47 protein-coding genes, 7 tRNA genes and 2 pseudogenes are annotated in these 51885 nt (G+C 71.3%); 16 read left to right on the top strand and 40 right to left on the bottom strand.

Translation table 11 applies throughout. The annotated features are described in order from the left end of the window. Nucleotides 1–143: 143 nt before the first annotated feature. From ACGFYN_RS09545 to pgsA, 7 genes and pseudogenes are all read right to left on the bottom strand, one after another. Nucleotides 144–896 carry a YebC/PmpR family DNA-binding transcriptional regulator gene (locus tag ACGFYN_RS09545; RefSeq protein WP_275774168.1) on the bottom strand — a complete coding sequence of 251 codons (753 nt, stop codon included), beginning with the start codon at nt 894–896 and terminating at the stop codon, nt 144–146. Between the two features lie 49 nt (nt 897–945). Beyond that, nucleotides 946–1551, bottom strand: a complete 606-nt coding sequence (gene pdxT / locus ACGFYN_RS09540) for a pyridoxal 5'-phosphate synthase glutaminase subunit PdxT (RefSeq protein WP_393865199.1) — start codon at nt 1549–1551, stop codon at nt 946–948. Nucleotides 1552–1571: 20 nt separating this feature from the next. Beyond that, nucleotides 1572–2483 carry a pyridoxal 5'-phosphate synthase lyase subunit PdxS gene (pdxS, locus tag ACGFYN_RS09535; protein WP_393865198.1) on the bottom strand — a complete coding sequence of 304 codons (912 nt, stop codon included), beginning with the start codon at nt 2481–2483 and terminating at the stop codon, nt 1572–1574. Between the two features lie 117 nt (nt 2484–2600). After that, complete coding sequence (locus tag ACGFYN_RS09530) at nt 2601–3152, bottom strand: hypothetical protein (protein WP_393865197.1); 552 nt, start codon at nt 3150–3152, stop codon at nt 2601–2603. Between the two features lie 73 nt (nt 3153–3225). Further along, complete coding sequence (locus tag ACGFYN_RS09525; RefSeq protein WP_393865196.1) at nt 3226–4395, bottom strand: glycosyltransferase family 4 protein; 1170 nt, start codon at nt 4393–4395, stop codon at nt 3226–3228. Continuing rightward, nucleotides 4392–5318, bottom strand: a complete 927-nt coding sequence (locus ACGFYN_RS09520; protein ID WP_393865195.1) for a phosphatidylinositol mannoside acyltransferase — start codon at nt 5316–5318, stop codon at nt 4392–4394. Before ACGFYN_RS09520 ends, ACGFYN_RS09525 begins: the two co-directional genes overlap by 4 nt. Continuing rightward, nucleotides 5315–6053: pseudogene (gene pgsA, locus ACGFYN_RS09515) on the bottom strand (phosphatidylinositol phosphate synthase). Before pgsA ends, ACGFYN_RS09520 begins: the two are co-directional and overlap by 4 nt. Before the next feature lie 217 nt (nt 6054–6270). Between pgsA and ACGFYN_RS09510 the strand changes: the two are divergent. Both ACGFYN_RS09510 and ACGFYN_RS09505 read left to right on the top strand, forming a co-directional pair. Continuing rightward, complete coding sequence (locus tag ACGFYN_RS09510) at nt 6271–8469, top strand: elongation factor G-like protein EF-G2 (RefSeq protein WP_393865194.1); 2199 nt, start codon at nt 6271–6273, stop codon at nt 8467–8469. A 218-nt stretch (nt 8470–8687) separates the two neighbouring features. Then, nucleotides 8688–10349 (top strand): hypothetical protein, encoded by a 1662-nt coding sequence (locus tag ACGFYN_RS09505; RefSeq protein WP_393865193.1) that lies wholly within the window; start codon nt 8688–8690, stop codon nt 10347–10349. 141 nt (nt 10350–10490) lie between these two features. On the opposite strand, the gene ACGFYN_RS09500 is transcribed toward ACGFYN_RS09505, so the two are convergent. Continuing rightward, nucleotides 10491–11051, bottom strand: a complete 561-nt coding sequence (locus ACGFYN_RS09500) for an HIT family protein (protein ID WP_393865192.1) — start codon at nt 11049–11051, stop codon at nt 10491–10493. Between the two features lie 67 nt (nt 11052–11118). On the opposite strand from ACGFYN_RS09500, the gene ACGFYN_RS09495 reads away from it, so the two are divergent. After that, nucleotides 11119–11775, top strand: a complete 657-nt coding sequence (locus ACGFYN_RS09495; RefSeq protein WP_393865191.1) for a potassium channel family protein — start codon at nt 11119–11121, stop codon at nt 11773–11775. Between the two features lie 45 nt (nt 11776–11820). Here ACGFYN_RS09495 and thrS read toward each other — a convergent pair whose 3' ends face one another. The 3 genes from thrS to ACGFYN_RS09480 form a co-directional block, all read right to left on the bottom strand. Continuing rightward, nucleotides 11821–13797 carry a threonine--tRNA ligase gene (thrS, locus tag ACGFYN_RS09490; protein ID WP_393865190.1) on the bottom strand — a complete coding sequence of 659 codons (1977 nt, stop codon included), beginning with the start codon at nt 13795–13797 and terminating at the stop codon, nt 11821–11823. A gap of 111 nt (nt 13798–13908) precedes the next feature. Then, nucleotides 13909–15153, bottom strand: a complete 1245-nt coding sequence (locus tag ACGFYN_RS09485; RefSeq protein ID WP_393865189.1) for a hypothetical protein — start codon at nt 15151–15153, stop codon at nt 13909–13911. Beyond that, complete coding sequence (locus ACGFYN_RS09480; RefSeq protein WP_384265008.1) at nt 15150–15716, bottom strand: DUF4365 domain-containing protein; 567 nt, start codon at nt 15714–15716, stop codon at nt 15150–15152. Before ACGFYN_RS09480 ends, ACGFYN_RS09485 begins: the two co-directional genes overlap by 4 nt. 169 nt (nt 15717–15885) lie before the next feature. Here ACGFYN_RS09480 and ACGFYN_RS09475 point away from each other — a divergent pair, with 169 nt between their 5' ends. Continuing rightward, a complete protein-coding gene (locus tag ACGFYN_RS09475) occupies nt 15886–16611 on the top strand; it encodes a 3'-5' exonuclease (RefSeq protein WP_393865188.1) in 726 nt (241 codons plus the stop codon). 38 nt (nt 16612–16649) lie between these two features. Here ACGFYN_RS09475 and ACGFYN_RS09470 read toward each other — a convergent pair. After that, nucleotides 16650–16721: transfer RNA gene (locus ACGFYN_RS09470), tRNA-Val, on the bottom strand. Between the two features lie 39 nt (nt 16722–16760). Then, a complete protein-coding gene (locus tag ACGFYN_RS09465; protein ID WP_393865187.1) occupies nt 16761–17207 on the bottom strand; it encodes an SRPBCC family protein in 447 nt (148 codons plus the stop codon). A gap of 66 nt (nt 17208–17273) precedes the next feature. Between ACGFYN_RS09465 and ACGFYN_RS09460 the strand changes: the two are divergent. Beyond that, nucleotides 17274–19681, top strand: a pseudogene (locus tag ACGFYN_RS09460) (SCO7613 C-terminal domain-containing membrane protein). Nucleotides 19682–19700: 19 nt separating this feature from the next. Here the strand turns inward: ACGFYN_RS09460 and ACGFYN_RS09455 are convergent. The 7 genes from ACGFYN_RS09455 to ACGFYN_RS09425 form a co-directional block, all read right to left on the bottom strand. Beyond that, nucleotides 19701–22439, bottom strand: a complete 2739-nt coding sequence (locus tag ACGFYN_RS09455; RefSeq protein WP_393865186.1) for a Tat pathway signal sequence domain protein — start codon at nt 22437–22439, stop codon at nt 19701–19703. Nucleotides 22440–22552: 113 nt separating this feature from the next. Continuing rightward, nucleotides 22553–23143, bottom strand: a complete 591-nt coding sequence (locus tag ACGFYN_RS09450; protein ID WP_393865185.1) for a hypothetical protein — start codon at nt 23141–23143, stop codon at nt 22553–22555. Nucleotides 23144–23153: 10 nt separating this feature from the next. Next, complete coding sequence (locus tag ACGFYN_RS09445) at nt 23154–24026, bottom strand: carbohydrate ABC transporter permease (RefSeq protein WP_393865184.1); 873 nt, start codon at nt 24024–24026, stop codon at nt 23154–23156. Further along, nucleotides 24023–24988: a carbohydrate ABC transporter permease gene (locus tag ACGFYN_RS09440; protein ID WP_393865183.1), complete on the bottom strand. Its 966-nt coding sequence runs from the start codon at nt 24986–24988 to the stop codon at nt 24023–24025. Before ACGFYN_RS09440 ends, ACGFYN_RS09445 begins: the two co-directional genes overlap by 4 nt. Nucleotides 24989–25019: 31 nt before the next feature. Beyond that, nucleotides 25020–26309, bottom strand: a complete 1290-nt coding sequence (locus ACGFYN_RS09435; protein WP_393865182.1) for an ABC transporter substrate-binding protein — start codon at nt 26307–26309, stop codon at nt 25020–25022. Nucleotides 26310–26654: 345 nt separating this feature from the next. Beyond that, nucleotides 26655–26726 (bottom strand) — tRNA-Val (locus ACGFYN_RS09430). 88 nt (nt 26727–26814) lie between these two features. Beyond that, nucleotides 26815–27306 (bottom strand): TIGR02611 family protein, encoded by a 492-nt coding sequence (locus ACGFYN_RS09425; protein ID WP_393865181.1) that lies wholly within the window; start codon nt 27304–27306, stop codon nt 26815–26817. A gap of 201 nt (nt 27307–27507) precedes the next feature. On the opposite strand from ACGFYN_RS09425, the gene ACGFYN_RS09420 reads away from it, so the two are divergent. Both ACGFYN_RS09420 and ACGFYN_RS09415 read left to right on the top strand, forming a co-directional pair. After that, on the top strand, nt 27508–27921 hold the full coding sequence (locus ACGFYN_RS09420) for an SsgA family sporulation/cell division regulator (protein ID WP_004002642.1): 414 nt from the start codon (nt 27508–27510) through the stop codon (nt 27919–27921). A 243-nt stretch (nt 27922–28164) separates the two neighbouring features. Further along, entirely contained in the window at nt 28165–28725 is a 561-nt protein-coding gene (locus ACGFYN_RS09415) for a CGNR zinc finger domain-containing protein (protein WP_393865180.1), read from the top strand. A 65-nt stretch (nt 28726–28790) separates the two neighbouring features. Here ACGFYN_RS09415 and ACGFYN_RS09410 read toward each other — a convergent pair whose 3' ends face one another. Next, nucleotides 28791–28943 (bottom strand): hypothetical protein, encoded by a 153-nt coding sequence (locus ACGFYN_RS09410; protein WP_164932292.1) that lies wholly within the window; start codon nt 28941–28943, stop codon nt 28791–28793. Nucleotides 28944–29097: 154 nt separating this feature from the next. Further along, nucleotides 29098–29541 (bottom strand): hypothetical protein, encoded by a 444-nt coding sequence (locus ACGFYN_RS09405; RefSeq protein ID WP_393865179.1) that lies wholly within the window; start codon nt 29539–29541, stop codon nt 29098–29100. 225 nt (nt 29542–29766) lie between these two features. On the opposite strand from ACGFYN_RS09405, the gene ACGFYN_RS09400 reads away from it, so the two are divergent. Beyond that, nucleotides 29767–30288, top strand: a complete 522-nt coding sequence (locus tag ACGFYN_RS09400) for a DsbA family protein (RefSeq protein ID WP_393865178.1) — start codon at nt 29767–29769, stop codon at nt 30286–30288. Between the two features lie 21 nt (nt 30289–30309). Here ACGFYN_RS09400 and ACGFYN_RS09395 read toward each other — a convergent pair whose 3' ends face one another. From ACGFYN_RS09395 to ACGFYN_RS09385, 3 genes are read right to left on the bottom strand one after another with little or no spacing between them, the layout of a single operon-like run. Further along, a complete protein-coding gene (locus ACGFYN_RS09395) occupies nt 30310–31134 on the bottom strand; it encodes a GNAT family N-acetyltransferase (protein WP_393865177.1) in 825 nt (274 codons plus the stop codon). Between the two features lie 53 nt (nt 31135–31187). Beyond that, nucleotides 31188–32009: an aminotransferase class IV gene (locus ACGFYN_RS09390; protein ID WP_393865176.1), complete on the bottom strand. Its 822-nt coding sequence runs from the start codon at nt 32007–32009 to the stop codon at nt 31188–31190. After that, nucleotides 32006–33142 (bottom strand): chorismate-binding protein, encoded by a 1137-nt coding sequence (locus tag ACGFYN_RS09385; RefSeq protein ID WP_393865175.1) that lies wholly within the window; start codon nt 33140–33142, stop codon nt 32006–32008. Before ACGFYN_RS09385 ends, ACGFYN_RS09390 begins: the two co-directional genes overlap by 4 nt. A 178-nt stretch (nt 33143–33320) precedes the next feature. On the opposite strand from ACGFYN_RS09385, the gene ACGFYN_RS09380 reads away from it, so the two are divergent. From ACGFYN_RS09380 to ACGFYN_RS09360, 5 genes are all read left to right on the top strand, one after another. After that, nucleotides 33321–33393, top strand: a tRNA-Gly gene (locus ACGFYN_RS09380). 39 nt (nt 33394–33432) lie between these two features. Further along, nucleotides 33433–33506, top strand: a tRNA-Cys gene (locus ACGFYN_RS09375). A gap of 1 nt (nt 33507) precedes the next feature. Beyond that, nucleotides 33508–33579, top strand: a tRNA-Val gene (locus ACGFYN_RS09370). 19 nt (nt 33580–33598) lie between these two features. Next, a tRNA-Val gene (locus ACGFYN_RS09365) sits at nt 33599–33670 on the top strand. Between the two features lie 34 nt (nt 33671–33704). Further along, a tRNA-Val gene (locus ACGFYN_RS09360) sits at nt 33705–33776 on the top strand. Nucleotides 33777–33835: 59 nt separating this feature from the next. On the opposite strand, the gene ACGFYN_RS09355 is transcribed toward ACGFYN_RS09360, so the two are convergent. The 4 genes from ACGFYN_RS09355 to ACGFYN_RS09340 all read right to left on the bottom strand — a co-directional run bounded on the left by ACGFYN_RS09355 (nt 33836) and on the right by ACGFYN_RS09340 (nt 36066). Then, a complete protein-coding gene (locus tag ACGFYN_RS09355) occupies nt 33836–34135 on the bottom strand; it encodes a zf-TFIIB domain-containing protein (protein WP_393865174.1) in 300 nt (99 codons plus the stop codon). Nucleotides 34136–34215: 80 nt separating this feature from the next. Then, nucleotides 34216–35160 (bottom strand): phosphotransferase family protein, encoded by a 945-nt coding sequence (locus ACGFYN_RS09350; RefSeq protein WP_393865173.1) that lies wholly within the window; start codon nt 35158–35160, stop codon nt 34216–34218. Between the two features lie 237 nt (nt 35161–35397). Further along, a complete protein-coding gene (locus tag ACGFYN_RS09345) occupies nt 35398–35592 on the bottom strand; it encodes a hypothetical protein (protein ID WP_393865172.1) in 195 nt (64 codons plus the stop codon). Between the two features lie 198 nt (nt 35593–35790). After that, on the bottom strand, nt 35791–36066 hold the full coding sequence (locus ACGFYN_RS09340; protein ID WP_393865171.1) for a hypothetical protein: 276 nt from the start codon (nt 36064–36066) through the stop codon (nt 35791–35793). Nucleotides 36067–36262: 196 nt separating this feature from the next. Here ACGFYN_RS09340 and ACGFYN_RS09335 point away from each other — a divergent pair, with 196 nt between their 5' ends. Beyond that, nucleotides 36263–37642: a protein kinase gene (locus ACGFYN_RS09335; RefSeq protein ID WP_393865328.1), complete on the top strand. Its 1380-nt coding sequence runs from the start codon at nt 36263–36265 to the stop codon at nt 37640–37642. Nucleotides 37643–37693: 51 nt separating this feature from the next. Here the strand turns inward: ACGFYN_RS09335 and ACGFYN_RS09330 are convergent, their stop codons facing one another. From ACGFYN_RS09330 to ACGFYN_RS09285, 10 genes are all read right to left on the bottom strand, one after another. Next, nucleotides 37694–38086: an NUDIX domain-containing protein gene (locus ACGFYN_RS09330; RefSeq protein WP_393865170.1), complete on the bottom strand. Its 393-nt coding sequence runs from the start codon at nt 38084–38086 to the stop codon at nt 37694–37696. An 8-nt stretch (nt 38087–38094) separates the two neighbouring features. After that, nucleotides 38095–38916, bottom strand: a complete 822-nt coding sequence (locus tag ACGFYN_RS09325) for a TrmH family RNA methyltransferase (RefSeq protein ID WP_393865169.1) — start codon at nt 38914–38916, stop codon at nt 38095–38097. Between the two features lie 64 nt (nt 38917–38980). Further along, entirely contained in the window at nt 38981–40213 is a 1233-nt protein-coding gene (gene cobA / locus ACGFYN_RS09320; protein ID WP_393865168.1) for a uroporphyrinogen-III C-methyltransferase, read from the bottom strand. Nucleotides 40214–40350: 137 nt separating this feature from the next. Further along, the gene (gene cobT / locus ACGFYN_RS09315) at nt 40351–44304 is read right to left on the bottom strand and encodes a nicotinate-nucleotide--dimethylbenzimidazole phosphoribosyltransferase (protein WP_393865167.1); all 3954 of its coding nucleotides are present in this window, start codon (nt 44302–44304) and stop codon (nt 40351–40353) included. A gap of 391 nt (nt 44305–44695) precedes the next feature. Next, nucleotides 44696–45907, bottom strand: a complete 1212-nt coding sequence (gene cbiE / locus ACGFYN_RS09310) for a precorrin-6y C5,15-methyltransferase (decarboxylating) subunit CbiE (protein WP_393865166.1) — start codon at nt 45905–45907, stop codon at nt 44696–44698. 126 nt (nt 45908–46033) lie between these two features. Continuing rightward, nucleotides 46034–46672, bottom strand: coding sequence for a GNAT family N-acetyltransferase (locus tag ACGFYN_RS09305; RefSeq protein ID WP_393865165.1), 639 nt, complete (start codon nt 46670–46672; stop codon nt 46034–46036). A gap of 196 nt (nt 46673–46868) precedes the next feature. Next, nucleotides 46869–47705 carry a MetQ/NlpA family ABC transporter substrate-binding protein gene (locus ACGFYN_RS09300; protein ID WP_393865164.1) on the bottom strand — a complete coding sequence of 279 codons (837 nt, stop codon included), beginning with the start codon at nt 47703–47705 and terminating at the stop codon, nt 46869–46871. A 76-nt stretch (nt 47706–47781) separates the two neighbouring features. Further along, a complete protein-coding gene (locus ACGFYN_RS09295; RefSeq protein WP_393865163.1) occupies nt 47782–48516 on the bottom strand; it encodes a methionine ABC transporter permease in 735 nt (244 codons plus the stop codon). Next, nucleotides 48513–49547, bottom strand: coding sequence for a methionine ABC transporter ATP-binding protein (locus ACGFYN_RS09290; protein WP_393865162.1), 1035 nt, complete (start codon nt 49545–49547; stop codon nt 48513–48515). Before ACGFYN_RS09290 ends, ACGFYN_RS09295 begins: the two co-directional genes overlap by 4 nt. A gap of 317 nt (nt 49548–49864) precedes the next feature. Next, nucleotides 49865–50515: an HAD family hydrolase gene (locus ACGFYN_RS09285; RefSeq protein WP_393865161.1), complete on the bottom strand. Its 651-nt coding sequence runs from the start codon at nt 50513–50515 to the stop codon at nt 49865–49867. 69 nt (nt 50516–50584) lie between these two features. Here ACGFYN_RS09285 and ACGFYN_RS09280 point away from each other — a divergent pair, with 69 nt between their 5' ends. Both ACGFYN_RS09280 and ACGFYN_RS09275 read left to right on the top strand, forming a co-directional pair. Beyond that, a complete protein-coding gene (locus ACGFYN_RS09280; protein WP_393865160.1) occupies nt 50585–50944 on the top strand; it encodes a hypothetical protein in 360 nt (119 codons plus the stop codon). Next, nucleotides 50925–51371, top strand: a complete 447-nt coding sequence (locus tag ACGFYN_RS09275) for a hypothetical protein (RefSeq protein ID WP_393865159.1) — start codon at nt 50925–50927, stop codon at nt 51369–51371. Before ACGFYN_RS09280 ends, ACGFYN_RS09275 begins: the two co-directional genes overlap by 20 nt. Here ACGFYN_RS09275 and ACGFYN_RS09270 read toward each other — a convergent pair. Continuing rightward, a complete protein-coding gene (locus tag ACGFYN_RS09270; RefSeq protein WP_393865158.1) occupies nt 51361–51858 on the bottom strand; it encodes a GNAT family N-acetyltransferase in 498 nt (165 codons plus the stop codon). The genes ACGFYN_RS09275 and ACGFYN_RS09270 overlap by 11 nt on opposite strands. Nucleotides 51859–51885 lie beyond the last annotated feature (27 nt).

Genomic DNA, 51885 nt, shown 5'->3' with positions numbered 1-51885 from the left:
CCCACCCCCAGCCCCCCCCCCCCCCCCCCCCCGCGGTGGGGGCCCCCCCCCCCCCCCACCCCCCGCCCCCCCCCCCCCGGGGGGCGGGGGGGGGGGGGGGGCCCCCCCCCCCCCCCCCCGAAACCGCTCAGTTCGCGGCAGCGTTACGCGTCGACCTTCTCCATGACCTCGTCGCTGACGTCGAAGTTGGCGAAGACGTTCTGCACGTCGTCGCTGTCCTCGAGCGCGTCGATCAGCTTGAAGATCTTCTTGGCGCCCTCCTCGTCCAGCTCGACCTGCATGGTCGGGACGAAGTTGGCCTCGGCGGAGTCGTAGTCGATCCCGGCGTCCTGGAGGGCGGTGCGGACGGCGACCAGGTCGGTGGCCTCGCTCAGCACCTCGAAGGACTCGCCGAGGTCGTTGACCTCCTCGGCACCGGCGTCCAGGACGGCGCCGAGGACGTCGTCCTCGGACAGCTCGCCCTTGGGGACGATGACGACGCCCTTGCGGTTGAACAGGTACGACACCGAGCCCGGGTCGGCCATGTTGCCGCCGTTGCGCGTCATCGCGACGCGGACGTCGGAGGCGGCGCGGTTGCGGTTGTCGGTGAGGCACTCGATGAGCACCGCGACACCGTTCGGGCCGTAGCCCTCGTACATGATCGTCTCGTAGTCCGCGCCACCGGCCTCGAGGCCGCCGCCGCGCTTGACCGCGGAGTCGATGTTCTTGTTGGGAACGGACTGCTTCTTGGCCTTCTGGATGGCGTCGTAGAGCGTCGGGTTGCCCTCGATGTCGACGCCGCCCATGCGCGCCGCGACCTCGATGTTCTTGATCAGCTTCGCGAAGAGCTTGCCGCGCTTGGCATCGATCACGGCCTTCTTGTGCTTCGTCGTAGCCCATTTAGAGTGGCCGGACATCTGCCTGTCTCCTTCGCGTAACCCATCTCTGCAACGAACTCCAGAGATCCTACAAGGACTCCGGTGTCCGGTAGGCGCGCACCATGTCGACGAAGAACGCGTGCACGCGGTGGTCGCCGGTCAGTTCCGGGTGGAACGACGTGGCGAGCGCGTTGCCCTGGCGGACCGCCACGATGTGGCCTCCGTGCTCGGCGAGCACCTCGGCCTCGGCGCCCACGGACTCGACCCAGGGGGCGCGGATGAAGACGCCTTCTACAGGATCGCCCTCGACGCCCCTGACGTCGACCGCCGCTTCGAAGGACTCGTTCTGCCGCCCGAAGGCGTTGCGGCGCACGATCATGTCGATGCCGCCGATCGTCTCCTGGCCCGAGCGCGGGTCGAGGATCTTGTCGGCGAGCATGATCATGCCCGCGCAGGTGCCGTAGACGGGCATGCCGTCCCGCACGCGCGCGCGAAGGGACTCCATCACGCCGAAGAGGACGGCCAGCTTGGAGATGGTGGTGGACTCGCCGCCGGGGATGACGAGGCCGTCCACCTCGGCGAGTTCCTCGGGGCGCCGCACCGGCCTGGCCACGGCGTCGGCCGTGGCCAGTGCGGTGAGGTGCTCCCGTACGTCGCCCTGAAGGGCCAGGACGCCTATGACAGGAGTGTTCATGGGATGGCTACCCGTGGTCCTTACCAGCCGCGGTTGGCGTAGCGCTCGGTCTCGGGGAGGGTGTCGCAGTTGATGCCGACCATGGCCTCGCCGAGGTTGCGCGACGCGTCCGCGATGATCTTGGGGTCGTCGTAGAAGGTGGTCGCCTTGACGATGGCGGCGGCGCGCTTGGCCGGGTCGCCGGACTTGAAGATGCCGGAGCCGACGAAGACGCCCTCGGCACCGAGCTGGCGCATGAGCGCGGCGTCGGCGGGGGTGGCCACGCCACCGGCGGAGAACAGCACCACCGGGAGCTTGCCGAGCTCGGCGACCTCCTTGACCAGCTCGACGGGGGCGCGCAGCTCCTTGGCGGCGGCGTAGATCTCGTTGTTGTCGCAGCCGCGCAGCTTGGCGATCTCGCCCTTGATCTGGCGCAGGTGGCGGACGGCCTCGACGACGTTGCCGGTGCCGGCCTCGCCCTTGGAGCGGATCATGGCCGCGCCCTCGGCGATACGGCGCAGGGCCTCGCCCAGGTTGGTGGCACCGCAGACGAAGGGGGTGGTGAAGGCCCACTTGTCGGAGTGGTTGACCTCGTCGGCCGGGGTCAGGACCTCGGACTCGTCGATGTAGTCGACGCCGAGGGACTGCAGCACCTGGGCCTCGACGAAGTGGCCGATGCGGGACTTGGCCATGACCGGGATCGAGACGGCCTCGATGATGCCCTCGATCATGTCCGGGTCGGACATACGGGCCACGCCGCCGTCCTTGCGGATGTCCGCCGGGACCCGCTCGAGGGCCATGACGGCGACGGCGCCCGCGTCCTCGGCGATCTTCGCCTGCTCCGGCGTGACGACGTCCATGATCACGCCACCCTTGAGCTGCTCGGCCATGCCGCGCTTCACGCGCGCGGTGCCGGTCTCGGGGGCCTGGTTTTCGGAGAGCGTGCTGGACACGGATGACCTCGCTGAAGTGAAAGAGGGTTTCTGCAAGCTCCGAGGAAACGCGATTGGGCCAGTCCACAGCAAGGGCCAATGGGAAGCCGGTGGATCCTTTTCCCGGCCGCGGCGGCTCTACGACTGCTGGGGAGCGCGGTCGGCCAGGGCGCTCGGCGGCTCGTCGTCCATCTCGAAGGCCATCGGGAACGGGGCGTGGCCCGCCAGGCGGAACCAGCGGACCTTGCGGTGTTCGCGCAGGCGGCGGGCCGCGCCGACGGCGTCGTTGTGGAAGCGGCGGGCCATCGGGACGCGGCGCACGGCCTCGGTCAGCTCGCGTGCGGCCTCGTCACCGCCGGGTGCCTCGCGCACCACCTCCACCTGCTGCGCCTCCGCGAACACGGCGCGCAGGGCCTGGCTGAGCTCGCTCTCGGCGACCTCCCGCTGCTCCTCCTCGGCCTGCCGCGCCGCGTGCGCGGCCTCGTACAGGACGATCGAGGCGGCCGGGTCCAGGACGCCGGAGGTGGCGAGCTCCTGTGCCACGGAGGCCCTGCGCAGCAACTGCGCGTCGAGCGCGGCGCGGGCGGCGTCGATCCTGGCGTGCAGCCGGTCCAGCCGTCCCGCCGTCCAGCTCAGGTACAGGCCGACGGCGACGAGGACGACGAGGATCCAGATGAGGGTGACGGTCACGGGGGCACACGTTACCCGGGGCGTTCACGGGGAGTCGCGGTCCCCGGCGGCAGGGTTCCCGCCGGGGCACCCGTCAGTCGCGCGCCAGCCCGAACCGCGCCCGCAGGCCCGGCCCCCGCTCGTCCTCCGCGGCCGCGACCGCCGCCGCGCCCGCCGTCACCGTCTCGTACACGGAGAGGATGTCGGCCCCGACCGTCGACCAGTCGAAGCGGCGTACGTGCTCGCTCCCCCGGCGCCGCAGCTCGGCCCGGCGCTCCGGATCGCCCAGCAGCCGCACCGCCGCCTCCGCGAGCGCGTCGGAGTCCTCGTTGGCGAACAGCTCGCCGGCCGCCCCCTGGTCCAGCACCTGCGCGAAGGCGTCCAGGTCCGCGGCCAGGACCGGCGCGCCCGCCGACATCGCCTCGACCAGGATGATCCCGAAGCTCTCCCCGCCGGTGTTGGGGGCGACGTACAGGTCGACGCTGCGCAGGAAGCTCGCCTTGTCCTCGTCGCTGACCATGCCCAGGAACTCCACGCGCGGGCGCAGTTCGGCGGGCAGCGACTCGACCGCCTCCTTCTCGTCACCGCGGCCCGCGACCAGGAGCCGGGTCTTCGGGCGCTCGGCGAGGATCTTCGGCAGGGCGTTCATCAGGACGGGCAGGCCCTTGCGGGGCTCGTCGATGCGCCCGATGAAGCCGATGGTCTCGCCCTGCCACTCCGGGTTGGGCTTGGCGCCCGCGAAGAAGTCCACGTCGACGCCGTTCGGAATGACGACCGCGTCGCCGCCCAGGTGCTCCACCAGGGTGCGGCGCGCGTACTCGCTCACGGCGATCCGGGCGTTGATCTTCTCCAGGGCCGCCTGCAGGATCGCGTACGCGGCGATCATCGCGCGGGAGCGGGGGTTGGAGGTGTGGAAGGTGGCAACGATCGGGCCCTGCGCCGCCCAGCAGGTCAGCAGGCCGAGGGACGGCGAGGTCGGCTCGTGGATGTGGATCACGTCGAACCGGCCGTCGTGCAGCCAGCGGCGCACCCGCGCCGCCGACAGGAAGCCGAAGTTCAGCCGCGCCACCGAGCCGTTGTACGGCACCGGGACCGCGCGGCCGGCCGAGACGACGTACGGCGGGAGGGGGGTGTCGTCGTCGGCGGGGGCCAGCACGGAGACCTCGTGGCCCAGCCCGGTGAAGTACTCCGCGAGGTCGCGGATGTGGAACTGGACGCCGCCGGGCACGTCCCACGAGTACGGGCAGACGATGCCGATCCTCACGGCCGCTCCCCGGCCGCACCGTCAGCCGGACGGGGCTGAAGGTCCTTGAGCCACAAGCGCTGGAGCATGTGCCAGTCCTCCGGATGGTCCGCGATCCCCGTGGCGAAGGCATCGGCCAGCGCCTGTGTCATGACAGACGTCTTTTCGGGCCGGTCACCTGTCCCGGGCACCTCGATCGGAGGATGCACCTGCCCCCGCATGACCGGCGAGTCGTCGTACCAGAGTGTCACCGGCAGGAGCAGCGCGCCCGTCTGCTGGGCGAGCAGGGCGGGACCGGCGGGCATGCGGGTGGCCTCGCCGAAGAACTGGACCTCTACGCCCGAGGTCGACAGGTCGCGCTCGGCGACCAGGCAGACCAGGCCGCCGTCGCGCAGCCGCCGGGCCAGCGTGCCGAAGGCGCTGCCGCCGCTGTGCGGCAGCACCTCCATGCCCAGGCCCTCGCGGTAGGCGACGAAGCGGTCGTAGAGGGTCTCGGGCTTGAGGCGTTCGGCGACCGTGGTGAACGGCGTCTCGAGCGCGGTGGTCACCCAGGCGCCGGCCAGGTCCCAGTTGGCCATGTGCGGCAGCGCGAGGATGACGCCCCGGCCGGAGGCGATCCCGTCGGTCAGGTGGTGCACGTCCTTGGGGTCGAAGCCGCCCTTTATGCGCTCGGCGCTCCACGCCGGAAGGCGGAAGGACTCCATCCAGTAGCGCAGGTACGACCGCATGCCCGCGCGCGAGAGCTCGGCGAGGCGCTCGGGGCTCGCGCCCGGCACCACGCGCGCGTAGTTGCTCTCCAGCCGCTGCACGCCCTTGCCGCGCCGCTTCCAGGCGAAGTCGGCGATGCTCCGGCCGAGGCGTACGGCGACCGGCTCGGGGAGCTTCTTCACGGTGCTCCAGCCGAGGCCGTACAGCGAGTCCGTCAGCCGGTCCCGGGCACTCACTTCGCCGCCTCGCTGCCGTGCGAGGCGTTCTCCGGCGCGTCCTCCGCGGCCTCGGCCTCGGCCGACTCGCGACGGACGGTGACGACCCTCTGGATCAGCGTGACCAGGCTGCCCACGGCGACGATCCACAGCGCGATCGGCAGCAGGTACTGGATGCCCGGCACCCCGAAGTTGTGCATCCCGGCGAGGCCGGCCGCGACCAGTGAGATCACCAGGCGCTCGGCGCGCTCGACGAGGCCGTTGACGGCGACCGGCAGTCCGATCGACTCGCCCTTGGCCTTGGTGTACGACACCACCTGGCCGCTGGCCAGGCAGAAGATCGAGACGGCGCACAGGACGTTGTCGTCGCCGCTGCCCGCGTACCAGAGGGCGAAGCCGCCGAAGATCGCGCCGTCGGCGACCCGGTCGAGGGTGGAGTCGAGGAAGGCACCCCACCGGCTGGAGCGGCCCAGCTGGCGGGCCATGTTGCCGTCGACGAGGTCGGAGAAGACGAAGAGCGTGATCACGATCGTGCCCCAGAAGAACTCACCCCTGGGGAAGAAGACCAGCGCGCCGGCCATCACGCCGGCCGTACCGATGAGCGTCACCGTGTCGGGGCTGACGCCCCGGCGGATCAGAAACGCGGCGAACGGCGTGAGGACACGCGTGAAGAATGCACGCGCGTACTTGTTCAGCATGGCCTTCCCGACGGTCGGTGTGGCCGGCTCGGCCTCTGCTGGCCACCGGCTGGCCCATCGTAGCCAGGCGCGCGCATGTGCGACGGCCGGGCACCCGCAGGCGGTCGTCACGGCCTGAAGGCGGACGGGTAACGGCGCGATCGCGTCCTTCGTATGGACGCACCGTGACGGGAGTGGAAAGCTCGAAGAACCGCGGGCGTCATCGGAGCCGCCGCCGCACGCGGCCCGGCATGCCCGCGCCCACAGAGACCTCACCGTGCACGGGAGGCAAGGCCATGGGCGACAAGGCAAGCACACACCCCGGAGCCGCCGGCAGGGCTACAGCGGCCGACCACCCCGCGTCCGTACGGAATGTGGTGCTGGTCGGCCACTCCGGATCGGGCAAGACAACTCTGGTGGAGGCTCTCGCGCTCACCGCGGGAGCAGTGAACCGGGCAGGCCGCGTGGAGGACGGCGGCACCGTCTCGGACTACGACGAGATCGAGCACCGGCAGAATCGTTCGGTACAGCTCTCCCTGGTGCCCCTCGAATGGGACGGCATCAAGATCAATGTCCTCGACACCCCCGGATACGCCGACTTCGTCGGAGAACTGAGGGCCGGTCTGCGAGCGGCGGACGCGGCCCTTTTCGTCGTCTCGGCCTCGGACGGCGTGGACGGCTCGACGCGCATGGTGTGGGAGGAGTGCGCGGCCGTCGGCATGCCACGGGCGATCGTGATCACGCATCTGGAGTCCGCCCGCGCGGACTTCGAGGGGATGACGCAGGTCTGCGCGGAGGCGTTCGGCGGGGACGACCCCGACGCCGTACTGCCGCTGTACCTGCCGCTGCACGGCCCGCAGGGACCCGACGGGCACGCGCCCGTGACGGGCCTGGTCGGGCTGCTGTCGCAGAAGCTGTTCGACTACTCCTCCGGGGAGCGCAAGGAGTCCGAACCGGGCGAGGATCAGCTGCCGCAGATGGACGAGGCGCGCAACCGGCTGATCGAGGGGATCATCTCGGAGAGCGAGGACGAGACCCTCATGGACCGCTATCTGGGCGGCGAGCAGATCGACTTCACAACGCTCGTCGAGGACCTGGAGCGGGCCGTCGCGCGCGGGGTCTTCTTTCCCGTCCTGGCCGCCGCCCCCGCGGCCGAGGGCGCCCGGCAGGGCATCGGCACGGTCGAGCTGCTGGAACTGGTCACGGGCGGCTTCCCGACGCCCTTCGAGCACCCCACGCCAGGCGTCACCACCATCGACGGCAAGACCCGCGAGATCAAGGCGTGCGACATCGACGGCCCGCTGGTCGCCGAGGTCGTGAAGACGTCCTCCGACCCCTACGTCGGCCGCGTCTCCCTGGTCCGCGTGTTCTCCGGCACCCTGCGCCCCGACGAGACGGTGCACGTCTCCGGGCACGGCCTGGCCGACCGCGGGCACGAGGACCACGACGTCGACGAGCGCGTCGGCGCGCTGTCCACGCCCTTCGGCAAGTCACAGCGGCCCGTGACGCACGCCATCGCGGGAGACCTGGTGTGCGTGGCGAAACTCGGCCGCGCGGAGACCGGCGACACCCTCTCGGCCAAGGACGATCCGCTGCTCATGGAGCCGTGGGAGATGCCCGACCCGTTGCTGCCGCTCGCCATCCAGGCGCACAGCAAGGCGGACGAGGACAAGCTCTCCCAGGGCCTGTCCCGGCTCGTCGCCGAGGACCCGACCATGCGGCTGGAGCAGAACCAGGACACCCATCAGGTGGTGCTGTGGTGCCTGGGCGAGGCGCACGCGGACGTCGCGCTGGAGCGGCTGCGCAGCCGCTACGGCGTCCAGGTCGACGTCGTGCCGCACATGGTCTCCCTGCGGGAGACGTTCGCGGGCCGGTCGGCGGGGCGCGGCCGCCATGTGAAGCAGTCCGGCGGGCACGGGCAGTACGCGATCTGCGAGATCGAGGTGGAGCCGCTGCCCGGCGGCTCGGGCATCGAGTTCGTGGACAAGGTCGTCGGCGGCGCCGTGCCGCGGCAGTTCATCCCCTCGGTCGAGAAGGGCGTGCGCGCCCAGGCCGCCAGGGGAATCGCGGCCGGCCATCCGCTGATCGACGTCCGGGTGACGCTGCTCGACGGCAAGGCGCACTCCGTGGACTCCTCGGACGCGGCCTTCCAGACGGCCGGTGCGCTCGCGCTGCGCGAGGCCGCGGCCGACGCGAAGATCCATCTGCTGGAACCCGTGGCCGAGGTGTCCGTCCTGGTCGGCGACGACTACGTGGGCGCCGTGATGAGCGATCTGTCGGGGCGGCGCGGCCGGGTGCTGGGCACCGAGCAGACCACCGGCAACCGCACCGTGATCCGCGCCGAGGTGCCCGAGATCGAGATCGGGCGGTACGCCGTGGACCTGCGCTCCCTCTCGCACGGCACCGCACGCTTCAACCGCGCCTACGCACGGCACGAGCCGATGCCTCCGCAGATCGCAGAAAGGATTCGTGAAGAGGCGCGCGACGCCTCGTAGTTGGCGCCGGGCGCGTCCAAGTCGCTTTTGTGGAGCGCTCTCCTCCAAGTCGGCGGACGGCTTCGGCCGTCCGCCGACGGATGTCGGTGCCTGCCGATACGCTGATGACGTGATCAAGTCGGCGCGGAATCGGCACGTCGTCCTGATCAACAGGTGTGCGGGGCAAGGAAGTCGGGAAGAGCCGCAGAGGCGACGTCGAGCGGCGATCGGGGGCGGGCATGACCGTTGAAGGCGGCTACGGGGACATCTTCGGACCCCAGGTGCCGCGCACGGGTGACGAGGGCCAGACCGCGACGTACGCGCTGGCCTCGGCGTCCTACCGGGACAACCCGGTCGCGGAGATCAAGAAGGCCGACAACGAGTGGCACCAGACGGTCCTCAAGCCGGGCCGGGCGTGGACGACACTGTTCCGGCCCAACCTGGGCGAGGCGTACTCACGAGCCGTCGTCGACCGCATGGTCGGCCCCGGCCGCAAACCGCTCATCCAGTCCTTCGGCGTCGAGCCGCAGGCCGTCGTCGAGCACGCCCTCGCGGCGAACAACATCCGCAAGGACCGGGACGGCAAGCTGTCCATCGTCATGGTGCTGTGCGGCCTGCTGTTCCTCCCGGGGCTGCTCGTCTGGCTGATGATCTTCACGATCCGCCAGACCGTGGCCAAGCGCGACGACAAGCGGGCCGGAGCGCTGGCGACGACCCTGCTGGTGGCCGTGGGCGCGCTCGCCGTGATCTTCCTGATCCGGATGCCCTTCGAGGGGTTCTGGGCCTGGTATGCGCGCGCCTGCGTCATCATGCCGGTCATCGGCTGGTTCTGGGCCAAGCAGATATGCGAGCGCACGGCGAAGGACCTGCGCGGGCGCTGGGACAGCCTGCTCGCCGGCAGCAGCGTCGGCGCCAAGGTGCCCGAGGCGGTGCCGACCGGCCCCGGCGAGACGAAGGCGGACGCGCTGCGCCAGTCCCTGGCCAAGCTCGCCGCCGAGCAGCAGTCCAACTCCGTGTTCTACGCCGGGCCCAAGGGCATCCTGGGCATGGGCACCCGTTGGGGCAGCTGGCAGCTCGCGGAGGACCTGGTGCCGGCCGACCCGACCCGGGAGATCCACCCGTTCCGCAGCTGGGACGTCATCCGCGCGATCCACGACCAGCTGAGGATGCTGGAGCGGAACACGCTGAACACCGGCGGCTTCCCCAAGCCCTCCATACGCCACTGGATCGTCACGCCGATCGGCGAGGGCGCGAAGGCGGTGTCCCGTCCCGAGGGCACCGACGTGGAGGCGTACCAGGTCAAGACCCACGCCATACAGGACATCTGCAACAAGCAGCAGTTCGGCGCGGGCGACCGGCACTACCTGGGCGTGCAGTGGACGCTGTGGGACGGGCAGCTGATCATCACCATGATGATCACGGTGACCGTGCTGCACGAGACGCTGCGCATCGAGGTCACCGGCCACGCCCTGGGCCCCGTGAACTCGCTGTTCACCAGCAAGCCCGAGGCGCCCTCGAAGCAGGTCCAGAAGTCCTTCAAGCCGTGGGAGACCCGGACGGTGACCCTGCCGCTGGTCGACACCGACGAGGTGGTGCGGCTGTCCGTCCGCGCCCCGATCTCCTGGTACCCGCCCCTGCTGAACTGGCTCGGCGGCACGATAGGCCTCCCGGAGCCGTTCGGTCTGCGGCACGCGTGGGCCGACCAGCCGTGGCGGCACCGCTTCATGGCGGACGACGCCCTGCGTGCGGCGACGCCCGTGCTGCGCGTGGTGCACGCCGCGGCGATACGGGTGCTGAACGAGAACGGCGTGAACACGGAGAAGTTCGGCTCGCGGTCGGCGTTCTTGTCGACGGCGGTGCAGGACACGACGCCGCGGAAGGCGGACGTCTACGACGCGTAGGCCCCCGGCGGATGGGCCGTTGTGGGGTGCGGGTGGGTGGTGGGGCGGACCCCGGGGCCGCGCCCCAGACCCCCTTCGGCCTTCGGCCTCGTCCTCAAACGCCGGACGGGCTGAAGGGTCCGCAGGTCGGGCAGAGGTGCCTCACTCGGTCGCCCATGCGTCCGCCAGCATCTTCCTGGTGTCCGCCAGCAGCTGCGGCAGCACGCGCGTGTGGCCGACGACCGGCATGAAGTTGGTGTCGCCGCCCCAGCGTGGCACGAGGTGCTGGTGGAGGTGGGCCGCGATGCCCGCGCCCGCGACGGTGCCCTGGTTCATGCCGATGTTGAAGCCGTGCGCCCCGGACGCGGTGCGCAGCGCCGTCATCGCCTGCTTGGTCAGCGCGGCGAGCTCGGCGGTCTCGGCGTCCGTCAGGTCCGTGTAGTCGGCGACGTGGCGGTAGGGCACGACCATGAGGTGGCCGCCGTTGTACGGGTAGAGGTTGAGCACGGCGTAGACCTGCTCGCCGCGCCGGACGATGAGCCCGTCCTCGTCGGACTTGGCCGGGATGGAGCAGAAGGGGCAGCCGTCGTCGGCACCCGGGCCGGTCGGCTTGTTCTCGCCCTGGATGTAGGCCATCCGGTGGGGCGTCCACAGACGCTGGAAGGCGTCCTGCGTCCCCACTCCCAACTGCTGCTCCGGCTCACTCGTCATGAAGTGCAGCATATGGCGTCGCCCGTTCGCGGCGTGTCGGCGGGGTTACGGGAAAAGCCCACCGGGCCAAGCTGGGCTCGTGGACGATGACACTCGCAGAGCCCGCTGGGAACAGCGCACCGAGCTTCCGCTCGCCGTCGCGTCATTGGCCTTCCTCGCCGCGTACGCGGTCCGCGTCCTCGCGCCCGGCCTGACGGACCCCGTGCAGGACCTCGCCCTCGCGGTGCTGCTGGCCTCCTGGGTGCTGTTCGTCCTCAACTACGCGGTGCTGTGGCGACTGAGCGGGCAGCGGCTGATCTTCGTACGGAAGCACCCGCTGGACACGCTGGTGGTGATCCTGCCGCTGTTGCGCCCTCTTCGGGTCGTCAAGGTCTACGAGGCCGTGCAGCGACGGCACGGCAAACCGCGGCTGCCCCTGCACGCGCGCGTGATCGCGTACTCCGGGCTCGCGACGATACTGCTCGGCTTCGCCGGCGCCCTCGCCGTCTACCAACAGGAGCGCGGGGCTCCGGGCGCTTCGATGAAGACATTCGGGGACGCCGTCTGGTGGGCCTGCGAGACCCTCACGACCGTCGGTTACGGCGACATCACCCCGGTGACTGCGCTGGGGCGGCTCATCGCGGTCGGCATGATGGCCATCGGCCTGGCGCTGCTCGGCGCCGTGACCGGCACCTTCGCCTCCTGGCTGCTGCAGGTGTTCTCCCGGGAGGACGACGAGAGGCCCCCGGGAAGCTGACCTCCCGAGGGCCTCCGTACGACGTCCCGCGTACAGGACGAAGGATCAGACCTGGGCCCGCTCCTCCACGACCTTCACGATCTTGGCGATGGCCTCGTCGACCGGGATGCCGTTCTCCTGCGAGCCGTCGCGGTAGCGGAAGGACACCGAGCCGTTCGACATGTCCTCGTCGCCCGCGATGACCATGAAGGGCACCTTCTGCTTCTGGGCGTTGCGGATCTTCTTCTGCATACGGTCGGAGGAGGAGTCCACCTCGACCCGCAGGCCCTTCTTCTTCGCCGCGGCGGCGAACTTCTCCAGGTACTCGACGTGCGCGTCGCCGATCGGGATGCCGACCGCCTGGACGGGCGCGAGCCACGCCGGGAAGGCGCCCGCGTAGTGCTCCAGAAGCACCGCGAAGAACCGCTCGATCGAGCCGAACAGGGCGCGGTGGATCATGACCGGGCGCTGCTTGGTGCCGTCCGCGGAGGTGTACTCCAGGTCGAAGCGCTCCGGCAGGTTGAAGTCGAGCTGGATCGTCGACATCTGCCAGGTCCGGCCGATCGCGTCCTTGGTCTGGACGGAGATCTTCGGACCGTAGAAGGCGGCGCCGCCCGGGTCGGGCACGAGGGGCAGGCCCTGCTTCTCGGCGACCTGGCGCAGCGTCTCCGTCGCCTCCTCCCAGGCCTCGTCGGAGCCGACGAACTTCTCCGGGTCCTTGGTGGACAGCTCCAGGTAGAAGTCGGTCAGGCCGTAGTCGCGCAGCAGGCCGAGGACGAAGGTGAGCGTCTTGTCGAGCTCCTCCGACATCTGCTCACGGGTGCAGTAGATGTGCGCGTCGTCCTGGGTGAAGCCGCGGGCCCGGGTCAGGCCGTGCACGACGCCCGACTTCTCGTACCGGTACACGGTCCCGAACTCGAAGAGGCGCAGCGGCAGTTCACGGTAGGAGCGGCCGCGCGCGTCGAAGATCAGGTTGTGCATCGGGCAGTTCATGGGCTTGAGGTAGTAGTCCACGCCCTCGTCGAGCTGCATGGGCGGGTACATGCCGTCGGCGTACCAGTCCAGGTGCCCGGACGTCTCGAAGAGCTTCCCCTTCGTCGCGTGCGGGGTGTAGACGAACTCGTAGCCCTCCTCCTCGTGCCGGCGGCGCGAGTAGTCCTCCATCACCCGGCGGATGATGCCGCCCTTGGGGTGGAAGACGGCGAGGCCGGAGCCGATCTGCTCCGGGATGGAGAACAGGTCGAGCTCGCTGCCGAGCTTGCGGTGGTCGCGCTTCTCGGCCTCGGCGAGGAAGTCGAGGTGCGCCTTCAGCTCGTCCTTGGTCGGCCAGGCGGTGCCGTAGATGCGCTGGAGCATCGGGTTCTTCTCGCTGCCGCGCCAGTAGGCGGCCGCGTTGCGCATCAGTTTGAACGCCGGGATGTTCCGGGTGGTCGGCAGGTGGGGACCGCGGCAGAGGTCCTTCCAGCACAGCTCGCCGGTCTTGGCGTCCAGGTTGTCGTAGATCGTCAGCTCGCCGGCGCCGACCTCGACGTCCGCGCCGTCGTCGTGCGAGGCGGAGCCCTTGAGGCCGATCAGCTCCAGCTTGTACGGCTCGTCGGCGAGCTCGTCGCGGGCCTCGTCGTCGGTGACCACACGGCGGGAGAAGCGCTGGCCGCGCTTCTGGATCTCCTGCATCTTCTTCTCGATGGCCTTGAGGTCATCGGGGTGGAAGGGCTTCTCGACGTCGAAGTCGTAGTAGAAGCCGTCCTTGACCGGCGGGCCGATGCCCAGCTTGGCCTCGGGGAACAGCTCCTGCACGGCCTGCGCCATGACGTGCGCGGCGGAGTGGCGCAGGATGTTGAGTCCGTCCTCGGAGGAGATCTCCACCGGCTCCACGACCTCGCCCTCGGCCGGCGCGTACGCCAGGTCCTTGAGCTCCCCGCCCACGCGCGCGGCGACGATCGAGCGCTCGCCGGCGAAGAGCTCGGCGGCCGTAGTGCCCGTCGTCACCACGCGTTCTTCCCGCTCGGAATCGCGCTGGATGATCACACGGACGTCTGACACCGGTCTCTCCTGACTGAAGGCTGGATGCGGCGCCATACCAGGAGCGCGCGCAATACGGGATCGTACCGACCCCGACCCTCCGACCGCGAAACGGTCACCCACAGTCCGGGATCAGTCGCACTCCTCCCCGCCGCACGCCTCCTCGAAGAAGTCCCCCTTCTCCGCGTGCTCCTGCATCGACTTCAGCAGCCGGTCCCGCTCCGCCTCCTCCACCTGCACCGGTGCGACCCCCGAGGCGCCGGTCAGCCGCCGGAAGCCACCCCGGGACTCCAGCCTCCCGTGCAACCGCACCGGCAGGCCTACGAGATGCGCGTGCCCGGCGACGCGGTAGTCCTCCTCGTCGAGGGTGATCCGCACGTGCGGGATCTCGGCCCCCGCGATCACGCGCAGCCGCACACTGCCCTCGCCGCGCGGCCCCGACCTGCGCAACCGCACCACTGTGCCGGTGATCCGGACGGGCACGGACGGCTCCTCGCGCAGATAGCGGGCGCCGGCCTCGCGCAGCACGGGCAGGTCGCCCGGCGAGAACTCCACGGGCTCGACCCCCGCCACACAGTTCTGCGGCACACCCGCCGCGGGCGCCCACTCGACCCCGATTCTGGCCCCTTCGGTCCCGCTCACCAGGGCGATCAGCGCCTCGGTCAGCTCCCGGCTCACGCCCGCCCCGACGGCGCCGTCGAACGCGTCCATGCCGCCGGTCGCGCGCTGGTAGTCGACGGCCTCGCGGGCGGCGTAGAGCGCCTGGTGAAGGCGTACGGCGAGGGGCCGTCCCGTGTCCACGGGCACGAACGCGGTGAGCCGGCCGTCGCCGACGGTCGGCCCCACGAGGACGTTCTCCAGCAGCGCGGCGGCGCCCCGCCGGTGCCGGGCGCCGTAGTAGCCCACGCGCGCGCGGGTGGCGAGCGCGGCGGCGAGCAGCATCTGGCGGGCGGCGGTGCGCAGTTGCTCCTCCACGTTCCAGGGCGCGGAGTCGGCGGGTCCGGTCGGCACGTCCCGCCACCAGCGGACCTCGTCGCTGGACACGGCCAGTGCGACCAGCACCTCGCGCGCGGACGGCGAGCCGCTGCGGCTCAGTGCGAGCAGCGCCTCGCCGAGCAGGTCGTCGCTGTCCGGGAAGGCGCGGCTCTCCGGCACGAGCAGGCTGGTCCCGCCGCCTCCCGGGCCGGGCGGGGTCCAGCGGCCGTACCGTCCGGGGGCGCCGCCGCGGCGCCGCCAGCCGTGCCGCTGCAGCAGGGCGCCGAGCACGGCGGGGTCGACCTGGCCGGGCTCGGGCGGCCGGTGCCAGGCGGCACCGGCAATGTCGTCGGGGTGCGACCTCACCGGCCGGAGCGGCTCCTCCAGGGGGCGGTGCGTCATGGTCTGCCTCCCGTCCCGACCCGCGTCATGATCTCGCACAGCGCACGGTCGTCGAAGATGCGCGCGGTCGGTATCCGCACGGTGGTCCGGGTCCGGCCGGTGATCGGATGCCCGGCGAGGTTGACCCAGTAGCAGCAGTGCCTGAGGTCCAGCCGGTCGTGGCTCGCTCTGAGCCAGTCGTCCTGGGCGCGCGGGACGAGCATCACCACCAGGATCTTGTGCACCGACACGGGCGTGCGCGCGAGTTTGCGCAGATGGTCGTTGTCCAGCGTGAAGGAGAAGAAGCGGCCCGGCGGGTTCGGTGGCACCTGGTACGTGCACTTGAGCTGCACCTTGATGGTGACCTCGTCGTCGACGGTGTGCCCGGGGGAGCCGTGACTGACGTGCCAGTCGATGCCGTTGTCCGGGAATGGCTGCGACAGCGAGCAGCCGGCCGCCGCGGCGACCGCGTGCAGATAGCCCACCTGCAGTGTCTCCATGCACGCGGTGGTGGCGAGTGTGCCGCGAAGGGGGCCCGTGCGTTCGGGCAGCAGCCCGCCCCGCTCGGGCTGCGCTATCGCCATGACCAAACAGCCTTCCCAGCCAAGTGTTTCCCTGCTGCGGGCCGCTGAACTGCAAAGACCCGCACTCCTGTTGTGTCCTTCCGGCGTACGTCGCAAACAGCCCGGGTATCACCAAACTGGCAGAAGACGGGACGTCAGCTGCCGTGGGTGAACGAGGAGTTGTACGGAGATGACGTACTGGTACGAGGGGCCTCTGGCCGCCTTCGACACGGAGACCACGGGCGTCGACGTCGAGACCGACCGCATAGTGTCGGCCGCCGTCGTCGTCCAGGACGCCCCGGGCTCGCGGCCCCGGGTGACACGATGGCTGGTCAACCCGGGTGTGCCGGTGCCGGAGGCGGCGACGGCGGTGCACGGGCTGACGGACGAACACCTGGCGCGCAGCGGCCGCTGGCCGGCACCGGTGATGTACGAGATAGCGGAGGTGCTGGCCGAGCAGGCGGCGATGGCCCGCCCGCTGGTCGTGATGAACGCGCCCTTCGATCTCACGCTGCTGGACCGCGAGTTGCGCCGACATCGCGCCTCGTCGCTGGATCGCTGGTTCGAGGCGTCGGCGCTGCGCGTCCTCGACCCGCGGGTCCTCGACAAGCACCTCGACCGCTACCGCAAGGGCCGCCGCACCCTGACGGACCTGTGCGCGCACTACGGCGTCACCCTGGAGGGCGCGCACGACGCGGCCGCGGACGCCCTGGCCTCCCTCGATCTCGTACGGGCCATCGGGCGCCGCTTCGCCGCCCGGCTGGAGCGCCTGTCCCCCGCCGAGCTGCACGCCCTGCAGACGACGTGGCACGCGGCCCAGGCGCGCGGCCTTCAGGCGTGGTTCGCCAAGAGCGGCACACCGGAGATCGTGAACACAGAGTGGCCGCTACGGCCCGACCTGCCCGCGGCGGCATGACAAAAGCCGGTCCGCAGCTGCGGACCGGCTCTTCCCGGTGGGCGATACTGGGTTCGAACCAGTGACCTCTTCGGTGTGAACGAAGCGCTCTCCCACTGAGCTAATCGCCCGGGAACGGACTGAACGATACAGGTCCCGGCGGGCTTGCATCAAACCGCTTCCAGGTGGGCGGCCAGACCCCGCCGTCCGGCCCGCATCATCAGCCGGTGGTTCGCGCGGAACACCGGACGTCCCGGGACGGCGAACCTCCTGAGCAGCGGCTTGTGCACGTCGACGACCTGCTCGTAGCGGGCGAGGGTGCCGGTGCCGGCCGCGGTGACCGTCCAGCGGGCCCAGCCCTCGACGTCGCCGGTCATGGCGATCTCCAGGACGCCGGCGTCGGGGTCGCGGCGCGTCTCGCGAGAGGTGAAGCGCAGGTCGTACGGGAGGAGCGAGCGGATCCGGATGATGCCTGTGGTGTCGTCGAGCCGGGTCACCTCCCGCACCTGGGGCCACCAGCGGGGGTACTCTTCGGCCTGCTCCAGCGCCTCGTAGACGGTGGCGAGCGCGACGGGCAGCGACCAGAGACTGCGGAAGCGGTAGTGCGTCCAGTCCATGTGAGGAGTGTGCCCGTACGCAGGGCGTTCCTCCCGGATCTGAGTACGTTCTGAGTACGCGGACTCATGTCGCGTGACGTGACGCGGACCACACTCCCTGTCATGACGCATGTTCCGCCCCCGGCCGAGGAGTTGCGGTTCCTCGACGGCGAGCTCCGGCAACTGGACGCCCGCCGGGCCCAGTTGCTGCACCGCCGCGCCTGGCTGGTCGCCGCGCTCCAGCCGACCGCCCCGGCCCTCCCGTCGAGCCCGGCACGGCAGGTTCCCCCCGGCCCGCCCCGCCCGGAGGCCTCGGCGCCCGGCGTGCAGAACCTCCTCCTGCTGCTCGGCGGCGTTCTGCTCACCCTCGCGGCGACGGTGTTCACGCTGGTCAGCTGGGGACACATGGGGATCGCGGGGCGGGCGCTCGTGCTCGGTGCGGTGACGGCGGCCGCGCTCGCGGCGCCGGTGCCGCTGCTGAAGCGCGGGCTGGGCTCGACCGCCGAGTCGGTGGCCGGCCTGGGGCTGGCCCTGACGCTGCTGGACGCGTACGCGGTGCAGCAGGCCGCCTTCATCGGGTCGGGCACCGCGGCATACACGGCGATCGCCTCCGCGCTGCTGGCCGCGCTCTGGACGGCGTACGGCCTGCTGCCGCGCGTGTCCGTACTGCGTCTGCCGCTGCCCGCCGCCCTGGCCGCGGCCCAACTCCCGCTGTTGTGCTGGGCGGTCTCGGTCTCGGCGGGCGCCTACATGATCACGGCCGCGCTTCTGCTGACGGCCGGGTTCGACACAGTTGTGGCGCTCCGAGTGACCGCCCGGTCCGTACGGGTCCCCGCCGTCGTCGGCGCGTACGGCATGGGCGCCTGGGGCGTATTGACGGCCGGCTGGCTCTCCTGGGGAGCAGCCGGCCCGAGCGCCGCCGCCCGTGCGGCGGCGCTCCTCCTCCTCGCGGCGGCGATCGCGCTGGGCGCGGCCTGGCGGCTGCCGAACCCGGCTGTGCCGACGGGCAACGCCCTGGCAGGCTGCCTGCTGCTGGTCGCGGCGGCGGGTGGCGTGCTGCGGGTGTCGCTGCCCGCGGGATGGACGGTGCCGGGGTATCTGGCCTGCGGCGTCGCCCTGCTGGCGGCGGTTCGGACACGGCTGCCCGAGCCCCTGCGGCACGGCGCCGTACAGGCGTCCGGCACCGTGCAGGCGGCGGCCGTGACATGTGCGCTGCCGCTCTTCGCGGTGGCGCTGCTGGGTCCGCTGGGCTGGGTCGCGGAGCCGTGGTCCGGCGCGCCGTCCGACGCGCGGGCCGCGCTGACCGTCCACACGCCGTGGCCGCCTTATCCGTGGCAGCTGCTCCTCGGCCCGGTGGTCGTCGCGGCCGTACTGGTCCTTCTGGTCCGTGACGCGACCCGGCGGCCCTGGGCGCTGACCGGCGCGACATGCCTTGCCTGGGCGACCGTCATGGCACTGCCGGGCGCCTTCCAACTCCCTTACGCAGCTGCCCAGTTGCTGCAGGGTGCGGCGACCGGCGCGGCCCTGGCGGCAGCGGCCTTCAGCTTCCTGCCCACGACGACCGTCGCACTCGCCCTGGGCGGATCGGTCCCGCTCGCCTTCCTCTCCCTGCCCACCCAGACGGCCACCCTCACCGTGCTGTCCGTCCTCACGGCGGCCTGCGCGGCCGCCTCGCTACGGCCGCACCTCGCGCCCCTCACCGCCCCCGCCTCGCTCGTGTACGGCACCGCACTCGCCTGCGCGACGGGTGCGGCGGCGGGCTGGCAGACGCAGCACACGGCCCTGCTGGTCCTGGTGGTCCCGGTGGCCGCGGCCCTGTTCGCCCCGCGTCTGAGCGGACCCCACGCGCGTGTGCCGGTCGAAGTGACCGGCGCCGTCGCGGGGTTGCTCGCCGTCGGCCTCGCGATCACCGCCCCGCCGATGCTCGCCCTGGTGCTCGCGCTGTGCGGCGTGATCGCCGCCGGCACGGCGGTGCGCCCCGACCGCCGCTCCGTCGGATACGCGGCCGCCGTCCTGTTCGTGCTGGCCAGTTGGGTACGGCTCGCGTCCTGGGACGTCGGCACGATCGAGGCGTACACGCTCCCGGTCACCGTCCCGGCGCTGTGCGTCGGCGCCTTGCGCAGGCACCGCGACCCACAGGCCTCGTCCTGGACGGCGTACGGCGCCGGTCTCGCCGCCACCCTGCTGCCCAGCCTGGGCGCGGCCTGGCACGACCCGCACGGGACGCGCCCTTTGCTCCTGGGCACGGCCGCCCTGCTGCTGACCCTGCTGGGCGCCCGGCACCGCCTCCAGGCGCACCTCGTGCTCGGCGGCTCGGTGCTCGTCCTGGACACCCTGCACGAACTCGCCCCGTATCTGGTCCAGATGACCGGCGCACTCCCCCGCTGGGTACCTCCCGCCCTCGCCGGACTCCTGCTGCTCGCACTCGGCGCGACGTACGAGCAGCGCATCGGGATGTCCGACGGGTGCGGGAGGTCCTGGGGAAGATGAGCTGACCGATCACCAACCGGCTTGCTACGACGGCATCTTGTCGCCGAGCAGGGCCAGGTTCTCGATGGCGGCGAGGCCGTACAGCGCGGTGTCGTTCGACGACACCCACGCGGCCTCGCTGCCGGCGACCAGCGTGACCGGACCGCTCAGCCTCTCCGTCTTCCACGGCGAGGACTCCTTGTAGCCGTCGGAGTCGTAGAACTTCGACCACGCACGCTTGGCGAGCGTCTCGTCGCCGGTCCTGACCGCGGCGTACGCGTCGAGGCGCGAGTGGCCCTGGAAGAGCAGCAGGGTACCGAAGTTGGACCCGTAGCGCGCCGCCTGCTCGGCCTTGGTGGCGTTGAAGTAGCGGCAGTAGTCGAAGTACGCCTCGTCGAACTTCGGCATGTCGACCAGGTCGACGAGCTCGGCGCACAGTTCGTTGAGGCCGAAGACGGCGGACAGGTGGGACACGGACACCACGGCCTTGTCGGCGGTCGCGAACCTGCCGGTGTCGAGGTCGTAGAGCCCGCTGCCCTGCACGAAGCCGTTGGGCTGCGCGGCGATGCCCTCCATCGTCGAGAGCACGCGCGCCTTGGCCTTCTCCCACTTCGGGCCCTTGCGCTCCCACTCGGTCAGCCAGGCCGACACCAGACCGCTCCAGTCCGTGCCGAAGCCGATCGACAGGGCGTGCCGGTCCGGCGTGTAGGGATCGGTGCGTACCTTGCGCTGCGGGTCGAGGACCAGGAACGTCTCGTCCGAGTCGACGTTGGCGTGCATGAGGTCGCCGACGCGTTCGTCCGCGGTGAGGAAGTAGTAGTAGCGCCGGTAGGTGGTGTTGGCGATGCGCTGCTGCTTGGCGCTGTCGGCGAAGTGCTGCACGCCGTGCCGGGTGCCCAGGCCCGCCCAGTCGCCCAGGTGGTAGACGTCGACCTCGCCCGTGTGCCGGGTGAGTGCCTCGGCGAAGCGGAAGATGTCCGCGCGGCCGGAGCGGATGTAGGCGAACCAGAGCCAGAGGTCCGGCGACAGCTCGGAGTTGTCCCAGGCGTAGCCGCCGATGTCGTAGCGCCACTGGTGGCGCACGGTGTCGTACGTGTGCATGAAGTCGCCGTAGTCCCAGAAGCCGTACCAACGGCGTTGCTCCACCTGGTCCTTGTAGTAGGCGAAGAGGAAGTCGAGGTGGTCCTCGATCTTCGCCTTGGCGGGTGTGGAGCGGTCGGGCTCGGAGTACAGGCCGGGGCCGAACACCTTGGCCTTGATGAGCTGCCTGGGCGGGGCGGCCAGCTGCGGCAGCACCCGTACGGCCTCGACCTGTTGTGACATGGCCTCCGGCGAGGGCGTCGACTCGTTGGCCCAGAAGAGGAGTTCGGAGGTGCGGGCGATGCCGTAGGGGGTGCCGAACTTCGGTTCGTAGTCCTCGTAGGTGATCTCGAGGCCTTCGAGCTGCTTGGCGTACGTGTCCTGTCCCATGCCGTCGTGGTAGAAGCGCAGGTCCATCGGCTGGGCCTCGGGCGACCAGAGCCAGAGAGTGACCTCGGCCGCGTCGGTGTGCGCGTCGCGGATGTCGAGCTGGGCCGGGTGCTTCTCCCAGAAGTCCCGCAGGCCGAAGGAGAGTCCGCCGCTCACGCCGCCGACGTAGCCGAAGCCGGAGGCCCGCCCGCCGCCGCCGGCGCCGATCCAGCCGTAGCCCTTCTTGGTGCGCTTGCGCAGGGTGAAGCCGTCGGCGGAGAGCTGGGAGAGGGTGTAGTCGCCCCACTTCGGGATGTACTGGAGCCGGGTCGTCACCCGCTGGTCCCAGGTGGACGGGTCGGGCAGCTTCTGCCCCGCGTACTGCGCCGCCTGCACGGCCGCCCCCGGGTCGCGGCGCAGTCCGGTGATGCCCTGGACGGCCTCCCGCAGCAGGCCGGTGCCCTCGCCGCCGATCCGGATGTGCCGGTCGTAGGCGGCGTCCCGCATCGGCACGGTGAAGCGGACGCCCAGGCCGCGGATGAAGTCGCCGCTCGCCCTGCCGGGCTCCTGCGTGCCGTCGTAGGTGATGGTGTGCACCATGCGGAAGGAGTCGGCGCCGGCGTAGAAGTACAGCCGGATCGAGAACGGCAGCCAACTCCGGTCGCCCTTGCGGTGCTTGCCGTCGATGCGGACCACGGCGCGGACCGGGCCGTCCTGTTCGACGGTGACCCCGCCGATCGCCCCGTCGAAGCGCTCGGTCCTGACCGTGCCCTGGTCCTCGTCCTCGATCTCGGGCTGGCGGACCAGGACGAGCCGGCCGTTCCTGGCGATCTCCGTCGATCCGCGGGTGACGGACTTGATGAGCGTGGAGCCGTTCTTGCCGATCTTCGCCGTGATGACGCCGGTCGACACGTCGATGGTGCCGCCGCCGCTGTCGACGGTGACCTTCTTGCTGGGGGCCACCGCGTCACCGGCGCTCAGGGTGAGCTTGCCGGAGCCCGAACTCACCGCGTGCGCCGTCCACTTGAGAGAGCCGTCCGGCCAGTACGCGATCGGCCACGACTGCACGGGCACGGCCGCGCCGCCCGCGTCCGTCAGCGCGAAGGACTGGTCCGGCCGGTACGCGCCCTTCGGCCACGGGACACCGACCGTGGAGCCGGGTGCGGCGCCCAGGCCGCCGTCCTCCAGCCAGTCCAGGGTCACGGGATCGGCGTCCGCGGCCTCGGCTGCCGGCGCGGCCTGCGCCTCCTTGGCGCCCAGCGCCCAGCTGAACTGCGCGGCGGCTCCGGCGACGGCGGCCGCCTTGAGAAGGGATCTGCGGGGGATGGGAGACATGAGAGCTCAGCCTTTCCTTTCCATGCGGGAAGCAGTTCCGTGCAGGTGGTCAGGGGCATGACAGAAAGAGACTCGGCGCCGGAGCGCCGACCCGGTGCGAGGGGCGCCGCCCGTCAGCGGCGCCGGTGGCGCTCCTCCACGGCGACGGCCGCCGCCGCGACGGCCCCGAGGACAGGGACTGCCAGCGGTGCGATGAGCAGGGCGGAGCAGACGACGAGGGCCATGCCGCCGACGAGCAGGAAGGAGCCGGCCGGGTCGAGGACGGTACGGCGGCCGGCCGCGGCGAGCAGTGCCCGCCAGCCGGCCCCCGGCTCCCAGACCGCGGACGCCCGCAGTCCGGCCACCGCGAGGCCGATCAGCGCGAACAGGCCGGCGGCCCCGACGAGCGGTCCCCCGGGCAGCCCGGCGCGGACGGCCTGGACGTCGAACCAGGCCAGGCCCACCACCGCCCACCCGGCGAGCCCGACGGCCCAGCCGCCCCGAGCGGCCGCCCACAAGTCCCGGACGAACTCCCGCCGGCCACCGCCCTGATGGGCGGTACGGCGGCGCAGATGACGCGCCCCCGCGGCGAAGGCCGCCGGGACGGTCACCACGCCGAGCGAGGCGAGGGCGATCCACACCCCGGTGAGCAGACACTCGGCGAAGACGCCGAACCGCTCCGCGAACACCGACTCCCTGCGTGCCTTCACACGCGCTCCCGCCATCGTGACCGCCTCAGCCCTTCAGTCCGGAGGTCGCCATGCCGTCGATCAGATAGCGCTGGAAGGCGAGGAAGAACAGCAGGACCGGCAGCAACGCGACCAGTGACATCGCGATCAGACCGCCGTAGTTGGACGCGACGCCGTCGGAGTCGCGGAACATCATCATGCCGAGGGAGACGGTGTACTTGCCGGGCTCGTTGAGGTAGATCAGCGGGCCCATGAAGTCGTTCCAGGCGTTGATGAAGGTGAAGATGGCGCTGGTGATGAGCGCGGGCCGGCACAGCGGCAGCACGATCGACCAGTAGATCCGCAAGTGCCCGCAGCCGTCGAGGCGCGCCGCCTCGTCCAGTTCCCTGGGCAGGTTCCGCATGAACTGCACCATGAGGAAGACGAAGAACGCCTCGGTGGCCAGGTACTTGCCGAGCAGCAGCGGCACATAGGTGTTGATCAGCTGCAGCTTCTGGAACATCACGTACTGCGGGATCAGCAGCACGTGGTACGGCAGCAGAAGCGTGCCGATCATCAGTGAGAACAGCAGGTTCCGGCCCGTGAAGCGGATCTTGGCGAAGGCGTACGCGGTCAGCGAGCAGGAGATGAGGATGCCGACCACGGCGCCGCCCGCGTAGAGCAGCGAGTTCTGGAAGAAGGTCCAGATCGAGATGTCGGCGATGCCGTCGGCCAGGCCCTTGAAGTTCTCCAGGATCGGATGGGCGGGGAAGAGCTGCAGGCTGTTGATGATGTCCTTGCTCGGCTTGAACGACGCGCCGATCACCCACGCCACGGGGTACAGCACGACCGCGAGGACCAGCAGCGAGCCGACGTGCCAGACGAGCGAGCCGGTCCGCCGGCGGCTCAGGGACAGGGGTTTGGTGGTGGTCGCGCTCATCGGGCGTCCTCCGCGTCGTTTTCGTAGTGCACCCATTTCTTCTGCGACCAGAACAGGACGGCGGTCACCAGGGCCACGGCGATCAGCAGCATCCAGGCCATCGCGGAGGCGAAGCCCATCTGGGCGTTCTTGAAGCCCTGCTGGTAGAGGTAGCAGGTGTAGACGAGCGTGGCGTCGGCCGGACCGCAGTACGTGTTGGAGACGACGTAGGCCGAGGCGAAGATCTGGAAGGAGTGGATGGTCTCCAGCAGGACGTTGAAGAACAGCACCGGCGAGATCATCGGCAGGGTGACGCTCCAGAACTTGCGGAACGCCCCCGCGCCGTCCAGCTCAGCGGCCTCGTACAGCTCCTTCGGCACCTGCTTCAGCCCCGCGAGGAAGATGACCATGGGGGCGCCGAACTGCCAGACGGTGAGCGCGACCAGGCAGTAGAGGATCCAGTCGGGGTTGCCGACCCAGCCGCCGACGTGGAAGCCGAAGACCGACATCGTACGGTCGACGGCGGCGTCGTCGGAGAAGATCGACCGCCAGACGAAGGCGACGGAGACGCTCGCGCCGATGAGCGAGGGGGCGTAGAACGCGGCCCGGTAGAAGGCCTGTCCGCGCCGGCTCTGGGCGAGCAGCAGGGCCACGCCGAGAGCGAGCAGCAGCTTCAGGGGCGTGCCGATGATGACGTACTTCGCCGTCACCTCGACCGACTTCTGCCACCGCGGGTCGTCGAACATCCTGGTGAAGTTGTCGAGCCCGACCCACTTCGGGGTGTTGAAGAGGTTGTAGTCGGTGAACGCGAAGTAGAGCGAGGCGACCATGGGGCCCGCGGTCAGGAGCAGAAAGCCCGCGATCCACGGGGACATGAAGAGATAGCCGGCGAGGTTCTCCCGGCGGCCCCGCCGCCGGCCGGCGGCGGGGGCGGCGGAGCGGGCTCCACGGGTGGCGGGCGGTGAGTCCTTGACGAGCGTCATGGTGCTTCCCCATCGGTTCCGTCAGGTCCGGTCAGGCCTGGAATGCGGCTTGCGACTCGTCGAAGAACTGTTTGACCGCGTCCGAGGTCTTGACCTTGCCCAGGCCCAGGTCGCCGCCGATGCGCAGGAAGGCGGCCTCGATGGTGTCGGCGCCGGAGGGGTGCGGGGTGATCGTGCCGAGGACACCGGCCTTGGCGGTGTCGGCCTCGTACTGCGCGATCTCCTTGTTCACGGTGTCCGTCGGCCTGAAGGCGTCGTACTGCTCGGTGGAGGCGAGGATGCCGCGGTCGTAGCCCATGATCTTGCCGACCTCGGGGTCGTGGACCATGAAGTCGATGAACAGGGCGACCTCCTTGGGATGCGAGGTGCGCGCGGAGGCACTCAGCATCAGCGAGGCCAGGTACTGCCCGGTGTGCTTGCCGTCCATCGTCGGGATGGGCGCGAGGCCGTACTCGCTGTCGCCCTCGGCGGAGTAGCGGACGGTGAAGTTGTCCCAGGTGAATTCCGACGCCCCGTGCCCGGCGGAGAGCGAGGACTTGGGGGTGTCCTGCGCGACGACCTTGGGGTCGGTGACGAGCCCGGCCTTCACGCGGTTGTAGCCGTCCTGCCACCACTCCGTCAGATCGGCCTTGTCGAAACCGAGTCCGTCCTTGGTGTAGAACGCCTTTCCGTTCTGCCGCAGGTACAGGTCGTACAGGTACATGATGCTGAAGTAGCCCGTGTCCCCCGCCACCTTGGTCCTGTCGTGGATGGTCTTGAGGGCCTTGAAGTAGTCGTCCCAGGTCCAGCCCGCCGCCGGCTCGACGCCCGCCTTCCGGTAGATCTTCTTGTCGATGACCAGCGCCATGGTGTTGGAGCCGGCGGGGATGCCGAGCTGCTTGCCGTCGACCTGACCGACCTTGGTGACACCCGCGCGGAAGTGGTCGATGCGGAGATTGCCCGCGTCGATCTGCGACTTGAGGTCGAGCAGAACGCTTCTCTTGTCGTACTTCCTAAGGAAAGTGACGGCGTTTTGGAAAACGTCCGGGGGATTTCCGCCGGAGGCCTGCGTCTGGAACTTCTCCCAGAATGACGCGTAGTCCTGGAAGTCCGTCTTCACCTTGATCTTCGGGTACTTCTTCTCGAAGAGCGCGACGGACCGCTTGATCTTCTTGGCCCGCTCGTCGGCACCCCACCACGAGTAACGGATCGTCACCGTCCCGTCGGCCGACGTGCCGCTGTCGCCGCCGCACCCGGTCGTCGAGGCCAGCCCCAGCGTGGCCGCCGAGGCCCCGGCCACCTTGAGGATCGTGCGCCTCTCAACATTCCTTCTGGTTCCCACAGTCGGGCCCTCCCCGGCGTCGTCGCCACCTAATGAATCGTTTCAAGTAAGCGCTTGCTGGCACAAGTTACGGAGGGCCCAGGGGTGCGTCAATGATTCGGACAGGAATTTCTTGCGGCCCGCCGCGACGGGCCGACGGCGCACCGGGGGAAGGGGCCGCCGAGCGACGGGTGTTGCCGCAGGTGAGGCTCACGCGGCCGACGGGCCGAACGCCAACTGGTGCCCCGTACAAGCAGGTTGGCCGCCCGGAACCCGCCGGAGCGGAAGGCTTGGCCAGAGGCCCGCAGAGGGCGCTCTCATACGCCGACGGCCCGTCTGCTCTCGCAGACGGGCCGTCGGTCCGGGTGGGCGATACTGGGTTCGAACCAGTGACCTCTTCGGTGTGAACGAAGCGCTCTCCCACTGAGCTAATCGCCCGGGCGCAGGAAGAAGATTACCCCATGTCAGGGGGTGCCTGTGACCAGCGGGAACCCGCACGGGCCGGGCCGGAACCCGGCCTCGAGGATCACTGGTCCTCGATGTTCCAGGGCATCTCGAAGCCGAACTTGTACACATAGACGCCGGCCACGACCGCCACGATCACGAGGCCGATCACCGTGAGCGTGATGTTGCGGCGGCGCACCTTGGGGTCGAGGGCCCGCTGGGCCGCCTCGGTCACCTTGCGCCTCGTCCAGCGCAGCACGAGCTGGGCCCAGACGAACTCGGTCGCCCAGATGGCCATGCCGCCGAAGATCACGACCCAGCCGGGCCCGGGCAGCGGCAGCATGACGATGCCGGCGCCCACCACCGCGAGGCCGAGGACGAAGACGCCGACCTGCCAGCTCAGATGCAGCGCGCGGCGCCGCTTGACGAAAGCAGGCGCCCTGGAACCGAGCCCTTGTTCGCCCTGCGCCCCCTGCGCCTTCACACCGTCCGTATCCGACGCGTGCGTCTTCGGTTCCTCCACCACGCCGACCTCGCCCGACCCACCCTCGATGCCGTTACTCCCCGTATTCATACGGCCAAACTTTACCTTACTTTACGCAACGAGAACCAGTCACCGGAATGGCCGTACCGCGCGAACGGACTCTCGGCCAGAAGAGTTACGTAAACGCACGCAAAACACTCAGAGGGGTTTACAACGGCACCGTAGGTGGCATGTCGATTTCGCCGACGTGCGAATCCCCGAGCGCACACTGAGCGAAAGGCCCTGGCGCTTATGAACACCACGGTCAGCTGCGAGCTGCACCTGCGCCTCGTTGTGTCGAGCGAGTCCTCCCTGCCTGTCCCCGCAGGCCTGCGGTACGACACGGCCGACCCCTACGCCGTGCACGCCACCTTCCACACCGGAGCCGAGGAGACCGTCGAGTGGGTGTTCGCCCGCGACCTCCTCGCGGAAGGCCTCCACCGGCCGACGGGCACCGGCGACGTCCGAGTCTGGCCGTCGCGCAGTCACGGCCAGGGCGTCGTATGCATCGCCCTGAGCTCTCCGGAGGGCGAGGCACTGCTGGAAGCCCCGGCGCGGGCACTGGAGTCCTTCCTGAAGCGAACAGACGCCGCCGTGCCTCCCGGCACGGAACATCGGCATTTCGATCTCGATCAGGAGCTGTCGCACATCCTGGCGGAGAGCTAGGGGCGAGGCACTCGAAGCCGCCCGGCGCCGTCGACTCGGGGTGACGGCTCGGGCCCAGAACAACTTCATACGGTACGCATCAGCGCCGCCACCGCGGATTCCGTCGCGGGGCGGCGCCGGTGTGTGTGAGGGGGCTCGGGGCAGGAGCCCTGTGGCACGACCGCCCGCAGCCGGGCGCGAAGCCACTAACATCGGCCAGCACGGGGCGGACGTCCGCCCCACCCCCAGGGCAGGGAGCTGAACGTGCTGATCACCCATGACACGCGGTGCGCGCTGGACACCGTGGTGGATCTGGTGAACACCGCGCCGGAGGACGGCGCGGCACCGGACGCACTGCCCGATGTCCCGGCTCTCGAGGTCTTCGTGCAGAACCACGAAATCAGTGACGTCGGGACGCTCTCGGAGTTCGATCTCTCGGCCGTGCGGAAGATCCGCGGGCGGTTCGCCGCGATCTTCGCGGCGCCGGAGGCCCGCGCCGCGGCCGGGCTGATCAACGAGCTCGTCGCCGCCGCGGGCACCACGCCACGGCTGACGGACCATGACGGCTACGACTGGCATGTGCACTACTTCGCGCCCGGCGCCTCCGTCGCCGATCACCTCGCCGCCGACTGCGGGATGGCGCTGGCCTTCTTCGTCGTGGCCGGTGAGGAGGAGCGGCTGCGCCGCTGTGAGGCTCCGGACTGCCGGCGCGCCTTCGTCGACCTCTCCCGCAACCGCTCACGGCGGTACTGCGACAGCCGCACCTGCGGAAACCGGCTGCACGTGGCCGCGTACCGGGCGCGGCGCAAGGAGGCGGCGGGCTGACGCCCGAGCCGGACGGAGAGTGCGACGTGGCCCCGGCGGGTGACGCCGGGGACCACGGGTACGGCTCACAGCAACAGCAGGTCGTGCAGCGCAGCCATGAGGAGCAGACACCCGATCACCGCTAGGAAGATCATCAGCGGTGGCTGGGAAAGGGCGAAAAGGCATCCACGCGGCTCATCCTTCGGCGGCGCGGCATCGCTCTGTGTCGTGTCCAGCATCTCGCGGCGATGATGACGCAGACCGCACGTCCGACGCGATCAACACGCAGGGATTGAACGGCAGTTCTCCGGATTGGTTGAAGTCCGGTACAGGACGTGACCGCTTCGCTTCACAGCCCTGATCCACTGTGTCGTTTCAGTCGTCATGTGCAAGTCATATGCCGTGCTTCTTCAGGATGGCCTCGATGTCGCTGAAGTCGTCCTTGGGCTCGCCGCGGGGCGCGCTCGCGGGCTTGCCCGCCGCACGGGTCCCGGGACCGAGGGAGGGTGCCGACGCCGTCGGGGCGACCGCCTCGCGCTGCTGCGCGGCCTTGGCCTCCCTGCGCTCCTTGCGGGTGCCGCCACGGCGGCGCTCCACCGCGCGCGTGGTGGAGAACATCAGCCAGGCGACGCCCAGCACACCGAACCCCGCCCAGGCCGTCGGGCTGAAGGCGGTGTCCGCCAGCCACTGCACGACGCCGGTCATCACCAGGCCGAGCGGCACCAGCGAGTAGGCGGCGATGCGGGCGGCCGAGAGGAAGCGCTTGCGGTACGCCGTGACCGCCGCGATGCCCAGGCCGGCCGCGGCGACGGCGGAACAGACGGTTTCGGCAATCATCCGGTCCTCCAGGCAGGGCTCGGTCAGGCAGCTCGTCCCTTCCATCCTGCACCGCCCGGCCCCCGCGAGGCCATGCTCCGGGCGGACATCAGGGACATCTCCGGGTCGGCTCATCCGTAGGTGCCGGTCACGGGCGCACCCCCGGGTGCAGACCGGGGTCGTAGGAGCAGGTGGCGGGGCCGGTCCGATGGGGGCGGCCGGGGCCGGGGCTGGAAGACTGGGGTCATGAGCGACTCCTCCCCCGTGCCTCCCGCCGTACCCGTCCTCGAGGTCTGGTGCGAACTCCAGTGCCCCGACTGCCGCAGCGCCCTCGCGGACCTGCGCGCCCTGCGCGCCCGCTACGGCGACCGGCTGGAGCTGCGGCTGCGGCACTTCCCGCTGGAGAAGCACAAGCACGCCTTCGCCGCCGCGCAGGCCGCCGAGGAGGCCTTCGAGCAGGGGAAGGGCTGGGAGTACGTCGAGGCCGTGCTGGAGCGGGTCGAGGAGCTGGACCGCGAGGGCGAACCCTTCCTGGTCGCGACGGCCGGTGAACTCGGCCTCGACGCCGACGAGTTCGACACCGCGCTGATCGACGGCCGGCACATCCTGATCGTCGACGCCGACCAGGCCGAGGGCAAGGCGATCGGCGTGACCGGTACGCCCACCTACGTCATCGGCGGCGAGCGCCTGGACGGCGGCAAGAGCCAGGAGGGGCTGCGCGAGCGCGTCGAGGAGATCGCGGACCGGCTGCTCGCCGAGGGCGCCTGAGCCTCGGAGCGGGTTCCCGGTTCAGAGCAGGTTCTTGTAGAGGACGTGGCGGGTCGTCCCGTAGCCGAGTGACTCGTAGAGCCGCTCGGCCGGGGTGTTGCCGGCGAACACGTTGAGGCCCAGGACGCGCCGGCCGGCCGCGATCGCCTGGGCCTCCGCCAGGAGCATCAGCGAACGGCCGTGGCCGTGGCCGCGATGGGCGGGGTCGGCATGGACGTCGTAGACGTAGGCCTTGTCCTCGGTCAGGGCCACCCAGAGGGTGCCCACCCGGGTGCCCTCGTGCTCGAGCACGGTGAACCGCATGCCCTCGGTGGTGAGCCCCTGCGGCAGGAGGGTCGCGTGGCCGCGCCGCGACATCTCGTGCGCGACGGCCTCGGGCACGCCCCGCTCGATCCACACGCGCGCGTACGCCTCGGTCTCCTCGGCGATCCACGTCTCGTACTCGGCCTCGGTCATGGGGCGGCCCAGGCTGCCGACCGGCAGGCCGGGCGGGGTGTCGCCGAGCTGCTTCTCCATGCCGCGGTTGCGGTGGACGTACCCGAGCGCGCCGACGAGCCGCAGCGCCGCGTCGGCGTCTGCGGGCACCAGCGCCTCGATCTGCCGGCACCCCCAGCCGCGCGCCACCTCCTCCGCGGCGAGCGCGGCCACCGTGCCCCGGCCTCGGTGGCGGTCCGGCTCCTCGATGCGCAGATCGAGGATGCGGGCCACGGAGTCGCCGAACTGGGGCAGGGTGGCGAGGCGGAGGGCGCCGACGGGACGGCTGTTCACGCACACCTGGTAACGACGTGAACGTGTCCCGTCGGTGGCGCGCTGGAGCGGCTCGGTCGGCCGCAGGGTCGTGGTCATCAGGGGTGTTCTACCCGCCGTGCCCACTCGTGTCAGCCTGTTTTCCCGGCCGCTCACGGATCTTGGTCGTGCCCGGACATCTCGGCGAAGATCCGCACGGCCTTGGCGGTCACCGGGCCCGGCGCGCCCGGCAGTTCGCGGTCGTCCACGCGGTGCACGGCCTGGATGTCCCGCAGCGAGGAGGTGAGGAAGACCTCGTCGGCGCGCTCCAGCACGTCCATCGGCAGGTCGGTCTCCTTCGCGCCGGTCCACTCGGCCACCAGCGCGCGCGTGATGCCCGCGAGACAGCCGGAGGCGACCGGCGGGGTGTGGATCTCGCCGTCGAGCACGACGAAGACGTTGGAGCCGGTGCCCTCGCAGAGCTGCCCGACCGTGTTCGCGAACAGGGCCTCGGAGGCGCCGTGTTGGTGGGCACGCGCGAGGGCGACGACGTTCTCGGCGTACGAGGTCGTCTTCAGGCCGGTCAGCGCGCCGCGTTCGTTGCGCGTCCACGGGACCGTGATCACCGCGGTGGTGTCCGGGCGGCGGGCGGCCTCGCCGAGCGCGACGACGAGCGTCGGGCCGTGCTCGCCGCGGTCGGAGCCGAGGGGGCCGTGGCCGCCGGTGTAGGTGATGCGCAGCCGGCCGAAGGCCACCGGGTTGGTCTCCAGAACGGCCGCGCAGGCCCGCCGGACCTCCTCGTGATCGGGGTCGGGCAGGCCGAGGCCGCGCGCTGAGCGGGTCAGCCGGTCCAGGTGCCGGGTCAGCGCGAACGGCCTGCCGTCCACCGCCTTCACCGTCTCGAAGATGCCGTCGCCCACGGTCAGCCCGTGGTCGAAGACGGAGACGCGGGCGGTCTCGATGTCCTGCAGCCCGCCGTCGAGCCAGAGCTTCACTGCTTCCTACCTCGCAAGTCTGCGCCGGGTGATTCGGATCGGCCGGGGGTCCGAGGGGTGTCCCCCGGGTCGGCACCGAACGTCGTGATTCCCTCTCCACTCACCGCGTACGTCCCCGACGCTACCGCGAGCAGCCGGGACGCCTTCAGCTCGGTCTCGCGCCACTCCGCCTCGGGGTCGGAGCCCCAGGTGATGCCGGCCCCGGTGCCGAAGCGCAGCACGGCGGCGCCCTCGGCGGCCCGCTCGATCCAGAAGGTACGGATGCCGACGGCCAGCTCGGCGGTCCCCCGGTCGGCGTCGACCCAGCCGATGCCGCCGCAGTACGGGCCGCGCGGCGCGGTCTCCAGGGCGTCGATGATCCGCAGGGCGCTGGACTTGGGGGCGCCGGTGACCGAGCCGGGCGGGAACGTGGCGTCGAGCAGCTCCGGCCAGCCCGCGCCCTCGCGCAGCTCGCCGTGGACCGTGGAGACGAGGTGGACCAGCCCCGGGTGCTTCTCCACGGCGCACAGGTCGGGGACGGTGACCGTGCCGGTGGCGCAGACGCGCCCGATGTCGTTGCGGACCAGGTCCACGATCATCACGTTCTCGGCGTAGTCCTTGTCCAGCAGGTCCGCCTCGGTGCGCCCGGTGCCCTTGATCGGCCCGGACTCGACGACGCGGCCGTCGCGCCGGAGGAACAGCTCGGGCGAGGCGGTGGCTATCTCGACGCCCTGCCCGGGCAGCCGGATCGTTCCTGCGTACGGCGCCGGGTTGCCGCGCGCCAGTACCGCGGTCAGGGCGTCCACGTCGGCGCCGGCGGCCACGGGCGCGGAGAGCACCCGGCAGAGGTTCGCCTGGTAGACGTCGCCGGCAGCGATGTGCTCACGGATCCGGCGCACGCCCGCCGTGTACGCCCCGCGGTCGAGCGAGGACGTCCAGTCACCGGTGGCCGGTCCCCGCCACTCCCCCGGCACCGGCGCGGGCACGGGCTCCTCGCGTACGTCCCTGAAGCGGGCGCAGGTCAGCCGGCCCTCGAAGTCCGCCACGACGGCCCAGAAGCCGGTGGAGTCGAGGGCGGCGGGATCGCCGGTGACGTCGAGGAGCCCGGTGGCGACGCGGTCGCCGAAGCGGGCGAGAGGGAGCAGGTCGAGCACGCGGTCGAGTCTAGGGCGGGTGCCGTTATGGTGACCCGGTCATGACCGTTCGGGGACCCCCACCATGTCCCTGAGCAGGTGCGGGGCGTCACGCTGCGCAAACGCGTTTTTGTACTGGCCCCGGAATCCGCTAGAGTTCACCACGTCGCCGGGACGCGGAAGCGGTCCGAAACGACAGGCGGACGTAGCTCAGTTGGTAGAGCGCAACCTTGCCAAGGTTGAGGTCGCGAGTTCGAACCTCGTCGTCCGCTCGAAGGAATCGAGGGGATCTTCCCGACCCCCGCACTCCTGGTGGAGTGGCCGAGAGGCGAGGCAACGGCCTGCAAAGCCGTCTACACGGGTTCAAATCCCGTCTCCACCTCCAAGGACGATTAGCTCAGCGGGAGAGCGCTTCCCTGACACGGAAGAGGTCACTGGTTCAATCCCAGTATCGTCCACCGGATCTTCGGATCCCCCGCGCGATTAGCTCAGCGGGAGAGCGCTTCCCTGACACGGAAGAGGTCACTGGTTCAATCCCAGTATCGCGCACGCAGCACCCACGACCTGCGGGTTGTGGTCCCGAGGACGATTAGCTCAGCGGGAGAGCGCTTCCCTGACACGGAAGAGGTCACTGGTTCAATCCCAGTATCGTCCACACACCGAAGCCCCCGGCCGTCTCGTACGGCCGGGGGCTTCTTCGTCGTCCGGCCCGCGTCAGCTGGAGAACAGCATGTGGCCGAAGCTCTTGTGACGGTGGTGGCCGCCGTGGTGGCCGCCGTAGTGCCCACCGCCGTGGCCGCCCTGCGGGGCTCCCCAGGCGGGCGCGGGCGGGGTCGGGTACGCCTGCGGGACGCCCGGCTGCGGCGCGGGCTGGGACCACTGGCCCTCGAGGCGGGTCAGCGCCTCCAGCTCGCCGTAGTCGAGAAAGATCCCTCGGCAGCCGCTGCACTGCTCGATCTGAACACCGTTGCGGTTGTACGTGTGCATCGGCGCATGGCACTTCGGACACTGCATGGTCGGCTCAACTCCTCGCCGGTCGGTCCTGCTTCGTGTTACGCCAGGACAGACTCTGTCCGGCTGCGGTCGGTTGCACCTTACTTCGCACGACCCGGGCTCAACTCCGGCGGGAGCGAGGTCATTCGGGCACATGCGTCGATCACGGATACTTCGACCTCGTCCAGGGGCCGGTCCTCCGTCACCGCCTTGGCCACGGCGCGGGCGGCCGTCTGCACGGTGAGGGCGCGGGCCGGGACGTCCAGGACGGGCCAGGGGTCGCCGTCGGCGGGCACGGCCGGGCCGCCGGCCGCGCGGTAGGCGGCGAGGAAGCGGGTCCATTCGTCGGGCGGGAGGAGGCCGCAGGCGTACCAGGCCGCGGGGCGGGCCAGGTCCCAGCCGGGGACGCCGGTGCCGAGGTCGTCGACGTCGATGAGCAGCCAGGGGCCGTCGGGGGCGGGGTGGCGGACGAGCTGGCCGAGGTGGAGGTCGCCGTGGCAGAGCGTGCTGGTGTCCGGCATGGGGGCCTCCGCCCGCGCCCAGGCGGGGAGGGTGGACCAGGCCCGCAGTACGGGGGCCGTGGCGGTATGGGTGGGGGCCTCCGCGGTGAGCCGGGCGATGGCTCGGGCCGCCTTGGCCGGACCCCGCATGGGGGGCAGGGCGGTCGGGGCGGAGGTGCGGTGGAGTCGGGCGAGGAGGGTGGCCGCGGGTTCCCAGGGGGCGGCGTCCGGGGTGTCCGGGTCGACGGGGGTGCCGTAGGGCCAGAACGTGACGAGGCGGCCGTGCGGGTCCAGTTCGACGGGGGCCGGGCTGAGCGGGGCCAGGAGGATGCCGGGGAGCCGGGTGGCGATGGTGAGGCGGGGGGTGAGGCCGGCGAGGGGGGTGCCGGGGGCGTGGGCCTTGGCGACGGTGTCCGCGTGGCGGACGACGGTGGCGTCCGGGCGGTGGGCGAGGGTGGTCGCTCCGCAGGGGCAGGCGGTGGTGCGCGCGTGTGCTGTGGCCTTGGCTCTGGCGGTGAGCGCTGAGAGCAAGGGGGGTGTGGACACGGGGCTCCCTGGGGGCGGTGCGGGGTCTCTCGCGAGGGTACGGCGAGTGCGGTGGTGGGGAACGCGGGTCCACGGGGCCGGGCCCTGCAGGGGCCGAAAACGGAGGCGGACACGGCAATGCCGGCGCAGCTCCCCAGCTGCACCGGCATTTTTGCCGTCCGCCGCACCCCCGTCCCCACGGGGTTTCATGGGTGGATGTCCCCGCCCGGACCGCTCTTCCGGGCCTGGGGTCGCCGCTCAGCGCCCCAGCATCACGCCCACGGACGACGCCTGTGTCGCCACTGTCTCCCAGCCGTCGAAGACGAAGAAGAGCAGGGCCGCCAGAGGGAGGACCATGAGTGTCGCCACCAGTGGGTGGCGACGGCCCGTGCGGCGACGGAACGGGAAGTGCTCCTGGGTGCGGATGAATGCCCGCGGTGCCGTGTGGGCCATGGTCCCTCTCCTGACCGATCTCAGTTGTCGTTGGCAGCGGCGGGTGTCTGACCTCGGGGGACGAGTGCTGCACCCGCCGCTTGACCTCAAATCTAGGCGTCCGGGCCTCGTCGCACGTCATGCCCTCGTACCGATTGCCGGGCCTCCCGGAGGATGAGCAGTGACCTGCTGCGTACTCCCCAGGGTGGAGACGTGGACCTAGGTCTCAGGGTCTTCCCCGAGGGGGCGCCCGCTCTGCCCCGCCTTTTCCGAGCTGTCCTCCCTGGGGATCGGCTGTTCGACCAGGGCCAGGACCCGGTTCGCCATGAATCGGGCCGTACGGACGACGGAGCCGCTGCGGGTGACTTCGCTCACTTCGACGACTCCTCGGCGGACCGCCGTCTCCACCCTGCGGCCCGCTCTGCTCGCCACCACCTCGTAGGTGCGGGTCGTGTCCCCCGCGTCCACCACTATCTCCACGCGATCACCCTTCACGGGTTCAATCCCCCTTCGTCGGTGGGTGGTTGGGATCATGACAGGGACAAAGTCCCCCAGTTCAGGCGCTCCCTGACCACTCTTCAATTTTCGCACCCGGCACTGACAATCCGTCGGGCCGAGAGGGCGCGGCCTCTGCGCGCGGACGGCGGTGGAAACGTAAGCTGTGCCACGTCACACGGACCGGGCAGCGGGGATGAACATGGCGATGATGCGCCTGAGGCGCGAGGACCCGCGCGTCGTCGGCTCGTTCAGGCTTCACAGGCGGCTCGGCGCGGGCGGGATGGGCGTCGTCTACCTGGGCTCCGACAAGAAGGGGCAGCGTGTCGCGCTGAAGGTCATCCGGCCGGATCTGGCGGAGGACCAGGAGTTTCGGTCGCGGTTCGCGCGTGAGGTCGGGGCGGCCCGGCGGATCAGGGGTGGATGCACGGCACGGCTCGTCGCCGCCGATCTGGAGGCGGACCGACCGTGGTTCGCCACGCAGTACGTGCCCGGGCCCTCACTGCACGACAAGGTGGCCGACGGGGGGCCGCTGAGCGCGGCCGACGTCGCGGCCGTGGGCGCCGCCCTGTCCGAGGGGCTCGTCGCCGTGCACGAGGCGGGGGTCGTGCACCGGGACCTGAAGCCGTCCAACATCCTGCTGTCCCCGAAGGGGCCGCGGATCATCGACTTCGGCATCGCCTGGGCCACCGGGGCCTCGACCCTCACGCATGTCGGCACGGCCGTCGGCTCCCCCGGCTTCCTCGCGCCGGAGCAGGTGCGCGGGGCCGCCGTCACGCCCGCCACGGACGTCTTCTCGCTCGGAGCCACGCTGGCGTACGCCTCCATGGCCGACTCACCCTTCGGGCACGGCAGTTCCGAGGTGATGCTGTACCGCGTCGTCCACGAGGAGGCGCAACTGCACGGCGTTCCCGACGCGCTGTCCCCGCTCCTGCGCGCCTGTCTGGCCAAGGACCCCGAGGAGCGGCCCAGCACGCTCCAGCTGTCGCTGCGGCTCAAGGAGATCGCCGCCCGCGAGACACAGGGGCCGACCGACGCTCGTCCGCCCGCGCCGCGCTCCGGTGAGGCGGACCGGCCCACGGGGCGGCTCGCCGACACCTACCCGGAGCAGCAGCGCGAGCACCGGCGCCCGCAGGGTTCGCAGGGGAACCCTCCGTCCCGGGGCACGTCCACCGGATCGCGCGGGCCCTCGTCCGCGCGGGGCGGGGCCGCTCCCTCCCGGGGCGGCAGCGCGCCTCGCGGCAATCCGGCGGCCCAGCGATCGGGGCCCCGGGCCACGCCCTCCTCGCGCAACACGAACCGGCAGACGACCGGCGGCCGGCCCGCGCAGCGCAGCGGTGCCGGCCGGCCGGGACCGAGGACCACGGGGACGGGGCGGCGGCCGGCCAATCCGCGGCTGCTGCGGCAGCGGCTCTTCGTGTTCGTCGTCGTGACACTGCTCGTGGCACTCGGCATCGCCGCGGCCCAGGGCTGCCAGGGGCCGTCGCGGGGGCTGGGCGGTGACCGCGGGGTCGTACGGGAGCAGCACCACCAGCAACAGCAGCAGGCCGAGCCGGGCCGCGTCGTAGCGGATTAGCCGGACGGCGGGATGCCGGACCGACGGACTCCCTGACCGACGGCCAGGGCGTCACAGGTTCGGCAGGATCTCCTCGAAGAACTCCCGGTCGCCGTCGAAGACCGGGTCCAGTGCCAGGAACTCCTCCGGGGTGACCCAGCGGGCCTCGGCCACCTCGACGGAGTCGGGTACCACCTCGCCGCTGTCCGCGTCCGCCGTCCACCAGTGGAGGCGGAAGTGACCGTCGTCGGTCTCCGACTCCCAGACCTTGGCGCCCGCGGAGACGGTGAGGCCCACCTCCTCGAAGACCTCGCGGACCACGGCCTGCTGCTGGGTCTCCCCCGGCTCGATCTTGCCGCTGAGGGGCTGCCAGTAGCCGGGGCGGGAGACGGTCGGGCCGCGCCGGACGGCGAGCACCCGGCCGGCCCGGCGCAGCACCGCGACGATCGCCTCGCGCTGTTCCACCCGGGCTCCTACGGGGCCTCGGGCCGGCCGGTGGCCACGGCGTAGAAGGCGACCGCGGCTGCCGCGCCCACATTGAGGGAGTCCACGCCGTGGGACATCGGGATGCGGACCCATTCGTCGGCGGCGACCAGGGCCTGGGTGGACAGGCCGTCGCCCTCTGCGCCCAGCATCAGGGCGACACGGTCCATCTTGTGCGGGGCGGCCTCGTCGAGGGACTTCGCCTTCTCGTCCGGGGTGAGCGCGAGGAGGGAGAAGCCGGCCTCGCGGACCGACTCCAGGCTCCTGGGCCAGGAGTCGAGGCGGGCGTAGGGGACCGAGAAGACCGCGCCCATCGAGACCTTGACGCTACGGCGGTAGAGGGGGTCCGCGCAGTCCGGGGAGAGCAGGACCGCGTCCATGCCGAGGGCGGCGGCGGAGCGGAAGATCGCGCCGATGTTGGTGTGGTCGTTGACCGACTCCATGACCACGACCCGACGGGTGGTCTGCAGGAGTTCGGCCGCCGTCGGCAACGGCTTGCGCTGCATGGAGGCGAGCGCGCCGCGGTGCACGTGGTAGCCGGTGACCTGCTCGGCGAGCTCCGGGCTGACCGCGTACACCGGGGCCGGGAGCTCGTCGATGACGTCGCGCATGACGTCGACCCACTTCGCGGACAGCAGCATCGAGCGCATCTCGTACCCGGCGCCCTTGGCGCGGCGGATGACCTTCTCGCCCTCCGCGATGAAAAGGCCCTCGGCGGGTTCGCGCTTGCGGCGCAACTCGACGTCGGTCAGGCCCGTGTAGTCGCGCAGGCGGGGGTCGTCGGGATCCTCAACGGTGATGAGATCGGCCACAGGGTGATACTGCCTTGTCCTGGGTGTGGTGCCAACGGCTGGAACGGGGTTGGGTTACCCGGGGTTACTCGGCAGGCCGCGGGCCCACGCCGACGACCTCGCCGATGACGATGACCGACGGGGCCTTCACCTCGTGGGTACGCACCGCCTCGGCGATCGTGGCGAGCGTCGCGTCGACGCGGCGCTGGCCGGCCGTCGTGCCCTCCTGGATCGCGGCGACCGGGGTGTCGGGGGACTTGCCGTGGGTGACGAGGGTCTCGGCGACCTTCCCGATCGTGCCGACGCCCATGAGGATGACGAGGGTGCCGGTCAGCTTGGCGAGCGAGGGCCAGTCGACCAGGGAGCGCTCGTCGTCGGGGGCGATGTGCCCGCTGACCACCGTGAACTCGTGCGCGACGCCCCGGTGGGTGACCGGGATGCCGGCCGCGCCCGGCACCGAGATCGAGCTGGAGATGCCCGGTACGACCGTGCACGGGATGCCGGCCTCGGCGAGCGCCTGGACCTCCTCCATCCCGCGGCCGTAGACGAACGGGTCGCCGCCCTTCAGCCGTACGACCGACTTGCCCTGCTTGGCGTGTTCGATCAGTGCGTCGTTGATGGCCTCCTGGGCCATGAAGCGGCCGTACGGCAGCTTCGCCGCGTCGATGACCTCGACGCTCGCGGGCAGTTCGGCGAGCAGGTCGCGGGGGCCCAGGTGGTCGGTGATGACGACGTCGGCCTCGGCGAGCAGACGGCGGCCGCGGACCGTGATCAGGTCCGGGTCGCCGGGGCCGCCGCCGACCAGGGCGACGCCCGGGGTGCGGGTGCGGTGGTGGGGGGCGACGAGGGTGCCGTCGTGCAGACCCTCGACGACCGCGTCGCGGATGGAGGCGGTGTGGCGGGGGTCGCGGCCGCGGGCGCGGCTGGTGAGGACGGCGATCGTCACGCCCTCGCTGGTGCCGGTGGCCGGGGTCCAGGCGGTGGCCGCGTCGGCGTCGTCGGAGCGCACGCACCAGACGCGGTTCCGCTCGGCCTCCGCGGAGGCGGCGGTGTTGGCCTCGTGGTCGCTGGTGGCGATCAGGGCGTACCAGGCGTCCGACAGATCGCCGTCGGCGTACGGGCGCCGCAGCCAGGTGAACTCGCCGGCGTCCGCCATCGCCTCGACCGACGGGGTCGCCTCGGGAGAGACGAGGAGGACGTCCGCACCCGCCGCGACCAGGGCCGGGAGCCGGCGCTGGGCGACCTGGCCGCCGCCGAGGACGACCACTTTGCGGCCGGTGAGGCGAAGGCCTACGGGATAGGCGGGATGTTCGGCCATGAGGGCGGCTCCTCGTCCTGGCTGTGCGATGGGTGCTACGGCGCTGGAGCAGCCCTGACGTGCGGATTTTAGAGATGGGTTCAGCGTACGGCCGGGGCGGGGTGCACGCAGGGGTGCGTTCCCGCCCCGGTCCGGGACTACTTCTCGGTGACGCCCGCCGAGTCGAACGTGGCCACCTCGTGCATGGCCCGTGCCGTGCTCTGCACCAGCGGCAGGGCGAGGAGCGCACCCGTGCCCTCGCCGAGGCGGAGGTCGAGGTCGACCAGCGGGCGCAGGCCCAGCTTGTTCAGCGCCGCCACGTGGCCGGGCTCGGCGCTGCGGTGGCCGGCGATGCAGGCCGCGAGGACCTCGGGGGCGATCGCGCGGGCCACCAGGGCGGCGGCGCCGGCGCTGACGCCGTCCAGGATCACCGGCGTACGCAGGGAGGCGCCGCCGAGGAGCAGGCCGACCATGGCGGCGTGCTCGAAGCCGCCGATCGCGGCGAGGACGCCGATGGGGTCGGCCGGGTCCGGCTGGTGGACCTCGATGGCGCGGCGCACGACCTCGGTCTTGCGGGCCAGTGTCTCGTCGTTGATGCCGGTGCCGCGGCCGGTCACGTCGGCGGGGTCGGTGTCCGTGAACACCGAGATGAGCGCGGCCGACGCCGTCGTGTTGGCGATGCCCATCTCACCCGTCAGCAGCGCCTTGTTGCCGGCCGCCACCAGGTCGCGGGCCGTCTCGATGCCGACCTCGATGGCCTGCTTGGCCTCCTCGCGGCTCATCGCGGGGCCGGTGGTCATGTCGGAGGTGCCGGCGCGGACCTTGCGGGGCAGCAGGCCGGGGGTGGCCGGCAGGTCGGTCGCGACGCCGACGTCCACCACGCACACCTCGGCGCCCACCTGGCCCGCGAACGCGTTGCAGACCGCGCCGCCGCCGAGGAAGTTGGCGACCATCTGGGCCGTCACCTCCTGCGGCCAGGGGGTGACGCCCTGGGCGTGCACGCCGTGGTCGCCGGCGAAGATCGCGACGGCCGCGGGCTCCGGGATCGGCGGCGGGCACTGCCGCGAGAGCCCGGACAGCTGCGCGGAGATGATCTCCAGCATGCCGAGCGCGCCGGCCGGCTTGGTCATCCGCTTCTGCCGCTCCCAGGCCTCGCCGAGCGCCTTGGCGTCCAGCGGGCGGATCTGGGCGACGGTCTCGGCGAGCAGGTCGTGCGGCTCCTCGCCGGGCAGCGCGCGGCGGCCGTACGTCTCCTCGTGCACGACCCACGACAGCGGGCGGCGCTTGGACCAGCCGGCCTGCATCAGCTCGGGCTCGTCCGGGAACTCGTCGACGTAGCCCACGCACAGGTAGGCGATGACCTCGAGGTGATCGGGCAGCCCCAGCGAGCGGACCATCTCCCGCTCGTCGAAGAAGCTGACCCAGCCGACGCCCAGGCCCTCGGCGCGGGCGGCGAGCCAGAGGTTCTCCACGGCGAGCGCGGCGGAATAGGGCGCCATCTGCGGCTGGGTGTGCCGGCCGAGGGTGTGCCGGCCGCCGCGGGTCGGGTCGGCGGTGACGACGATGTTCACCGGGGTGTCGAGGATGGCCTCGATCTTCAGTTCCTTGAACTGCTTCGCCCGGCCCTTGGGGAGGGACTTGGCGTAGGCGTCGCGCTGGCGCATGGCCAGTTCGTGCATGCTGCGCCGGGTGTCGGCGGAGCGGATGACGACGAAGTCCCAGGGCTGCGAGTGACCGACGGACGGGGCGGTGTGCGCGGCCTCCAGGACACGGAGCAGCACCTCGTGCGGGATCGGGTCGTTGCGGAAGCCGTTGCGGATGTCGCGGCGCTCGCGCATGACCTTCAGGACGGCCTCGCGCTCGGCGTCGTCGTAGGCGGGCGCGGCCGGGCCGGTGGACTGTGGTGCCTCTTCCACCGCGGCGGTGCTCTCTTCCTCCTGGTCGGCGGCCCTGGTGTCCAGGTCCTCGGCGTTCTGTACGAGTCCGGAGTCGGCCTCTCGCGGTGCCGGGACCATGGCGACCGGCTCCGGCGCCTGCCCCTCCTCCACGGGGAGGACCAGGGCGTGCGGCGGGGTCGGGGCGAGGTGCGGGGTGGTCGGCACGGAGCCGTCGACCGGCACGAACTGGCCCGTGGGCTCGTCCACGGCGGGTGGCCGGAGGGCGTCCGCACCGGTGCCGGCGGCGTCGGTCCCGGGGGCCGGGGCCTCGGCGAGGTGCGGCTGTCCCGCCGGGACCCCGGCGTCGGCCGGAACGGTCGCCTCCGGGGTCGGGGGCACGGGGAGCGCGGCGGCAAGGGCCTGTTCGTCAGCGGGCACGGGCGGTGTGTCGGCGGACGAGGACCCGTCCGCGCCCGTCAGGGCGGGGGCCTGGTCCTGAAGCGCGGCCCCGGGCACGGCACTTGCGTCCGCGGCCGGCGTCCCGGACTGGTCCGCGAAGAGGTCCGCGGGCTGGGCGGGTGCGGCCGGCTCGGCCTCGGCAGGCTGTACGGGCTCGGGCTGGGCGGCCTGTACGGGCTCGGACTGGACGGCCTGTACGGGCTCGGACTGGGCAGGCTCGGCGAGCAGGGGCGGGGCCGTGTCGTGGGCGACGCCCTCGGCGGGCCGACCGGCGTCGGGGGCCACCGCTTCGTAAGCCTGCACGGCCTCCGGCATGACGGCGTGCGGCAGCGGCGCGGCCTCCGGCGTGACGGCGTGCGGGAGTTGGGCGGGCTCGGGCGCAAGCGTTCCGGGCAGCTGCACGTCCCCGGGCGTCAGAGGCTGCGCGAACTGGGCGCCCTCGGGCGCCACGGCGGCCGGAGCGGCCGCCTCCGGCTCGGCGACGGGCGGGCCGGCCTCGGTCTCGGGGGCCGGAGCTTCGGCGTGCACCGCCTCCGCGGCCTGCACGGCCTCGGGCATCGGGATCGCTCCATGAGCGGGGGTGGCCTCCGGCAGAGGCGCGGCGCCATGAGCCGGCGCACCCTCCGGGACGAATCCGGCGCCCTCGGGCGGGTCGGACTCCGGAACCGTGCCTTTCATCTCCGGTACGGCATCCGGGGCGGGCACGGGGGCAACGCCCTGTTCCGCAGCGGCTTCCGCCGGCGCGACCGGCTCGCCCGCGGCAGCGGGCGTGTCCGCAGGCGCCTGCGCTTCGCTCGCAGGCGAAGGCGTCTGCCCGCTGTTCGCCGGGAAGTCGGGGAACCCGGGGGCCTCGGGGATCCCCGCCGTCTCGGGGATTCCGGGGATCTCACCGGAAGCGATGTGCGCGTTCTCCGTGGGGAGCACGCCCGGAGCGCCATGACCGTTCTCGGCGGGCAGCCCACCCGGAGCGCCATGACCGCCCTCCGCGGCAGGTCCACCGACGGCCACCGGCCCGCCGTCCACGGGCAGTCCACCCGCGGCCATGAGCCCGCCGTCCGCAGGCGCGTCGCCCGCGGGGAACCCGTCGGCATGTCCGCCCTGCACCGATGCCACGCCCACCGGAATCTGCCCGGCCTCCGGGGTGTACGCCGCGGCGACGGGCTGTGCCTCCTCCGGGCTGTAGGCCACGCCGGCGGCGAGTTCGGGCTCCGGCGTCTGCGCTGCCGGAACAACCGTTTCGGCAGCCGGTGCCTCCGGGCTCACCGGTGCCTGCACCGCGGCCTGGGCCTGGGCGCCCCAGGGGGCTCCGCCCTGCGGGGCCGCCTCTCGGAGCTGGATGGCGTCGAAGTATTCGGGACCGGTCGTCGGCGGGCCGGGCTGGCGCACGGGTACGCCCGCGGGGCCGCGGTCGGCGAGGGAGCGGACCGGGCTGGCCGACGCGTCGGGGATCGGCGGGCCGAGGTGCAGCGGACGGCGCGACGTCGGCGGCGCCGGGTTGGGCAGGCGGAGGCCGTTGAGGTCCACCGAGCCGCTGTCGCGACCGCCCGCCTCGTGCGCACCGGGTTCGTGCACGGTCTCCACGACCGGCTCCGGGGCGGGCGGGGCGACCTCGTTGCCCCACGGGCTCTGCGCGCCCGGCAGCAGCAGAAGGTCGTCGTCCTCCGCGGTCGTCTCGGAGAGGTAGGTGTACGCGCCGTGCGGGGGGACGCCCGGCTGCTCCACCGTGCCTGCGCTCTCCGGCATTCCTTCGCCCGGGACCTGGCCGGTGTCGGTCATGCGTACCCCTCGCCCATCGGTTAGTGCTTCTCGGTCCAGCTCTTCGGGAACGGCGCACCGACCGCCCCCGCAGTGAAGAACGAGCGTCCGTGCCCAGCGGCACGAACGACCCGCCCGGAAAAGGCGACAAAGCCATTCAGTGGCATTGTCCCGGTCGTTCCGCCGTCACGACAGCTTGATCCGTGACGGTCCGCTGTGGACTGCGCCACGTTGCGCGTCCTCCGGTTCTGCCGTACCACACCCGCCCCAAAAGGGGCGCGTTTTCCGGACATTGGCGAACGAAAAGCGGGCCACCCGGTGCGGTGCAACGGTCGGCCAGCCTACCGCGAGCGATATGACTACAGGATCACCGGTAGGGCAGAAAACAGGATCACTGGGACGGCGCCCGGGTTCACGTTGTGCGCTCCGGTAGCACCCCGCTGAGCAAGAACGCCACGCTCCGCTCCCTCTCCGTCCAGGCGCGGGTGTCGAGTTCGACGGACTGCAGCAGTGCGCACTCGACCTGGTAGCCGTGCTCCGTCAGGTCCCGGCCGATCAGTTCGGCCTCGTCGCGGGTCGCTGCGTGCGTGACGATGCGCTGCGGGCGGCGGTCGGCGACCGCGGAGACCACGGCCGCTCCCCCGCCGCCGACGCGGACGACGTCGGGCTCGGGGAGGTTCTCCAGGACGTGCGGGGCGGCACCCTGGACGACTTGGAGCTGCACGCCGAACGTACGCGCGTTGGACGTGGTGCGCTCGCAGGCCCGCGGGTCGCTGTCGACTGCGATGACGCCGGCGCCGGCCCGGGCGGCCTCCGTGGCGAAGGCGCCGCTGCCGCAGCCGATGTCCCACACGAGGTCCCCCACGCGCGGGCCGAGCCGGGCGAGTTGGGCCGCACGCAGCGGTTCCAGTTCGCCTTCGCCCATGAGACCGCCGTAGGACTCGGCGGGCAGGGTCCAGCCGCGCGGTCCGGCGCTCGGGTCGCGGCCGGCGATCCAGCCGGGGCCGTCCGCCACGGCGGCGGTGCGGCCGACGACGATGACGACGTTCGGGTCGCGCCAGGTGTGGTCGGCGGCCTTGTCGGAGGTGACGACGGTGACCTGTTCGCGTTCGGTGCCGAGTTCCTCGCAGATGACGAAGGTGCGGTGCACGCCCTCCATCAGCAGGCCGAGTTCGGCGGGCCCGGCGCCCGGTGAGGTGAGGACGGCGACCTTCGTGTGGGCGCGGCACACATTCACCGCGCGTCGCAGGGTGCGCCTATGTGCGACCACGACCAGGGCGTCGTCCCAGGGCATACCGGCGCGCGCGAAGGCCGCGGCCACGGAGGAGACGGCGGGGACGACTTCGACCTCAAGGCCGAACTCGGGTGCGCGCAGCGTCCGTACGACACCGAAGAACGCGGGGTCGCCGTCGGCCAGCACGACCGCGGTACCGCGGTGGCCGGTGATCCGGCGGGCGGCGAGGGCGACACTGCCGAGGCGGATGCGCTCGGCGCCCGGCGGCACCTCGGGGAGCGCCAGATGATGTGCGGCGCCGGCCACCAGCGTGGCGGCGCCCAGAGCCGAGCGGGCGGCGGCTGTCAGCGGCGAGCCGTCCCAGCCGATCACCGTGACGCGGTCGGCCATCGTCGTCAGTCTCCAGGGGTTCTGCGCAGGTCGTCGGAGGCAGCCCGGGCGGGCTTGGTGAGGGTACCTGGTGAAGTGAGCCGGAAAGCCCGGCGGTGTACCCGACCGCTTCTGATCGGTCTTGGTTCAGTTCCAGTCGGGGAAGGTCGTGAAACCACTGGAGTCGGTCAGTTGCTCGTCGGCGCCGTCGAGATCCTCGGGCAGCAGGCTCCAGACGATGTAGTCCGTGCGTACGTCGCTCCAGGTGCCGTCGTCGGCGCGGACGTGCGCTATGCAGGCGTTGCGCAGGACTCCCTCGCTGATGCAGCCGATCTTCTGCGCGACCTGCTGGGAGGCGGTGTTGTCGGCCGCGGTGCGCAGCTCGATGCGCTCGAACTTCTGGTCGCCGAGGAGCCATTGGGCGGTGGCGAGCGCCGCCTCCGAGGCGTAGCCCTCGCCGCGCGCCCAGGGGGCGATGATGTACGACATCTCGGTGGACCGCACGTGCCAGTTGGTCTTCGCCAGCTGGACGACGCCGACCAGGCGCTGGGTGAGGAACTCGGCGACCGCGAGGTCGAGTCCGCGGCCGGCGACGCGTTCCGCGGGCGCGTGGTCGTCGATCCAGGCGCGGGCCCGGTCCTCGGTGTAGGGCTGGGGGACGCCCGTCCAGGCGCCGACCTGCTCGTCGTTCATCATCTCGGCCAGTGCGGGCACATCGTCCTCGTCAAGGGGACGCAGCACCAACCGCTCCGTGCTGATGGAGATGTTGGGGAAGGTGCTAGTCATGCGCCGCTCCGTAACCTTCGGAAACCTTCAGTGCCTGCTGAACTGCCCAGCATGCAGCATGAAACCACCGAACCGCACGACGGGGTCCACCCGTGGTGACCAAGTGGACCCCGTGCGTGGCGATACGCCGTATACGCGAGGTGGGCAGGGATTGACCCGACTCGGATGACTCCGAAGACTCAGAAGGTCCGAAGACTCAGAAGGACGGGATGACCGAGCCCTGGTACTTGTCCTCGATGAACTTCTTGACCTCGGGCGAGGTGAGGAGCTTGGCGAGCTTCTTCACCCGCGGGTCCTTCTCGTTGCCCTTCTTCACCGCGAGGAAGTTGCCGTAGGGGCTGTTCTTCGCGGACTCCAGGACGAGGGCGTCCTCGGCGGGCTTGATCCCGGCCGAGATGGCGTAGTTGCCGTTGACGACCGCGGCGTCCACGTCGTCCAGGGAGCGCGCGGTCTGGGCCGCCTCGACCTCCTTGAACTTGAGGTTCTTCGGGTTCTTGGCGATGTCCTGCGGGGTCGCTTCGGTGCCCGCGCCGGCCTTGAGCGTGATGAGGCCGTCGGCTGCGAGCAGCTTCAGGGCGCGCGCCTCGTTGACCGCGTCGTTCGGGACGGCGATCGTCGCACCGCTCTTCAGCCCGTCGGCCTTCTTGACCTTGTGGGAGTAGAGGCCGAGCGGCTCCAGGTGGACCGTGACGACGGGCACGATGTGGGTGCCGCGCTTCTTGTTGAAGTCGTCGAGGTACGGCTTGTTCTGGAAGTAGTTGGCGTCCACCGAGCCGTCCTCGGTCGCGGTGTTCGGGACGATGTAGTCCTGGAACTCCTTGACCTCCAGGTCGAGACCCGCCTTCTTCGCCAGGTTCTTCTTGACGAAGTTCAGGATCTCGGCGTGCGGGGTGGGGCTCGCGGCGACGACCAGCGGTCCGCTGTAGTCGGAGGAGCTCGCGGTGGATTCCGAGCCCGAACCGCAGGCGGTGAGCCCGAAGGTGAGGGCTCCGGCGGCGAGGACGGCGGTGCTGAGCTTTGCGGTGTTACGCACGAAAAGTGCCTTTCCTTAAGGGTGGAGCGACCCCGCGGTTGGTGGTGCGGGGAGACTGAGGGGGTGCCGGACGGGCCTAGGCGACCTTGGTGACGTCGGCCGCGCCCGGGTCCTTGGCCTTCAGCAGACGCAGCCTGGGAGCCGGGCCGGAGCGGCCGCGGCTGTGCAGCGAACGGGCCGCGAAGTCGCCGGCGAACTGGATGAGCGAGATGACCACGGCGAGGATCGCCACGGTGATCCACATCAGCTCGGTCTCGAAGCGCTGGTAGCCGTAGCGGATGGCGATGTCGCCGAGGCCGCCGGCGCCGACCGTGCCGGCCATCGCGGAGTAGCCGATGAGGGCGACGATCGTGGTCGTGGTGCTGGCGATCAGGGAGGGCAGGGCCTCGGGCACCAGGACCTTGCGGACGATCGTCCAGGTGTTGCCGCCCATCGACTGCACGGCCTCGACCAGCCCGCCGTCCACTTCACGGACAGCCGTCTCGACCAGGCGCGCGAAGAAGGGGATCGCGCCGATGGCGAGCGGCACGATGGCGGCCTCACGGCCGATGGTCGTGCCGGTGATCCAGCGCGTGAAGGTCATCAGCGCGACCATCAGGATGATGAAGGGCATCGAGCGGGCGATGTTCACGACCTGCCCGATGACCTTGTTGGCGAGGACGTTCTGCAGCAGCCCGCCACGGTCCGTGAGGACGAGCAGGATGCCGAGCGGGAGCCCGCCCACGACGGCGATCAGGGTGGACCAGCCGACCATGTAGAGGGTGTCCCAACACGCCTGGGACAGCAGGGGCTGCATCTCGGACCAGGTCACTTGACGGCCTCCTTGACCAGCACGGGCTCCTGGCCCACCACATCGATCTGCAGCCCCTGTTCGCGCAGGAAGCCGATCGGCACGACGTTGTCCTCGTAGCGGCCGGGCAGTTCGATGCGCATCCGGCCGACCTGGAGTCCGCCGACGGTGTCGATGGCGGCGCCGAGGATCGATATGTCGATGTTGTAGGTGCGCGAGAGCTGCGAGATGACGGGCTGGGTCGCGGCCTCGCCCTGGAAGGTGACGTCGACGACCGTGCGGTCCGCGCCGGTGGCCTCGCCGCCGACCGGGAACAGCGCACCGGCCAGCTCGGAGCCGGGGGTGGCGAGCAGCTCGCTGACGGTGCCGGATTCGACGATGCGGCCGTTCTCCATCAGGGCCGCCGAGTCGCAGATCGACTTCACGACGTCCATCTCGTGCGTGATGAGCAGGACGGTCAGTCCCAGCTGGCGGTTCAGGTCGCGCAGCAGCTGGAGGATCGAGCGGGTGGTCTCCGGGTCGAGGGCGCTGGTGGCCTCGTCGGAGAGCAGCACCTTGGGGTCGCCGGCCAGCGCGCGGGCGATGCCGACCCGCTGCTTCTGGCCGCCGGAGAGCTGTGCGGGGTGGGCCTTCGCCTTGTCGGCGAGGCCGACGAGGTCGAGCAGCTCCAGCGCCTTGCGCGAGCGCTCCCGGCCCGATGTGCCGAGGATCTCCAGCGGCAGCTCGACGTTGTCCTGGACCGTGCGCGAGGCCAGCAGGTTGAAGTGCTGGAAGACCATGCCGATACGGCTGCGCGCGCGGCGCAGCTCCTTGCCTGCGCGAGGCCCGCGCCCCGCGAGGGCGGTGAGGTCCTGCCCGGCGACGGTCACCGTGCCGGCGGTGGGCCGCTCCAGCAGATTGACGCAGCGGATGAGTGAGGACTTGCCGGCACCGGACTGGCCGATGACGCCGTACACCTCGCCTTCGCGGACATGCAGATCGACGCCGTCGAGGGCGGTGACCTCACGGCCGCGGGAGCGGTAGACCTTGGTCAGGCCCGTTGTGGTGATCACAGGGGTTTCCGTCACTGTCGAGTACGCGGGCGTGGGTGTGCCCTGGTACGGAGAAGGGATGTGCGCGGGGCATCCGGGTCTCGCAGGCGCACGGCCTGCGGACATGCCACGGGGGCTCGCTTCGGGGCGCGAGGCTCAGGGGATGGTGCAGGGGCCCTCTAGAAGGCGCACATTCGACACATACAACGAGCACCGGGCGTCATGGTCGCCTCGGTCGCAAGGGTGCGGCAGCTCGTCGTGGTCATGCGATCAGTAAACCAGACGTACGGTCCTTACCGGCCGCCGCTGTCCGCATGGTGGACAGCGGCGGACACCCGTCAGCGGCGGACGGAGATCTCCACTTCCCCGTCGGTGACCAGGGCGGACAGGGCCGAGAGATCCTCGACCACCAGGTCGGCGTCGAGCTCGTGGGCCTGGTGCGTTGTGGCCAAGGCCACGGTGGTCATGCCGGCGGCGCGGCCGGCCGTGAGCCCCGCGGGCGCGTCCTCGAAGACGACGCAGCGGGCCGGGTCGACGCCGAGGGCGCGGGCGGCGAGGAGGTAGGGCTCGGGGTCGGGCTTGCCGCGGGTGATGTCGTCGGCGGCGACCAGCATCTTGGGCAGGATGCCCACGGCGGCCAGCCGGGCCTCGGCCAGGCGCCGGGTGGCGGAGGTGACGACCGCCCAGCGGTCGGCCGGTAGCGCGTCCAGGAAGTCCCTGGTGCCGGGCAGCAGCCGGACGCCGTCGTTCGGCACGTCCTCCACCTCCAGCTGCTCGACCCGCGCGACGGCCTCCGGCACCACGTGCGCCGGCAGCAGGTCGGCGGCTATCTCCACGGCGGGCCGTCCGTGCAGTTCGACGCGGGCGAACTCCTCGGCGGTGATGCCGTACTCCTCGGCCCAGCGGGTCCAGCAGCGGTGGACGGAGTCCAGGGAGGAGACGAGGGTGCCGTCGTTGTCGAACAGAAGGGCTTGTGCGTGGATCTTCATGCTCCCGACCCTACGGCGCAGGGCGGGGCCGACGGCATCGGGCCTTTTACGCCGTAATAAAGTCACGGCATGTTTGATGTCCTGACGCTGGTGACCGGCGTCGCCGCGCTGCTGCTCGCCGTCTGGTGCGGCTGGGCCGCCTTCCGCGACCAGCCGACGAAGGACTGGCACTTCATCGGGATGGCCGTGGTGTCGGTGCTGGCCCTCGTGCAGCTGGTGATCGGGATCGTGCAGCTGGCGCGGGGCGAGAAGCCGGACCAGGGCACGACGATCTTCGTGGCGTATCTGCTGGGGGCCTTCGCGTGCGTCCCGGCGGCGGGGTTCATGTCGCTGGCGGAGCGCACCCGTTGGGGTTCCGTGACGGTCGCCGCCGGCGGCGTGGTGCTGGCCGTGCTTGAGGTGCGGCTCTATGACATCTGGGGAGGCTGAGGTGGCCGTGACCGAGGAGAAGCCGACGAGGACCCGTCTGATCGGCGGGCCGGGCATGCTGCTCGTCTGGTTCTACGGCGTGATGGTCGTCGGGGCCGTGTCGCGCTCCGTGTACCAGATCGCGACCGAGTTCGACCGGGCGCCGCTCGCCTACTCACTGTCCGCGGTCGCGGGCGTCGTCTACGGCTTCATCACGTACTCACTGGTGCGCGGTGGCGAGACGGCCCGCAAGGCGGCACAGGTGTGCTGCGCCGCCGAGCTCGCGGGCGTGCTGATCGTCGGGACCTGGACGGTGGCCGACCCCTCGGCCTTCCCGGACGCGACGGTCTGGTCCGACTACGGCATGGGGTACGTCTTCATCCCCGTACTGCTGCCGCTGTCGGCCCTGTACTGGCTGCGCAGGTCGCGCCGGCCCGTCACGCCGTAGCCGCGTACGCCCCCGCCGCCTTCTCCAGGACGATCATCGGCACCCCGTCGTTGCCCTGGGAGGTGCCCACCGCCTCGTAGCCCACCTTGCGGTACAGCCGCAGGCTGCCCTCGCTGCGGTGGCCGGTGTGCAGGCGGAACAGCTTCGCGCCGCGCTCGTCCGCGAGCGCCGACTCGGCCGCGCGCAGCAGCCGCGCGCCGATGCCGTGGCCCTGCAGGCGGGGGTGGACGCAGAGCTTGCCGATGGAGGCGGAGCCGTCCTCGGTGACCCGGCCGCGCACCGAGCCGACGACCTCCTCGCCGAGCCGCGCGACATAGACGCAGTCCGCGACCACCTCCTGACGGAGCGAGTCGAGGCTCTGCACGAGCGGGTCGATGCGGTAGTTGCCGTACAGCGCCGCCTCGCTCTGGAAGCACAGGTACTGGAGCTTGAAGATCTGCTCTGCATCCTGCTCGGTCGCCACCGAGATGGTCACGCTCATGCCCATGTGCGCACGCCTCCCGCTCACCTGATC

The organism is Streptomyces sp. NPDC048419 (assembly GCF_043200415.1).
Taxonomy (GTDB): Bacteria; Actinomycetota; Actinomycetes; order Streptomycetales; family Streptomycetaceae; genus Streptomyces.
This window is presented reverse-complemented; position numbering and strand designations above follow the sequence as displayed.

Coding starts and splice junctions, on each gene's coding strand:
- ACGFYN_RS09545 (WP_275774168.1), bottom strand. CDS start 896: ATGTCCGGCCACTCTAAATGGGCTACGACGAAGCACAAGAAGGCCGTG.
- pdxT (WP_393865199.1), bottom strand. CDS start 1,551: ATGAACACTCCTGTCATAGGCGTCCTGGCCCTTCAGGGCGACGTACGG.
- ACGFYN_RS09510 (WP_393865194.1), top strand. CDS start 6,271: ATGGGCGACAAGGCAAGCACACACCCCGGAGCCGCCGGCAGGGCTACA.
- ACGFYN_RS09505 (WP_393865193.1), top strand. CDS start 8,688: ATGACCGTTGAAGGCGGCTACGGGGACATCTTCGGACCCCAGGTGCCG.
- ACGFYN_RS09500 (WP_393865192.1), bottom strand. CDS start 11,051: ATGCTGCACTTCATGACGAGTGAGCCGGAGCAGCAGTTGGGAGTGGGG.
- ACGFYN_RS09485 (WP_393865189.1), bottom strand. CDS start 15,153: ATGACGCACCGCCCCCTGGAGGAGCCGCTCCGGCCGGTGAGGTCGCAC.
- ACGFYN_RS09480 (WP_384265008.1), bottom strand. CDS start 15,716: ATGGCGATAGCGCAGCCCGAGCGGGGCGGGCTGCTGCCCGAACGCACG.
- ACGFYN_RS09475 (WP_393865188.1), top strand. CDS start 15,886: ATGACGTACTGGTACGAGGGGCCTCTGGCCGCCTTCGACACGGAGACC.
- ACGFYN_RS09465 (WP_393865187.1), bottom strand. CDS start 17,207: ATGGACTGGACGCACTACCGCTTCCGCAGTCTCTGGTCGCTGCCCGTC.
- ACGFYN_RS09455 (WP_393865186.1), bottom strand. CDS start 22,439: ATGTCTCCCATCCCCCGCAGATCCCTTCTCAAGGCGGCCGCCGTCGCC.
- ACGFYN_RS09450 (WP_393865185.1), bottom strand. CDS start 23,143: ATGGCGGGAGCGCGTGTGAAGGCACGCAGGGAGTCGGTGTTCGCGGAG.
- ACGFYN_RS09445 (WP_393865184.1), bottom strand. CDS start 24,026: ATGAGCGCGACCACCACCAAACCCCTGTCCCTGAGCCGCCGGCGGACC.
- ACGFYN_RS09440 (WP_393865183.1), bottom strand. CDS start 24,988: ATGACGCTCGTCAAGGACTCACCGCCCGCCACCCGTGGAGCCCGCTCC.
- ACGFYN_RS09425 (WP_393865181.1), bottom strand. CDS start 27,306: ATGAATACGGGGAGTAACGGCATCGAGGGTGGGTCGGGCGAGGTCGGC.
- ACGFYN_RS09420 (WP_004002642.1), top strand. CDS start 27,508: ATGAACACCACGGTCAGCTGCGAGCTGCACCTGCGCCTCGTTGTGTCG.
- ACGFYN_RS09410 (WP_164932292.1), bottom strand. CDS start 28,943: ATGCTGGACACGACACAGAGCGATGCCGCGCCGCCGAAGGATGAGCCG.
- ACGFYN_RS09405 (WP_393865179.1), bottom strand. CDS start 29,541: ATGATTGCCGAAACCGTCTGTTCCGCCGTCGCCGCGGCCGGCCTGGGC.
- ACGFYN_RS09400 (WP_393865178.1), top strand. CDS start 29,767: ATGAGCGACTCCTCCCCCGTGCCTCCCGCCGTACCCGTCCTCGAGGTC.
- ACGFYN_RS09395 (WP_393865177.1), bottom strand. CDS start 31,134: ATGACCACGACCCTGCGGCCGACCGAGCCGCTCCAGCGCGCCACCGAC.
- ACGFYN_RS09355 (WP_393865174.1), bottom strand. CDS start 34,135: ATGCAGTGTCCGAAGTGCCATGCGCCGATGCACACGTACAACCGCAAC.
- ACGFYN_RS09345 (WP_393865172.1), bottom strand. CDS start 35,592: ATGGCCCACACGGCACCGCGGGCATTCATCCGCACCCAGGAGCACTTC.
- ACGFYN_RS09335 (WP_393865328.1), top strand. CDS start 36,263: ATGAACATGGCGATGATGCGCCTGAGGCGCGAGGACCCGCGCGTCGTC.
- cobA (WP_393865168.1), bottom strand. CDS start 40,213: ATGGCCGAACATCCCGCCTATCCCGTAGGCCTTCGCCTCACCGGCCGC.
- cobT (WP_393865167.1), bottom strand. CDS start 44,304: ATGACCGACACCGGCCAGGTCCCGGGCGAAGGAATGCCGGAGAGCGCA.
- cbiE (WP_393865166.1), bottom strand. CDS start 45,907: ATGGCCGACCGCGTCACGGTGATCGGCTGGGACGGCTCGCCGCTGACA.
- ACGFYN_RS09305 (WP_393865165.1), bottom strand. CDS start 46,672: ATGACTAGCACCTTCCCCAACATCTCCATCAGCACGGAGCGGTTGGTG.
- ACGFYN_RS09285 (WP_393865161.1), bottom strand. CDS start 50,515: ATGAAGATCCACGCACAAGCCCTTCTGTTCGACAACGACGGCACCCTC.
- ACGFYN_RS09280 (WP_393865160.1), top strand. CDS start 50,585: ATGTTTGATGTCCTGACGCTGGTGACCGGCGTCGCCGCGCTGCTGCTC.
- ACGFYN_RS09275 (WP_393865159.1), top strand. CDS start 50,925: ATGACATCTGGGGAGGCTGAGGTGGCCGTGACCGAGGAGAAGCCGACG.
- ACGFYN_RS09270 (WP_393865158.1), bottom strand. CDS start 51,858: ATGGGCATGAGCGTGACCATCTCGGTGGCGACCGAGCAGGATGCAGAG.